Below are 57,671 nucleotides of genomic sequence, written 5' to 3' on the forward strand. Positions count from 1 at the left end.
GCGGTGAGTAATTCCTGCGCTCCCACACTTTTTAAAACATAGCCCAAGGCCCCGGCCTGCATCATTGAATCAATTACCATGTAATCGTTATAGTTAGATAGTGCCAAAAATTTTACCTGTGGCCTGAAACGGCGCATACGTTCAATGGTTACTGCGCCATTGATGCCTTCCATAGTATGATCGATGATAACCAGTTCTGCTTCTGTATTACTAAGATGGTGGAGAGCTTTTTCGCCGCAATCAAACTCATGTACCCGGAAATCGATCTGCTTTTTAAAAGAATGCAGTACCGCTTTAAGGCCCTGCCGCAATAACTGGTGATCGTCGATGATTAGCGTATGAACAATTGGGATGATTACTGTATCCTGCATAGCTTACTATTTTAAATAAATACCGGGAAGCTTCCTGTATAATAAAATACGGATTGAAACTATCATTTTTTTACGCTACGGGTTGAGTGAAAAACCGCTGTTTATGCAGTGAGAATTCACCTTTTAAATTCAGTATAAAGAGCGCAATAAAAGGAAAGGGGTAGGATAATTTTATACCAGGATTTAAAAGTGCCTGCCTGATGTTATACGCTAAAAATATATCCCGGTTTACTGCACTGCAACTTATACCGCTGCTGCTGATCCTGCTCTTTGCATATACCGGTACTTCCAAATTGACAGGGCATGAAAAATTTTTGACGCAACTGGAACAATTGGATATGCCATACCTGATAACTCATTTTGCCGCCATGGCCGTACCTGTTGCTGAATTACTGATCGCTTTTTTACTGGTGACAGAAAGGTTTAAACAGGCAGGTCTTTGGTTATCGGTTGCTGCCATGTTGTTTTTTACGGTCTATGTTATGGTGATACTATCCGGCAAACACATTCCCTGCAGTTGCGGAGGTGTAATAAGTAAAATGAGCTGGAAACAGCACCTGTATTTTAATATTTCGTTTTTATTACTGGCCACATGGGCCTTGTACTATAAAATAAATTATGCGCATAAAAAGGGAGTAAGCCGAAAACCTTCAACAGAGTAGGCAAATATTAGTGCATTGAACAGTTAAAAAAGAAACTGGCTATCGCACTAGTGAATTTTATAAAATTTTAAAATAAAAAATCATGAAAAAGATGTTTTTTGGTATTGCAGCATTAATGCTGGCAGCCGGCTTTGCCGCTTTTACCACCGCTCCAAAAGTTACAACGCTGCAGTATACTTACAAGTATACCGGAAGCGCCGTAACTGGAGAAAACCTGGCGGCTAATTACATTGCGGCGAGCAGTACAAACGATTGTAATGATGATGCTCCCGAAATGGTATGCTTTATTGAAACCAGTTTTGCACCTGATGTCAATAATCATCCACAGTTTCCCGGCGGCACGTTAAACGTACGTTCGAGCAGCCAGGTAATTATAGATCACTGGAAAGTGGAACCATGATGAAAATAAAAAGGGATCGCAGTTGCGATCCCTTTTTATTTTACCGCGGATTTTGCTGCATACCGTTTAAGGCTATTGCACTGGCAGGTATGGGCAACGCAAAGCGATTATCGCCGGGCGGCAATGTATACACCACCCCGTTGAGCTTTCTCGTAATCGTTACCCGGAAATCGGGTTCGAGGTTTAACCGCTTAATATCCATCCAGCGAAGATCGCGGAAGGGCAGTTCCTTCCTCCGTTCATTCAATATCAATTGTAATACCGGTACAGTTCCTGCAACACTGAAAGGTATAAAAGTACCTGTCTTCCACCGGGTTTGTAACAGTGTATTCAATACCGTTAGTCCTTCGCTTAATTTTCCTGACCGGGCCAGGCATTCTGATTTAATTAAATAGATCTCATCTGTGGCCACGCCATTAAAAAACGAACTGGCCTGGTTGTAGCTGCCGCGGAAACTATAATTACCGTTACCAAGTGATTTAAAGAACAAGGTTTTGCGCAGATCGTTCACATCGTAAGACCGGTAGAGGTTTGAATCCACGATAGCCCTTGTAATGGATAGAATGGTGGGGGTAAAAATGATGCTATGCATGGAAACTTCTGCATTGTAAACAGGAAAGGGGTAGGCAGCAGCTGATGACAGCGTATTGTAATTAAGCAGGGTACTGTTGATGGCTAAATATTTATCTGCATAAACGGCAGCGCTGTCATAATTATTCATCAGCAGATATGTACGGGCCAGCAAACCATAAGCTGCGCCTTTGGAAGGGCGCATTACATGTGCCGGGTATAGCGGCAGCAGTGGTGCGCTTTCTTTCAGATCGCTGATTACCTGCTCATAACTATGTTGCAGGCTCGCCCTGGTGCTTTTCATTTCATAATCTGAATTCATTCGTAAAGGGATACCCATTTCTGTTGTGGCTGTGTTTTTATCGTAAGCTTTCGTCCAGTAACCAATAGCAGTTAACCAGGATTTTGCCCTGAACAAAAAAGCCGATCCCTTTGCATTATTCCAGGCGGCCTGGTTTTGTGCAGTGGGCTCAATTTTTTGCAGGCTTTCCAGGCAAACATTGGCAACTGTTACCACATCAAACAACCTGGACCAATGATTGGGAGATTCATTCACTGTAATATCATCCTGCCACAAATAAGTATTACGTATTGCCTGGCTGCTGAGTGCATTATATACGGCATCCGTTACATAATAATTGTCGGCGCTGATCTCACCGGCAGATGGGTTTTGTGTATTCATCGTGTAATCAAAATCCAGCAGGCCCTGCACCGCTTCAATAGAATTGGGCAACTGCAATCTTTTATCGGGTTTTTCGTCGAGGTATTTTTTGCAACCGGTTGTAATAACAAGCAGCAGCAATACGGGAATGTATGATTTCATAATAATAATTTTAAAGCTTTACTGAATAAAAATTTTGAGTCCTAATGCAATAGCAGCAGCGGAAGGAATAACATTCGCAGGATAATCCGGGTCAAGTCCGTGTTTGTTTGCCCGCCAGAGAATGCCCAGGTTGGCAGCGTTTAAAAAACATTGCATATTGTAATAGTTGTTTTTTTGCAACCCCGTTTTAAGCGAAAATTTATAGGAGAGGTTAACGAACTGGAGTCTTATATGATCACCTTTTTCTACTATAGCTGCAGAAGAGGTGTAAAAATTATCCCTGTTGGATGGTACCGGGTAAACAAGGGAAGGCACATCTGTGATCAGTTCATCACCGGGCTGCTGCCACCTTGCCGCAAAATCGGAAGTACTTCTCCTGTCGTTGGAGAAAAGCGCCAGGTAATAGAGCGGTTTGCGTTTAAAATAATAGCCCAGTTTGTAACTGATATTGACCAGCAGGCTGAATTTTTTATAGCTGAACTCATTGGTAACAGAACCGAAAATCTGCGGCATGGCAGGCCCACTATACTCAAGGTCATTTACAGTTAATCCCGAACCTGTTAAAGCTGGATAATCTGTAGAAAGGGCGCCATTCAAATAACCCTGTGGGTTACCCGAAGTATGATCCAGCCCGGCCCAGCGTAAACTGATAACCTCGTGTACCGGTTTGTTTTGGATCGATGTAAGGGCCGTGCCATCGTTTACGTACGATATAACCAACCCACCGTTAAGATAAGATTCGCTGATACGATCGGTATTGTAATTAAAAAGCAAATTGGTAGACCATGCAAACTTGCCGGTAATATTGCGGCTGTTAATGGTAAGATCGATACCCTTGCCGGTCATACTTCCTATATTCTGTACAATGCCGGTATTGCCAATACCGGCCGTTGGATCAACTTGTGCATAAGCAAACAGGTCTTTGGATCTTTTGCTGTAATATTCCAGGCTTCCGTTGATACGCCCACTAGATAAACCAAAATCTAAACCAATATTGCTGATACCTGTTTTTTCCCAGCGTAAATGCGGCGTTGGAAATTGCAGAATGCGGTAACCGGGAAAACCGGTAGCTGCGGAGTTGTTAAAAAGAAAAACAGTTACCACCGCAGAGCGGGAGGGATCTGCATTGCCGGTATATCCATAGCTGGCTCTTAACCGCAATAAAGAGAGTTGCTTATTATGCCAGAAATGTTCTTTTGAAATTTCCCAGCCGGCGCCTGCAGACCAAAGTGGTGTCCATTTATCATTGGTAAGAGCGCCAAATAAATTGGAAGCATCACGACGGCCACTGAGCGAGAAATTATATTTATCATCAAAGTTCCAATTCGCATTTGCATAAAAGGAAACATAGCGTTTTAACTGGTCGGAAAAATTAACAGGTCCTGCTGGCAGATACGCCATTGCACCCGTAGTGATAAGCGGGTATTGGTTGCGCATATCTGCTGCTGCACCCAGGGCAAGATCTTTATAATAACCAAATGTGCGGTTTGCAGAACTGGTAGTATGAATTTGCCTGAGTTCGTTACCGGCCAGCGCAGTAACATGATGCCTGCCCCAGCTATGGTTGTAATTAAGCTGCGCCCTGTAATTATTTACCACGGTGGCAGCATGCGTATCATCCAGTATACCACCCTTGGGCACAATATAATTCACTATTCCTGTAGCAGCGTTTACCTGGCTAAAAAGATTTACATTATAACGAGCCAGGTAACTTTGTTCATCCCCAAGCGATTGCGTTTCGGCACGTTCCTGTTCGCTCCGGTATTTATATTCAAAACTAAAACCTTTATTGAACCGGTATTGTGCAGCCAGGTCAATCAGCAGATGATCAGTTGCTACCGTTGTATACTGGTGACGGTAATTATCGGCGGCATAATAATTCCAGTCGAGCAGTTTACCAGCCCAGAGCGTATCGGTATAGCTTTTACGGTACTCCCTGTCAAAAGCGGCCGGTGTGCCATCGGTATTGAAAATACTGGAGTAAGGATACAGGTAATCCTGCGCACCATAATCATCCTTACCTGTATGGGTATACGAATTGGTGTAAACGGAACCAACTGTTAACCTGAGCCTGTTCACAGGATTGAAACTGGTTTCCAGCTTTACTGTCCGGCGGCTGTACGATTCGCTTAAAGAAGAATTGTTACGATCGTACCCCAATGCAGCTAGCCATGCCGATCTGTTGCTGCCGCCACTGAACGTAAGGGCATATTGCTGGTTGAATGCCTTTTGATAATAACTATCCTCCAATTGTGATTGGACATCCGTATTGTGCCATGCTGCAATTTGGTTACTTGCTTCGGTCGCGGATACTAATCCTCTTGCCTGTTTGTCCAGCAGATCAACCACTGGTGATACCGTGGGATGTTGCGAACTGCTGAGTTGGCTGTTGTAATATCCTTTACTGTAAAGCAGTTGTTCCACATCAATATAATCAGAGCTGCTGATGGTATGCAATGCATGCAGGTTGGGCCGGTCCACTACCTGTGTGCCTACGGAGAGATCTATGCTAAGCGGCTGACCGTACCTGCCTTTTTTTGTATTGATAACAATAACGCCGTTGCCCGCCCTGGTACCCCAGATGGCAGCAGCTGTGGCATCTTTTAATATTGTTATGGATTCAACAAGATTTGGATTGATGCTGTTGATATCACCTTCAAAAGGAAAATTATCGAGTATGATCAACGGTGCTGTTGGACCATTGATGGTGCTTAAACCCCTTACAGTAATAGCCGGCATACTTCCGCCTTTGCGAAAAACAGCTACAGCATTGGTAACCGATTCAAGCCGTGCCAGTATATTGGGGCTTACCTGCAGGTTAAGGGTCTTGTTATCCACCTGCGTATAAGAACCGGTGGCCCTGTTGCCGGAAATAACCTGGTAACCATTACTAAAAACCACTACACTGTCGAGTACTAAGGGGCTGGATGTTTTAGGGCTATCGGGTAAGCCAGGTTTTTGTGCGAAGGAGAATTGTATTGCGCACATCAATACTATTGTGATAATGAATTGCATAAAATTAATTGAATTGGTGAAAATTAGTTTTGGTAAGCACCAGCATATTGATCCATCTTTTGGCTTTGTGTAAGGCAAGGCCGTATTCTGGCAACAGTTGCTGCAAAGCTGTAAGATCACGGATACCTGTAAGGCATAGACGCAGATTTGCTGGCGCAGTATAACCGGTCTCGTCGATCACAATGGGAGTAAACGGATTGCTAAGCGGCGGCATATTCAGCGTAGTGACCAACATTTCCAATGGCGCATTTTTGAGTACCAGGCAGCGATCATCAGTTAATTGCAGACCGTTGTTGTAATCACCCGCCAGCGAATGTTGTAGCAATGCCGGATTGGTAATAGTAAGCACATAACAATTTGTCAAACGTTTTTGCATACTGCTGGTAATACCAAAAAAACGGTCCAGGTCCTGCTTCATATAATACAACTGCATAGAGGGATCGCTTTGTAAGGGCAATATTTGTTCGTAACAGCAGTAATGAATCTTTTTAAAAGCAAGATTGGGTGTATCGCAAAGCGCCTCGGTCTTTAAGGAACTATCCAGGATAATATGATTGCGCAAAAGGTCGGGGAAGGCAAAATAATATAAACCCAGGAAGGATTTATTGATATAGAACTTTCGCTGCCCATAGCCATCGGCTGTTGGAAATTGCCCCACAGCTGCGCCGGCTCCTTTAATATAACTGGTAAACAGCGATTGATACTGCATCCAGTGATTACTATCGTTTTTTAAATTTTCTGCGAGTGGTTTATGAATATCAAAGTCGTTTCTTTCCAGCCTGTTTTCAGGAGCAGATTCATTTTGGGCTAACACTTTCCGGATATTGGCTGCAGTAACTTCTGAAGCATCTGTTGCGGCCACCAGCTTGCCCTTGTATATCCAGGCCGTATAAGGAATGCCGTGGTGCGGCAGGCAGGTGCCCAGTTCTTCGCCATCCATAATAACAGGCAAGGTTATTTTGCCACCTGTGGCCAGGCGTTTATTCACAAGCCATTGGGTTATTGTATTTATCTTGTCGCCGCTTTGCGGGTTGTTGATCAGCAGCACCTGCAACTGGTTGCTGTAGCTGGCCTGCAAAGCCTGCAGTTTGGGAAACTCTTTGATACAGCTGCCACACCAGGTTGCCCAAAAATCCACCAGCAGCAATTTATCTGCCCATGCAGCAATAGAAGTACTGGTATAGGGTGCGTTCAGCACCTCTGAAAATTGCAGGTTGGGTACCTGGTCTCCAATAACCAATGGTTTTAAAACAGGGGGGCTTTGCGCCATGCTGTATATGGAGCATAGCACTATCATGAAGCAATAAATAGCTCTCATTGCAATCGTTTTAAATTAATAAATGAAGTGAAGGGGATAACGGGAAGGGCTAAGTGGGATTTTTAGGCTTGCGCTGGTTGAATACCTGGGGCTTGGCATACATCCACTGATGGCATTTGGCTACCGTTGTCTGTTGAAGAAAATTCCTGTGTTCTTCGGGTGGTAATAAAGATACCTGTTGCGCATATACGCTAAACACATTTTCTGTAATAAGAGAAGCAACCAGTTTGTTTTTTACGAGGCGGAAGGCATAACGGAAAAGCAACTGCTGCCATGCATTGGCCGCAGCCATTAAATGCTGTATGGCAGGGTTGGCTGCAGGAATAATATAAGGGGCAGCGCCTGTTGTTTCATTACTGAGACCTGAGAAAATATCCCTGTAAAAAAACAGGCAACCGCCCCTTAAAAAGTTATATGAAGTATTCAATTTCATTGGTGTGGTTTCTCAGGTCACAATAATGAAATTGAAAATGTAGCATACTCTAAATTAGGGAATTTTTTGATTGTGGGCGAATTCGACCATAAATATTTTTCAAAATTCAGACACCTTTCAAACAAATAAGGCATATGGATTTAAAAAACAAAGAAAAGATCAGGAAACTGCTCGGTGCTTTTCTTAAAAAGCGCAGGGAAGAAGTCCTGAAAATTGAAAGCGTTCGCCAATTATCGTTCGAGTCGAGCCTGGATCAAAGCAAATTAAGCAAAATTGAAAAAGGCTTAATTGATTTTCGCTTCGACACACTGATCGAGATTGCCGAAACGTACCAGCTCACCCTGAAAGAAATATTTGATTTCGAGATCGATTTCTGGCAAAAGGATTAACGTGTTTACATTTCATTTGAAATGACGTGATCTCCCGAAAATCTATCATTTAACGATGGTTACCATTTTGCTTGTTTTTTGGAAGAGGGATTTGCTCCTCTAACGCTTTCGTTGAACACAAGTATTTTTTTTATAACACAGGAGGGAGGTTGATAACTGAACTCCTGTGTTTATTCTTTTAAGCAATTGAGTGTATGCTGCATTGTTAGGTATGCTATTGAATGGTTTGCTCAATGGCTTTTTTAATAACTCCCAGTAAATAGGATTCTGACACCACACCACTTTGCCGCCATATAATTTTTCCATGGCGGAATAAGATCAAAGTGGGTACACCCTGCACCTGGTAAGCAGCCGCTGCCTGCGGGCTTTTATCTACATCTACCTTTATAATAGAAACAGCTTCGCCAATATGTTGCTTGATGCGCTGCAGTACCGGTGACATCATTTTGCAGGGGCCGCACCACTCCGCAAAAAAATCCACCAGTACCGGCTTATTGGATTGTATTATCTCATTAAATGTCATACCGTATAGTTTTTGTAAAAATATTCCAAATAGCAGGCCAGTCCTGAAGCTGATCCGAAAAATCAACTCCAGCTTCAATCGTCAAATACCACGTACCACCTACAGTACCGAGTCGTTACCCCCCTCCAAAAAAAAAATTACAAAGCTACCGTGCTTTTATTTACTAAGTCTTTGGAAAATCTAATAAATTTTCTGAGTTATCACTAAAATGTTTTGAAGACGTCGCTCTTTGACCAGATAGCAAAACTATAGTAACAAGAACAGAAAATCAAAGAGAGTTCACCGGGGATTTTGGTTTTAGAAGACAAGATGGCTTTTTTAAAATTGTAAAAGACTATACACGAGTTTACTTTTCGCCTAAAAGCAAATGTCTAATTATTGAGAATCAATGTGCTAAAAGTGCCACGGTCTGAGTGACTATTTGTTTATACTAACCTACTGACATGCAAGTGTTATGAAAGATGAAATTCATATTAGAACTCTGGAAAAAATAATGAAATCTATGAGATTTTGTTGTCCCCGTTTCCTTGATATTTTGATTTTAGCAAAATATACAACATAATAAATGACTAAAAGATTTTGAGAACCAAGATTCTCTATTCTTTAATTTCAGCCATAATATCATCTTTTGTAGCTTCTACTAAATTCTTAATTCTGATTGAATTGTGAATATCTTCATTAAGATTTTTTCCTATCATTTTAAAATATATCAATAATAAGATCAATAGAATAATTCCAAAACATACTTTGAATAAAGTAAAATCTACATCTTTCTTTAAAGTATTTTCTTTTTTTATGTTTTCAATTGTTGGATTTTTAAGATTTGGTAAAGAATCTAACGACTCAGTTTTTTTTGATTCTACTGAAAGACTATGTGTTTCCGATGATTTATCATGTGCAGGAAAATGACCAACAAATTCTCCTAATAATACGATAAAAACTGTAGAAACAATTATAGAAATAAATATGTATTTAATGATACCCATATCAACCAAAGATTGCGACTTAGATTTTTCATTTTCGACATTGGTTAATCTACTATAATCTTTATTGTCAGTTTTTCCCATATCGACTATTGGGATTATTATTTTTTTATAGTAGTTATGAAAAGCTGCAACAATCAATAGTGGTAAGGGAGAAATAAAAATAAATTCCACACCTTCTAATATCCCTTTTACATTTTCGTAATTACAAGTAAAAATTATGCATAGGCCGCGAATAGAAATGTAGAAAAGTGCAATTGCTGCAAAGATAAAAAGAGTGAGAAAAAAATAATTGACAGGACTTGTGATAAACTTGATTGCTGTGTAATAATTGTATACAACTTCATCACCTTTTGCATTTGTTTCCGTTGTTATGGAATCAGAAGCAACGAATTTTGAGGCTAACCAGTCTTTAGGCGAACCTTTCTTGATTTTTATTTTTCTACCCATTAGGAAAAAAGGCTTTTAGATAGTGAATTATATTTTGTTTCCAGTAATCAAGTTTGCTTATGGTTGATACTGGAGGTGTTTTATCAAAATACACATCTCCCTCTTCCATAAAAGGCTCAAGAAAGGTTCTGTCATATCTTGAAAGAAATATTACTTTGGCGTTTGGAAAATACTGTTTTATTAATTTTTTTCTTAGAATACCTCCAAGATAGTCAACTTTATCAGGATTCGATAACAAGTGAAAATCTATCATAAATAAATCCACACTACTTGGTAAATTAGCCGTAATATATGAATTGTTTATTTCGTCTCCAGGATCAATTACAAATTTTAAATAAAAATTTCTGAAAGCTGCAATAGTTTTTTCATCTCCTTTTTCCGGCCATACATTAATAAAGAAATCTTTAAAATTGCTTTTATTATTCAAAATATCATATACTAAGTCGAAATGTTCCTTTCGGTTTTCAATAATTATCGCTTGTTTCATGACTTCTTAAAATTAATTAAAGGAATATAAACATTAAAATATTTGACTTCACTTAAAGTATCATGATCTGTAATGCTTGATCTAAAATCTTCGGAATTATAAATTTCTTTAAAAATCTTTGCTATCATTTTGAGGCCTTGTTTAGTCATATCTTCCCCAGTATAGATTTCTTCAAGTATTTCATTTTCATTTTTCCTAAAGCTGTTTTGAATATGAATATAGTAAATGTTTTCTTCATTTAAAAGTGTAACCTTTATAATCGCTGTATGGTATGAAAATATATATTTTTTAGCATTGATAAGAATTTCGGAAATTACAATTTTTAGCAGATCTTCATTAAATGTAAAAGTAAAATCACATTCTTGCTTTAAAAGCTCAAAATCTACTGAATTTGCTGGCAACTCAATATCTGAATAACTTTCATTCGGCAAAATGGTTTCTGAAATAATTTCAATTGCATTTTCTAAGCATTTTTTTGTTATGGATAAATTGATATGTTGCTCAAGTTCATCTGGATTATTAGCTAACACCTTTTTTTGGAGCCTCATTACTAAATAAGATTGGGTTTGAAGAAGGCTTAAAATTTCAAGTTGTTGTAATATTCGGTCTTTCTGATCAGGTGTCTTCTCATACGAAGAATAAAGAGTACGTAAAAGTTTTTTAAATGCCTCATCTGCACTCATTTGTCCATGTTTAAAAATGTTCCAATTTACATTTTCTTTGTTCGCATCTATGTATCCTCGGAAACTATCATTTTTGTAATGGTGTGCCAAAAATGAGGATAATTGATTTTTTATAAGGATTAAATATCTCAATTTTTCTGGTTTAAAATATTTGCCTATTCCATTACTTCCAACACGATTAGTAGCCACAACAATAACAGCTTGAGCATCTGTGTTTATAACATCTTCATTGATTTTATCAATTTCAATATCAGCAATTCTAAAAAAAAGTAAATGATTGTATGTAGTAAAACAGGTTAGGTCTGAACAGTAATTTTCATTGTTGATTTCATCCGGGCCTAATATTTCAGAATGCTCAATTAACTTTTCGGATGTGTTGTCTTTTTTTGGGATATTAGCATAGATTTTTTTCAAACTTTCCCACTTTCCACTTTTATTTTTTATAAATTCAACAAAAGTTTGCGTTCCTCCTCTTTTACGCAACTTTACACCGTTCATCATCTTCAAGATAAAACTATTATCTAAAGCAATAGATTTATTAAAGCCTTTTTCATACTCGGACTGAATAAAATATAGATCTTCATGTTTTATATATTGGCCACGTTTAATTGGTTTAAAATTTACAAACATCATAACTTCCGCCTCTTCTTGAATTCTCAAAAGTTGTTTAATTTGAGAAAGTATGAATTCTACTTTTGTAAGTAAAGTGAGCTTATCCATATTTTTTTCATCTTCACTTGCTCTCAAAAAACTTAAGGTTGAGATAAAAGTGTAGAAGGAATCACTTACAGAAAACAAATCTTTTTCAACAAGAAATGTATCTTTTTTTGGATTGTCACTTGTTTCTTTTTCTTCATGTAAAAATTTTAAAAGAGGCAGTATTTTGTAATTTGCTGCATTTTCAATTAATATTTTTCTAATACTTGTCCTTAATGTATTTGTGTATTCATTAAGATAGTTTTTAGTCACTCTGGAAGAGTTTCCTCCAGGCGAGTTGAGGACATCTTCCCAGCCTGAAAAATTTAATTCTTTCAGTAATGCGTATGATGTGTAAAGAACTCCTGTATTTTCTAATTTTGCAAGTCTTAAAAAGTGTTGACAATTTACATTTTTCTCACTGTTGTTCCGACCATTTACAAGTTCTATTACTTGGCCAAGCCGAATCGCTTTCGGCTCATTATTTAATGTAATTTCCTTAAAGCAAGAGGTAACGAAATAGGGGAAGTCTGTTATAATTCTAATTCTCGCTTCTAAATTTTTAATCCCCCGGCAAATCAATAGGATTTTATCGCTATCTGATAATTTATATGAGTTGCTAATAGTACTATTTAAAAAAATATCTTGTTGGATTGATTTTATAATTTTATTTTTTGGAGCAAATGAGACTTCAGAAACAGAAAATTTGATATTCCCTTTTTCAAGTAATTTTTCTATCGCCTCTTTATGAATATTAAAAACATCTTCTAAAATATATTTACATTTTTGATCAATATTAAGTAAGTCATCAAATGCATATAAGCTATTACTTGATTGCTCATTGTTATTTTCAGCACTGTTTATAAAAGCTAATTGTTCTTTACAAGCTACAAATACTTGTTCGAACTTCAGCAAACTTAAGAGTTTGTTGTTGATGGAAATTTCGTAGTCAAGCACTGGTAATTTTTTTATCAACTCTAATATGCCTGTAATTATCACTGGTTTCAATAAAATGTTGCTTTTTAATAAGGCGGCTCTTTTAAAAAGAAGTTTTAAATATCTTAATTCCTCAAACCATGAGAGATCATTACTATCCAAATCTTTCGAATTTAGCAATTTTAGTTTTTGGGATATTTCTAAAATTATTCGCTCAAATACTTTTGTTCTTATTTTAATATAATTCGTATATGGTTGAAAGCTTACTACTTTTAAAAAGGCTGTATCCACAATACTTTTGTTGTCAATTTTGAAAGATAAAGCAAGCTCTTTTCTTATAATACGCAAATATTGATCATAATCAAAATAGACGTTTATCTCATTTTGTTTGTTCAGGATATTTTCAATCTCAAATTTTAATATGTGATTTATTCCAAAGGGGTTTTTTAAAAAATCCATTTCTGTTGAAGAAATAGAAATTTGATCGGGAGTGTTTGTCCTTTCATAAATTCTAGCATCATAAGATTTAAATATATTCTTTTCAGAATTGAACTCGGATACTGGTTTAATTCGTTGCGCTTTTTTTAAGAGATAATATTTTATTGAATCAAGCGAAGTAGTTTTGGCTAGACGCAAATAATTCGCTCTGGCTTCGCAAACGCTACACGGTAAATGGCTTGAAAATACAGTTGGCACGCTTTTAAACTCATAAAAGTAGAAATGCTTTTTGCCAATCAAATTTTCTTCGATTGCTGTTATAACTCTTTTATTGCATCTATTTATCAGACCTATTACACCATCGAACTTTCTAGTGAGAGTATCTGATTCTGAAAGTGGGTCGAAGCTATAAAATTTCTTTCTAGGACAATTATAGATAAAGTTGCTAGTTGCAAAAAAGGTTTCTCCTGTTGAAACCTGGTCATCTACGAAGAAGAGATGATCTGAATTGCCAATTATATCACCATAAAATTTTATAAAATTATCAATGTAATCATTCCGAATGTCATATTTTATTATGTTTGCTGCGTTGTTGAATAAGATGTCATTAACTAAGAAAACAAACCCAGAATTGAATTGACTCTCTGGGCATACAATCGTTACTGTTTTATTATGATAAAAAGAAAAATTATCAGATGAGTGTAAGGTAGTAAGTGAATTCTTAATATGTTGATAATTAAAGCTAAGAAAGATTTGTGGATTGATAAAGTGTCGATTATGTTTATTCCCAATTGTAAAATGGCCGTACTGATAGTATGTTGAATTCACGACTTTCTCTGATAATTTATTTAGATAGTCAGGGCCTTGACCAAAAAGAAGTTGAGGAGTTACAGAAGCACTGTCTGTTTCTATTAGAGGCCTTTCTGAATTATTTGCGAAACAAATTTTACAATTGTAGATATCATGCCAAGTTGTTTTAAGTGGTATTATATAATATTGTAGAAGAAAAGCTTTTTCTTCTTTAGCTTCAGTTATAAAAGTAGAGTTAAATATTTCAGTTTTTACTATTCTCTTGATTGGATCAATTTCTTTCCAGCCGAATTTTTGTAACACGGGGTCAGTAACAGCAGTACTTTTTTTATAAGAAACCTTATCAATTCCTCCATGAGCTACTAATAAGAGATTAATAATTGGAACTAAAACCATCTCTTGCTTAACAAGGTATTTTTTTTCTAAAAAATCCAGAATTTTATATGTGGTAGAAAAGGTAGAGCTTATCGGGATTATCAAAATCACCTTCTCTAAAATTATAGTGTTGTTTATAAATTTAGGCTCTTCAACGTCACTAATTATACCAATTTCGAAGCGATATTTATCAACTACTTTTTTATTAAGTCTCTTCTCTAAGAGATGCTTAATTCGATTTAGTAATAATTCTGAATATTTGGCATAACCTATTAATGTAATTTCTGTACACTCTGAAATTTCAATTTCTTCAATTAATTTTTCAACTACAAGAATCGAAAATTTATACGCGAAGTCACTAATTTGAAACATTCTTTTTGCGTAATAAAAATCTTCAATATGAATTTTTGACCCGAGTTTGAAATGCCCATCCTCAATCTTGAAAGCTTGAAAATTGACATCGGCAAAATTTGAGGAATTGTCAATGTGATCAAAAATTGCTAATTCTTTTTTCTCAATTGTTCCCAAGGACTTTTCTTTAAAGTCATAATTTGTTTCCAAACATTTTGTTGCAAATATTTCAAATAGGCTCGAGCCGTCGAGTTTAATAACAGTATCAAATTCACGAATTTGAAAAGTGCCAGGGTAAAAGAGAGGCGATTTTATTGGGTTGATATTACCTATGTAATTATTTCCTTTAAAAACCTGTTTTAATGATATTTTATTTAATTCAACAAAATCTGAATAATAATTTCCGTATAAAATTACTGGATAATAATACTTATGTTGGTTTCTTAAATAAAATAAAAGCACATTATTGGTTCCCCAAAAATGCTTCGGGGGACCATCAGTTGCTTTCTCGAAATGTAAAATATTTAAAAGGATGAAAAAAATATTTTCGTCAAGACCTGTAATAATGTAATGAAAAATTTCATTACTACGTTGTAAAGTTGCTAAAAGCCGGATTATTGAGCTTAAATCGGTGTCTGAGATTGCGTCAGAAAAATTTAAAGAAGGGATTACCTCTTTAGCTTTAAACCTTTTTAGATATTCTAGGGATTCAGAAATGATTTTTGTTTCTTTTGCATATTTTGTTTCTTCATCAGAGGATATTGACTTCAAATTAATATCGATTTCTACTACAAGTTTTAAGTCGTCTGGAATTTCATGAGTAAAGTCATGGTTTTTTTCGATAAAGATAAAGTCAAATATTTCTATATGACTTTTAATTTCTGGTCCTCCAATCAATTGTCGGTATTGTACAGGTGAATTCTTTAACGTTTTTTCGAAGGGGATTAAAATATTATAATGACTACCATTTCTATATACAGGTTCTTTTTGAAGCATATCAAATGGTAATAATGAACAATAGGTTTGTGCTTTATTATTTTCAAGAGATGAAAGATAAAAATATGCACTAAGATTAGCCATTTGACTTTTAAAAATGGCAAGACCTAAATTTGCAGCAGCTCTCAGGAAATTGTGTATTGCATTCTCATTTGTAAGGTCAAATATTTCTGAAATGCTTTTAACTTTACTTTTATCTTCTAATGAAATTTTAGCCCTTTTGTTATATGTATCCAGTATACCCTCTGTGCTTAGATCGAATATGTTTATATCAAACATTAAGTCGTTTTCAGATGAGGTATCGACACAGTCTAAATAATTTTCTATTCCTGGTAAATAACCATTTTTGAAATATTTAATTTCCTTTTTTCGAAATATTCTTGCAAGAAATATTCCTTTTGAAAATGAACTGTGTTCAATAATGTTTTGAAATAATTCTTTGATCCCTATTGAAATTTCTTCTGCTTGGCGGAACACGTCATAAACTTTTTTGATGTAATTATGAGTGGCATTTGATAACTTATGCCTTTGAGAGAAATTTTCTAATGAATTCAATGCTATAAGTGAGAATACCAATGTGAAAAAAAGAGGTTTTTCATTTATACTTTGATTTATATTGTTTAGAGTGTTTATAAATTCGGCTGAGGGTATACTTGAGGAAAAGGAATTTTTTAATTCATTTCGTAGTTTTACCGACACTTTTCCTATGTTAATGAATTTGACTCCATTTTCTAGAATTAAGAATAAAACTTTTAATTCTCCAAATGTCTTTATGTAATTTATAAGAGCGTATTCTCGTATTGTAAATCGTGACTTCCTACGTAAAGAAGAAATAATTATTTTAGTCAACTCGTCATTCAATTCACTAAAAGGTTTTGTAAAGATACTGTCACTGATATTCTCATTAATAATGGAATATTCTAACTCCGTTATTTCAATTTTGCTAGAAAAAAATAACTTTTGGTAGGATAAGGAGTGAATTAATATTAACGGAAGAAATGCCGTAGATGGGTTTTGTCTTGTGTTATATGAATCAATTTTTACAGAAGCTGAATTCAACTTCAGATAGATTCTAGATACTTCGTCTATATCAAATAAAAGCACTGATCTTAGATACTCCTTTATTTTTTCAACCATTGATGAGTTTTCGAATTCCATCCTGGAAACATCAATCTCAATTAGTATTTCATTATTAAACTCTTTTAACAAAATTAGTGCTCCTAAAAAAGCTATATCTATTTCTTTAGTATTAGTATCAAAAATTACAGTGATTTTTCCTCTGAATTGATGACAGTTAGAGTAGACAATGTTTAACTCTTCTAACTCTTCCATTCCTATCATGAGATGACCAGAGCAGTCAAGTTGAAGGTGATTGCTACCAATAACCAATTTTGACTCAAGGATAGTAACTGCAGAGTTATTTACGGACCAATTCATAAAATAGAATTTAATCTGATATTAGCACAAGGAAATTTATCCTAATCTTTTAAAAATCAAGCAAATAGTCTAGTTTTGGGTTCAGGTGATGTGGTAAATCAAATATTGAATTGGGTAATTAAATATAATTATTAACTAGTATTTTATTAAGATTTTTTTTAGCAATAGATAATAATATTTGCCTGCTTTTTTATGGATTTTCGAGTTCGCATGAAAAAATTGAAAGACCAAGAAATCAAGCCTTTGTAATTTTCAATTTTAATGGATTTTTAAGTTACTTCAGATAAACGAAATATATACGGATTTAAAAAACAAAGAAAAGATCAGGAAACTGCTCGGTGCTTTTCTTAAAAAGCGCAGGGAAGAAGTCCTGAAAATTGAAAGCGTTCGCCAACTGTCATTCGAGTCGAGCCTGGATCAAAGCAAATTAAGCAAAATTGAAAAAGGCTTAATTGATTTTCGCTTCGACACATTGATCGAGATTGCCGAAACGTACCAGCTCACCCTGAAAGAAATATTTGATTTCGAGATCGATTTCTGGCAAAAAGATTAACGTGTTTACATTTCATTTAAAATGACGTGATCTTCCGGAAATCTATCATTTAACGATAGTTACCATTTTGCTTGTTTTTTGGAAGAGGGATTTGCTCCTCTAACGCTTTCGTTGAACACAAGTATTTTTTTATAACACAGGAGGGAGGTTGATAACTGAACTCCTGTGTTTGTTCTTTTAAAAAATTGAGTGTATGCTGTATCGCTAGATATGTTATTGAATGGTTTGCTCAACGGCTTTTTTAATAACTCCCAGTAAATAAGATTCTGATACCACGCCGCTTTGCCGCCATATAATTTTTCCATGGCGGAATAAGATCAAAGTGGGAACACCCTGTACTTGGTAAGCAGCCGCTGCCTGCGGGCTTTTATCTACATCTACCTTTATAATAGAAACAGCTTCGCCAATATGTTGCTTGATGCGCTGCAGTACCGGTGCCATCATTTTGCAGGGGCCGCACCACTCGGCAAAAAAATCCACCAGTACCGGCTTATTGGATTGTATCATCTCATTAAATGTCATACCGTATAGTTTTTGTAAAAATATTCCAAATAGCAGGCCAGTCCTGCATTTTTGGGCAAAAAGTTCCCCAACAAATATAGCCCTTGCTGTAGTATCTATGCTACCGAACATAGCACCGTACTGCTACTTTTTGAGCCCGGTTTTCGCTGCATCTTTGCATTATCAATCCAATCCAAACAAAGACCATCCATTCCTACGAAGATCAACAACATCCGGCCCCCGCAGAAAATACCCCTTATAAATCCCATATTTAAATGAAAAGCCTTCGAAAGAAGGTTTTTTATTTTTACTATTGTCTGCTCCACAGCTTGCTTTAACTTTAATACCTCACCAGCAGCAGCATCATGAATAAAACGTATGTCATCGCCGTATCGTTAATGATATTTGTTATTCCTTTTATTGGTTTTTTTGCAGAGCATATAGCACAGCATATTTCCTTGACTTTTGGCCTGTTTGCAAAATGGTTTATTTTTTCCGCAGCCGGGTTACGCCTGTTTGTGGCAGGGATAAAGCAGACTGTGCAACCTTCTTTTACTGCTAAGAATATTTCATATTCACGACACGGCCAGTTACGCGGTAGTGCGGGAACTGGGATTTGCTAATCTATGTTTTGGGCTTGCCGGTATTATTTCATTGTTTAAACCGGAGTGGAGAATGGCCAGCGCTTTTACCTGCGGACTTTATTACGGATTAGCTGCAATACAGCATATTGTTAAAAAGCCGGTAAACATCAATGAAAGATTTGCTTTATGGACCGATGTCATCGTTTTTGTGTGCCTGTTGATCTATTTTTTAGGAGTGGTGAAATGAAATTGATGCGAAATATTACTATATAACTATAATGAGTAGACATAATTATAGATTTATCAACCCTCTCCGCAATCCTTCCAGCACCAGGCCTGTTCTGCTCTGCACTTTAAGTTTTTGAAAAAGGTTGTTGCGGCAGGTCTCTATTACCCTGCTGGAAAGCTGCATCATCATGGCTATCTGGTCGTAAGTAAAATCGCTGCAGGCGTGCTGCAAAAATTCCATTTCGCGTTCTGTGATACCGGAATAATATTTTTCTGTATCCATTAATCTTTTAAAATTGATATTACCGCCGGCATTATAGTATCCTTCTTGTGCAATAAATAGCAGCGCTTTTTCCAGTTCATTCGGATGGGCGCTTTTAAGCAGGTAAGCACAGCATCCTGCCCGGATCATCGACAGTACCGCTATATCGGTATCGTTGATGGTAAGCGCCGCCACCCTGATGGCCGGGTAGTTTTGCGCCAACCATTTGGCACATTCAATACCACCCATGCCCGGCATGTTCACATCCAGCAGTATAATATCGGGTGGTTGCGGTATCTGGCTTAGCCTGCGTTGCAGCTCATCACCACTGGTTACATCAATGGTTACTTTAAACCCTGGAAAACTTTCCAGCATCATGCAAAGTGATTTGGAAAATAACTGGTGATCGTCCACCACACCGATCTCGTATTTCATAATTCTGCTGTTTTAACAGGAAAGACTATATGGAGTTGCGTACCTTTTACAGATGACCGCCATTCAATCTTTCCACCCAATATCCTTGCACGCTGCCGCATCATCTTTATACCTATACCGCTGGCTTTGCGATGAATATTGAATCCTTTGCCATCATCCCGCAGGGTGGCAGAAATGCTATTGTTGTAATGGCTGATATTGATATACAGGTTTTTTGCCGCAGCATGTTTGATCACATTCTGTATGCCTTCCTGCAACAGCCTGTAAAGAATAAACTGCTGTTCAGCAACGGCAGGCAATACCGTACTGGCGCAATGCAATTTTATCCGGAAAGCACCCGCTGAATTGATGCGCCGGATATCTGCAGCAAGATTTTTATACAGATCAAATTCCTGCAGGTTATCTGTGTTGAGCGAACGGGAAAGGTCCCGCAGTTCGCGGATGGCTTTGTCCAGCGTTTCATTGGCGGTAAGCAAAGTAAGCGGCGGCTCGGCCAACTCACGTTCGGTAATGCCGATGAACATTTTGGCAGTGCTCAATAGCTGGCCGATATTATCATGCAATTCCCCTCCCAGGCTGGCAAAAGTATCCTGTTGCACCTGCAGCCTCGTGCGCAGCAAGGCTGTATTGAATTGTTCTTTCAGTAATTTTTTTTCGCGGAACAGTTGGTTGCTTTTGCGGCGGCTGATGAAAATATGACTAACGGTAAAGAATACCAGTAGTATTACCAGCAAGCCCGCCTTCAGTACAAAGGCCGGTGCGATATTTGAGGCAGGTACCTGTAGCAGGATATGATAAAGGCTATGCATATAAACAGATAGTATAAAATGGTGGCCATTATTTGTAAGACGTCGAAGACGAGTACAACGTTGCTCAGCTTCCAATAACTGGTTTCCATCATAGTAAAAAGGTTAATGAGGAAAACGCTGTGAAAGCACAATAACGCTGTGCAAATAAAAAATACCGGGTCACGGGTAATAGGGTGGAGGCGGCGCAGGCTGATCTTTGAAAAATAGCAAAGCGCAATTACCAACGATGCTGCAGAAAACGAAGCATAGGAGCGGATGTGAAACTCGCTGAAGGAATACCGATGCAATTCAATCGCGGTATAGGTTAATACAATCAGGCCGGTAAGAATGATCAATGGAATTGACTTATGAAAGAGGATGCTGTATACAACAAACCATACGGTTATTTCTATCAGCGAATAGATGTTGTACAATATATTTCCTTTTATGGCCCACCATTTAGCTGAATGCGGCACCAGGATATACTCGTTGATAAAGGCCAGTGTAACGAGGCATAACACGAGGAATAAAATGACCGGCCCGCCTTTGCGAAGGCAATACAGGCCGGTAAGGATGGCGGCGATATTGAATATAGTAACGGGTAAAAACATTTTAATCGCCTTCGTCACCATCACAATGCGGGGGACATACATGGGCATAATCGTAATAAGCATCCTGCACATCTGTACTGGTTCCATCGCTGCCTGGTTGCGTGGGGACAATGATGATCGTGTCGCTGCCCGCAACAGCACTGAAGGAGCCCTGGCTTACATCCTCTGTAAATCTTGCCAGGTATATTCTTACGCCATCCAGTGCGCCGGATCTGTCCAGTGCAAGTACCGCATCAATAAAACTCCGGTCGATCCATGCACTCCTGAGTGAACCGGGCGGTAAACCTTTCCGGTAATTGTTGATATACTCTTTTGCTTTTGCTGCTGAAATTTGTGCACTCATTGCTTAAAGAATTTGATGAACTGCAATGTGTTTAAAATCGTTTAACTATACCAGTGATTTTTCACCTGCCAGCTCTGTGAAAATTCACCAGGGATTGTCCAAAAAAAATCTTATAGGGAACGGATGGGCTAAACGGATTAAAGTTATAACTTCAATTGCGCTGATTTTCAGGCGATAGGCTTTGGAAAGCGAATGGGTGCCCTGTTTTTTTAGGATCGATTAGCATCCGGGCACAGTATTTGTTGCAATTAGGATACTTCTCTTCTTTTGTGCTTTGTAACCATAAAAAAGGATTGCGCATTGTAATCCTTTTTTCATTTTCACTCATCCGGTAATTGCTTGAAATACTCGTTCACAAATGGCTTTAATGTTTTGGTGATATTGTCGGTATAGAAATTTATCAGCAATCCCTTAAACTTAACTATCCTTAACTTCTTAATGGTTGCCTTTCTTATTTAGATAAGAAAGTGTACACTTTGATTGCATGTTATATAGCAATAAAAAAAGGACCACATTACTGCGATCCCTTTTATTGTATTTTCAATCCTTTAATTAAATATCTGTTGCTTCACCATAAGCTACTGCAGTAGCTTCTTTCAGCGCTTCACTCATAGTAGGGTGAGGGTGTACAGCATTCAGGATCTCGTGTGCAGTCGTTTCCAGTTTGCGTGCCACCACTGCTTCAGCGATCATATCCGTTACATTCATACCGATCATGTGGCAACCTAAGAATTCACCATACTTGGCATCAAAGATCACTTTTACAAAACCATCTGTTGCACCGGATGCAACCGCTTTACCGCTGGCAATGAAAGGGAATTTACCCACTTTAATTTCAAAGCCTGCGTCTTTCGCTGCTTTTTCGGTATAACCAACGCTTGCAATTTCGGGAGTGCAATAAGTACAACCTGGAATGTTGTTATAATCCATGGCATCGATCTTGTGGCCTGCAATATGCTCTGCTGCATTGATACCTTCGCGGCTGGCAACGTGTGCCAAAGCCTGGCCGGGTGTGCAATCACCAATAGCATAAATACCTTTTACATTGGTTTGCTGATAAGCATCCACAATGATCTTTCCTTTTTCTGTTTTAATGCCCAGCGCTTCTAAACCTATGTTGTCGATATTGGCCACCACACCTACAGCGCTCAATAAAATATCCGCTTCCAGTGTTACTTCACCGGCAGCAGTTTTTACTTTGGCTTTTACGCCGGCACCGCTGGTATCCACGCTCAATACTTCGCTGTTGGTCATAATGGTCATGCCCTGTTTCTTGAACTGTTTTTCCAGTTCTTTGCTGATGTCCTCATCTTCCACCGGAACGATCCTTGGCATGAATTCAACAATGGTAACTTTTGTACCCAGGCTGTTATAGAAATATGCAAACTCGCTGCCTATTGCGCCACTGCCGCAAATGATCATGCTCTTGGGCTGGGTAGGCAGGCTCATTGCCTTGCGGTATTCAATTATTTTAGTGCCATCAATGGGCAGGCTGGGCAAAGCCCTTGCACGGCCACCAGTGGCAATGATGATGTCTTTTGCTTCTTCTACTTTTTTAGAACCATCGGCAGCAGTGATCTTCCAGTTTGCCGGGAGCCACCAGTTTACCAAAGCCCATGATCACATCGATCTTGTTCTTCTTCATCAAAAACTGGATACCCTTGCTCATTTTATCGGCCACGCCGCGGCTGCGGGTGATAACGCCGGGAAAATCGGCAGAAGGATCGGCTACAGTAATACCGTAATCTTTGGAATGCTTGGTATATTCAAATACCTGTGCACTCTTTAATAACGCTTTGGTTGGGATACAACCCCAGTTGAGACAGATACCACCCAAGCTTTCTTTTTCTACAATTGCTACTTTTTTACCTAACTGACTTGCCCTGATTGCTGCAGGATAACCGCCTGGTCCGCTGCCAAGCACTATTACGTCGTATGCCATATTGCTATTTTAGATTTTAGAATTGCGATTTAGTTTGCAGGTGCTTTTTAAAGCAGTGCAAAATTAGCTTGAAATGAGTGATTAGCCAAAAAGGGATTTTAGCCACGGATTACACGAATTTTAACGGATTTAATGCCATTTATTTGTACCGTCCGTGGAATTTGCCGGCATTCCAAAATCTTGTTAATCTGTACGATCGGTGGTGTGGCCTCCACAATTATGTGTATTTTTAAACTATGATAAAAAAGATCGCTTTTATAATTGTATGCTGCTGCTTTAGCGCTGCGCTGAGCGCACAGCACATTGCCAAACTGAAAATGGCGGATGTGGTGGATATCTTCAGCAAAAAATCGGATACTACTTACGTGATCAACTTCTGGGCTACTTTTTGCAAGCCCTGCGTGGCAGAGATTCCCGGTTTTATTAAAGTAGCCAATAAGTATAAAAAAGATAAAGTAAAGTTGTTGCTGGTAAGCCTTGACCTGCCTTCTTTTTACCCCACCAAAGTAGCCACATTTGCAACCAAGAATAATTTTAAGACCAATATTGGCTGGCTGGACGAGACGAACGCTGATTATTTTTGCCCGCTGATCGATAAAAGCTGGAGTGGTACTATTCCCGCCACCATCATTGTAAATGCCAACACCGGGTATAAAAAATTCTGGGAAGGAGATGTGAATGAAAAACAATTTGAAACCGAATTGAAAACTGCCATAGCAGATACAAAAGCTTCATTGACCAACCCGGTTTTTTTGATGCCGATGAATAAAGTAGTTGCAATAGATTATTTTGATAAAGAGAATAGCAACCGTGAATTTAAAAATGGTGAAAATGCTGCGGTGACTTTTAAATCAAACGACAGCACTGTTTTTGCATTAAGTGATGGCATAGTTACTGCCGTAGCTAAAGTGGACGAAATGAAAGTGATCATCATCAGGAGAGGTAAAATATTCTATACTTATTCCAATCTTGGAACTACGCTGGTAAAAAAAGGAGATAAGGTGAGTAAGAATCAAAAGCTTGGTTATGCCGCACTGGATTTTGACAAAAATATTCCTACCATGGATTTTTACCTGAACAATGATGCAGACAGGATCTATCTAACAAGGAATAATTTTATTGAAAGAGAGAAAAGCACCACACGTTTTAGTGTAATGCTTGGTATAGAGCCTGAATAAAATGCTACTTACTTCCTGTGTAAATATTTTTGCTGCGTTACTTCCTGCACTGGCACACCACTGATCTTGCTTTCCAGCCAGGATATTACATCCAGGTACATGAATGCCCTTGTTTCGAAAGGTTTGTTCTCAAACTGTTTTAATTTTTGCAGCAGTTTTTCAAACTCCGGTTTTAATTTATTGGGCGGCAGGCTTAATGCTTTACGCAGGAATTTGAACATCTCTTCTTCCACCACGCTCAGGTTGTGCAGCTTGGCCATAAAGCGGTACACCGATTTTGCCAGGTATTCCAGCAACTGGTAATTACCCAGTTCGTAATGGGCTATCAGATGCAGCAGGCGGGCATAGCATTGTAAGTCGCTGCGCAGGTCCACCTTCCAGTTAATGATCTTATTGAGGTAATCAACCGTGGTTTCAAAATCGCCGGCACCAAAATACATGCAGGCTATCTTGTAATAAATAACCAGGATGCGGTGGCGGTCGATATACAATTCGTATTCCTTTAACTTGTCTTCAATATCTTTTATCAACAATAATCCTTCGGAAAATTTACCGCTGATAAAATGTTTATTCAGCAAAGAGATGGTATAATAAATAAAACATTGTATCAGGTTGTTCTGATTCTGCTGCACCGTTTTGCTGTTGCAGAATTTTTCAAACTGTATAAGCGTGTCATTCAGTTTTTGGTAATTGCCCAAATTAAAATAGGCACCCATCAGGTTGTGCATACCCTTGATATAATGTCCCGATTCCAGCGATACCATCTGCGGTTCTTCATCAAAAATATCCACCCATTTTTGTGTGTAGCGATAGTACATTAAAAAGTCCTGGCGGATGAAAGCCTTCCAGCAATAAGACTGGTAGAGATATAACCGTTCGTAAAAACCGGTGAGCTGGTGTGCATTGGGCGGAAGATTGTTGTTTAAAAAACTTCTTACCGCCTGTTCTTCTTCTTCATTGCGTGCAAAACCATTCTTTATATACCAGCCATACAACTGCAGGGCAAGATTGCTGAGTGTTGAAACATTCGAAAGCGTGGTGTTCACTTCATCGGCTTCTTTGCTTAATTCCTCCGCACGGTTCTTTAGACTGCGGGTGATGTGCAGACCTTCTATACTTTTTTCAAAGAAAAGCGCCTGCTGTAAATAAGTCAATTGGTTAAAGGCCCTGGCCTGCTCCTTTAATTTATCCAGCGCTTTAAGGCTTTGCAGGTATAACCCCTTATTATAAAGAATACGGGCATGATCCATCTGTTCGTGCAGCTGGATGTCGATATTATTCTCGTCGTTGATAAGGCGCAGGCTGGAAAGGATCTCTTTGTACAGGTGGGCCTTTAAGTTGGACAATTGCTGTTTTTTGATGCTGTCGTTCTTTTTGAACAGGATGGTCTCATCATACTCGTCCATTTTGTCCAGAGCATCAAATAGTTGCACGATCTTCAACTCTTCCGAAGCGCCATTCCGGTTGATATAAAGCTTGAAATTGCGCTTTTCACTCTTTCCCAGCGATTTTATGAGTTGAAATAAGGTATCAGTATTGCGGTTAGACATCGTAATTGAAAATCATTTAAAGTCAATACAGGCAAGGGTTTTGCCCCAAAACAGGGTATTTATACAACGTATTAACCGCCCTCTTTTGATTTCCCGTTTAACAGTTACTAAGGTAAATTTATGGCTAAGTTAAATTAAAGTAAACTAAACGGTCGATTTTCTAAATCATTTAAGCTATGCCAGGCGATAAAATACACATTTTTGATACTACATTACGCGACGGGGAACAGGTGCCCGGCTGCAAGCTGGTAACCAGCGAAAAACTGGAATTAGCCCTTAAACTGGAAGAACTGGGTGTTGATATTATAGAAGCGGGCTTTCCTATCAGCAGCCCCGGCGATTTTGCATCCGTTACAGAGATCTCTAAATTGATCACCAAGGCCACCGTTTGCGCACTGAGCCGTGCGGTGGAAAAAGATATTGAAGCAGCGGGAGAGGCCATTAAATATGCCAAGCGCCCGAGGATCCATACCGGCATCGGTACTTCGGATTCACATATCAAAGCAAAATTCAATGCCACACAGGAAGAGATATTGGACAGGGCTATACAGGCCGTAAAATGGGCGAAGAAATATACCGATGATATTGAGTTTTACGCAGAAGACGCCGGCAGAACAGAGAACGGTTACCTGGCAAGGGTAATTGAAGCGGTAATTAAAGCAGGCGCCACTGTGGTGAATATTCCTGATACTACTGGTTATTGTTTACCTCACCAGTATGGCGAAAGAATCGCTTACTTAATGAACAATGTGCCCAATATTGATAAGGCCATTATCAGCTGCCATTGTCATAATGACCTTGGCCTGGCAACTGCCAACAGCATTGCAGGTGTAATTGCGGGTGCAAGGCAGATAGAATGTACCATCAACGGCCTGGGCGAAAGAGCAGGCAACACTTCGCTGGAAGAAGTGGTGATGGTGATCAAACAACATAAAGAGCTGGGCTTATATACAGGTATCAATGCTACACAATTGAACCCGATGAGCCGCCTGGTAAGCGATGTAATGCGCATGCCGGTGCAACCGAATAAGGCCATTGTTGGTTCCAATGCGTTCTCTCATTCATCAGGTATACACCAGGATGGGTTCTTAAAAGATACTACAACCTACGAAATTATTGCCCCTGAAGAAGTGGGTGCAGACAGTTCAAAGATCGTACTAACAGCAAGGAGTGGACGAAGTGCATTGGCGCACCGTTTTCAGAAATTAAATTTCCAATTCGACAAAAAAGATATTGATGTTCTTTACCAGCACTTTCTGCAGGTTGCAGATAGTAAGAAAGAAGTAGAGGACAGCGATCTTGCTTATATGGCTCTAAACCACCAGCAGAAGACATTGGCTACGGCTTAATTCTTTCTCATGCGTTTTAGTTTAGTTTTAGTTTAGTGGTGGGGGATTTTCCCCCACTCTTTTAAAAAAAAGAAATGGCACAAACATTATTTGATAAGATATGGGATACGCATGTTGTAAAGAACATTGAAGGAGGGCCTTCTGTTCTATACATCGATAAACATTTTATTCATGAAGTAACAAGCCCACAGGCATTTACGGGTTTGAATAAAAGAGGCATCAAGGTTTTTCGTCCCAAGCAAACCATCGCTACAGCCGATCATAATGTGCCGACATTGAATCAGCATTTACCTATTAAAGAAGAACTGAGCCGCCTGCAGGTGGAAGCATTAATAAAAAATTGTGCAGAGCATGGCGTTGAATTATATGGATTGGGACATCCTTTCCAGGGTATTGTGCATGTGATAGGACCGGAGCTGGGCATTACGCAACCGGGTAATACCATTGTGTGCGGCGATTCGCATACCAGCACTCACGGCGCTTTTGGGGCCATTGCTTTTGGTATCGGTACCAGCGAAGTGGAAATGGTGTTGTCTACGCAATGCCTGATGCAGTCGAAGCCCAAACTGATGCGCATTAATATTGAAGGCACATTGAAGAATGGGGTAGTGTCGAAAGATATCGTGTTATATATATTGAGTAAGATCACTGCCAGCGGTGCCACCGGTTATGCTGTGGAGTTTGCGGGATCGGCTATACGCAGTTTAAGTATGGAAGCAAGGATGACCATTTGCAATATGAGTATTGAAATGGGAGCAAGATGTGGTATGATCGCCCCGGATGAAACTACTTTCACTTATATCAAAGGCCGTGAGTTTGCACCAAAAGGAGAGGAGTGGAATAAAAAATTAGCATACTGGAAAACATTATTCACTGATGCAGATGCTGTATTTGATAAAGAGATCACACTGGATGCAGCAGACATCGCACCGATGATCACGTACGGTACCAACCCGGGCATGGGCATTGGCGTAAATGACAATATTCCTACACTGGCCGAAGTGAATGAAAATGATAAATCGGGTTTGGAAAAATCACTGGCTTATATGGGATTGGAACAAGGCCATCCTATCAAGGGACAAAAGATAGATTATGTTTTCATTGGCAGCTGCACCAATTCAAGGATCGAAGACCTGAGAATGGTAGCCAGTTTTGTAAAGGGAAAACATAAGGCGGATAATGTGGAAGTATGGATCGTACCGGGAAGCAAACAGGTGGAAAAACAGGCGATAGAAGAAGGTATTGATAAAGTATTTGAAGCAGCAGGATTTCAACTGCGCCAGCCCGGATGTTCTGCATGCCTGGGCATGAATGAAGATAAAATTCCAGCAGGAAAATATTGCATCAGCACCAGCAACCGCAATTTTGAAGGCAGGCAAGGCGCAGGTGCAAGAACTTTATTGGCAAGCCCTTTATCTGCTGCAGCCGCAGCGGTTACGGGATTTGTTACCGATGTAAGAGAGATGCTGAATTAGTAATGAATAATTAGTAATTAAAAATTAATAATGAGCGATGATAATGAGTGATCAACTCACGACTCACCACTCACCACTCACGAAATGAAGCAAGGATTTAAAAATATAACCGACACATTTGTTCCATTACAGATTGAGAATGTTGATACGGACCAGATCATTCCTGCAAGGTTTTTAAAAGCCACCACGAGGGAAGGTTTCGGAAAAAACCTGTTCCGCGACTGGCGTTATGAAAATGATGATGAAACAAAACCTAAGCAGGATTTTGTATTGAATCAACCACAGTATAAAGGAGCCATATTGGTTGCGGGAAAAAATTTTGGTTGCGGTTCTTCGAGGGAGCATGCGGCATGGTCGATCGTGGATGATGGATTTAAAGTAGTGGTAAGCAGTTTTTTTGCAGACATATTTAAGAACAACGCATTGAACAATGGTTTGCTGCCCGTAACTGTTTCGGATAATTTTTTACAGAAGATATTCAACCAGGATAATAACGCTACTATTTCTGTGGACCTGGAAGCGCAGACCATCACTATAGATGCCACCGGCAAGAAAGAAAGCTTCGAGATCAATGCGTATAAAAAAACCTGTATGATCAATGGCTATGATGATATTGATTATTTGCTGAACAGCAAAGATGCCATTGAACAATACGAAGCAACCCTTGCATAATCCCACCTTAAAAAAATAAAAATCAGAAAGTATAATTATGAGCCTGAAAAAAAATATTGCAGTAATTGAAGGAGACGGTATAGGACCGGAAGTAACGAAGCAGTCGGTAAAAGTATTGAATGCGATTGCAGAACAGTTTGGTCACGAATTTGAATACAAATATTGCCTGCTGGGCGCCGATGCTATTGATAAAACCGGTACGCCATTACCCGAAGAAACCATTGATATTTGCCTGGACAGTGATGCCATTTTATTTGGCGCCATTGGCCACCCTAAATATGATAATGATCCAACTGCCAAAGTAAGGCCTGAACAGGGTTTGCTGGGCATCAGGAAAGCATTGCAGTTATTTGCCAATATCCGCCCGGTTACCACTTATGCAACACTGCATCATTTATCGCCATTAAAGACAAAGAATATTGAAGGGGTTGATTTTATCATCTTCCGTGAACTGACCGGAGGTATTTATTTTGGTAAGAAGGAAGTGAATGCTGAGCAAACGCAGGCATCTGACGATTGCGTGTACACGAAAGAAGAAATTGAAAGAGTGGCGCACCTGGCATTTCAATCTGCACAGAACAGGAGAAAGAAGCTGACATTAGTAGATAAGGCCAATGTGTTGGAAACATCCCGCCTGTGGAGGAAAGTGGTGAAAGACCTGGCTCCTCAATATGCAGATGTGGCACTGGACTTTTTATTTGTAGATAATGCAGCGATGCAGATCATTTTAAATCCCAAGCAATTTGATGTGATATTAACAGAGAATATGTTTGGCGATATCATCAGTGATGAAGCCAGTGTTATCAGCGGATCGCTGGGCTTATTGCCTTCTGCATCGGTGGGTAATAAAACAGCTTTGTTTGAACCTATTCACGGGTCATATCCCCAGGCAGCCGGAAAAGATATAGCCAATCCAATTGGTTCAATTCTGTCTGCAGCCATGTTGCTGGATTATTTTGAATTGAGAGAAGAAGCTGCACTTGTACGGGAAGCAGTAGAATGGACCCTGTCGAACCAATTTGTAACAAAAGATATAGAACCGATCAATTTTTATTTTACATCTACCATAGGCGAATTAATAAGCGATTATATCGGCAACAAAATACCGGGCAGGCTGAATAAGGAAAATATCGAGTTAAGAAAATCCACTATTATTTAACCCCAACCCCCTAACCCCCTGAAGGGGGAACTGACCATAGCGGAAATAACGGGGGGAATTTAGTAGAGTGATTTTATAGACTATCGAAAATAAACTGGTTCAAGTTCTTTGTTTTTATTATAGAAGTGGGTATATTTGTTTCACAAACATTCTTCATGTTGAGCAACAAATTAAATAATGTCATAACAAAATTCGCAGTAATTATTATTGTGATCGTCATTATTATACCTGCACTTCATGGAGGAGTAAGCTGATAAAAGATATTAACATTATATAGCAGCCCGCCTCCAAAAGAGGCGGGCTTTTTTTTGACCTCACCACCCCCTCCGCCCCCTAAAGGGGGGACTATTGCGGAGAGGGAACTGCAGAGATTGAAGCGAAGATGGAAAACGAGATTAAGATTACGAGTTTGAATAGCTCCGTAGGAGCGAAATGTTGGTAGACAAAAAAAGTTTGTTACAAAAGAAAAATAATTCGCTGAAAGCGATTCTGGAAAATGGAATTAAATAAATATTCGAAAGTATTAACACAGGATGAAACGCAGCCGGCTGCGCAGGCGATGCTGTATGGAATTGGTTTAACAGAAGATGATCTGAAGAAGCCACAGGTAGGCGTTTGCAGTATGGGCTATGATGGCAATACCTGCAATATGCACCTGAATGACCTGGCAAAAATTGTAAAGCAGGGTGTGTGGGATGCAGATATGGTGGGATTGATCTTTAACACCATCGGCATCAGTGATGGTATCAGCAATGGTACGGATGGTATGCGTTACTCGCTGGTGAGTCGTGACCTGATAGCCGATAGTATTGAAGCAGTATGCGGAGGTTTTTATTATGACGGATTAATTGCATTGCCTGGTTGCGATAAGAATATGCCGGGTTCGGTGATAGCAATGGGAAGATTGAATCGTCCTTCGATAATGGTGTATGGCGGTACCATTGATGCAGGTCATTATAAAGGAGAAGAACTGAATATCATTTCTGCTTTCGAAGCATTGGGAAAAAAACTGGCAGGTAATATTACACCGGAAGATTTTAAAGAAGTAGTAAAGCATAGTTGCCCCGGTGCAGGCGCCTGTGGTGGTATGTACACAGCCAATACGATGGCGAGTGCGATTGAAGCATTGGGTATGAGTTTGCCTTATTCATCCAGCAATCCTGCAGTGGGTGGTGCAAAAGAAAAAGAATGTTTGGAAGCTGGTAAAGCCATTCGCATATTATTGGAAAAAGATATCAAGCCAAAAGATATCATGACGAAGAAAGCATTTGAAAACGCGATCGTTACGATCATGATATTTGGCGGCAGCACCAATGCAGTGTTGCATTTGATCGCCATGGCAAAAAGTGTGGATGTTGATCTTACGCAGGATGATTTTCAACGTATCAGTAATGTAACACCTGTATTGGCAGATTTTAAACCCAGCGGTAAATACCTGATGCAGGAATTGCACCAACATGGAGGCGTACCCGCAGTGATGAAATATTTGCTGGATAAAGGATTACTGCATGGTGATTGCTTAACAGTAACAGGAAAGACAGTAGCAGAAAATTTAAAAGATATTGCGCCGATCAATTTTGAAACACAAAAGATCATTTATCCTTTAGAAACACCTTTAAAAGCGACCGGTCATTTGCAGATATTGTATGGCAATCTTGCAGAAAAAGGAAGTGTGGCAAAGATCAGCGGTAAAGAAGGCGAACGCTTTGAAGGACCTGCAAGAGTATTTGATGGAGAGAAGGATTTAGTTGCAGGTATTGCCAACGGCAGAGTGAAAAAAGGCGATGTGGTGGTGATAAAAAATGAAGGACCGAAGGGTGCACCAGGCATGCCTGAAATGCTGAAACCAACTTCGGCAATTACGGGTGCAGGTTTGGGAAAAGATGTAGCATTGATCACAGATGGAAGATTCAGCGGTGGCTCCCATGGTTTTGTCGTCGGACATATAACACCCGAAGCTTACGAAGGCGGGTTGATAGGATTGGTGGAAGATGATGATATCATTGAATTGGATGCGGTGAAGAACCTGATCAATTTAAAAGTAAGCGATGCCGTGATTGCCGAGCGCAGGGCAAAATGGAAACAACCGGCATTAAAAGTCACTAAAGGCGTGTTGTATAAATATGCACAATGTGTAAAAGATGCGAGTAATGGTTGTGTAACGGATGCCCCTTAACCCCCTAAAGGGAACCGGGTAGTTTTATCTAATAATATTATTGAGAAGATAAAAAGTTTTTTATGGAATTAGTAGCAGAAAAAACAAAGAAGCAGGAAATAAAAGCCACCACCACGGTAAGTGGATCAGTTGCTGTACTCGAAGCATTTCTTGCGGAAGGCGTCGATACCATTTTTGGTTATCCGGGTGGCGCCATTATGCCGATATATGATGCATTGTATGATTACAATGAAAGGCTGAATCATATTTTGGTGCGTCACGAACAGGGAGCCATACACGCAGCACAGGGTTATGCAAGAGTGAGTGGAAGAACAGGTGTGGTGTTTGCTACCAGTGGACCAGGTGCAACAAATTTAGTGACTGGCCTTGCAGATGCCATGATAGATTCAACACCTGTTGTTTGCATCACCGGCCAGGTGTTTGCACACCTGTTAGGCACAGATGCTTTCCAGGAAACGGATGTGATCAATATTACCACACCTGTTACCAAATGGAATTACCAGGTGACGGATGCTACCGAGATACCAGCTGTATTAGCAAAAGCGTTTTATATAGCAGGCAGCGGAAGGCCCGGGCCTGTGTTGATCGATATCACCAAAAATGCGCAGCTGCAGTTATTCAATTACGAAGGATATAAAAAATGCGATCATATCAGGAGCTATCGCCCTAAACCGATCATCAGGAAAGAATATGTTGAAAGAGCAGCGGAGTTAATTAATGCAGCAGAAAGACCATTCGTGATCTTTGGACAGGGTGTGATACTCGGCAAAGCAGAAAAAGAATTTGCAACCTTTATTGAAAAAGCCGGTATACCAAGTGCATGGACCATCATGGGTATGAGCGGCATTCCCACAGATCATCCATTAGGTGTTGGTATGTTGGGCATGCACGGTAATTACGGACCGAATGTGTTGACGAATGAATGCGATGTATTGATCGCGGTGGGTATGCGTTTTGATGACCGTGTTACAGGAAGGTTGGACAAATATGCAAAGCAGGCGAAGGTCATTCATTTGGATATTGATCCGGCAGAGATCGATAAGAATGTAAAAACCACTGTACCTGTATGGGGCGATTGTAAAGAAACATTACCCATGCTGACAGAACTGGTGCAACAGAAAACACATGCTGTATGGCTGAACAAATTCAACGAATACAAACAAAAAGAAACGACCCAGTGCATTGAAGCAGAATTAAACCCTGCAGGCGATGAACTTACTATGGGTGAAGTAATAAAATTGCTGAACGAACTGACAAAAGGCGAAGCAGTAATTGTTACAGATGTGGGACAGCACCAGATGGTTGCCTGCCGCTATGCAAAATACAATCAATCCAAAAGCAATATCACGAGTGGAGGTTTGGGCACCATGGGCTTTGCATTGCCAACAGCAATCGGTGCCAAATACGGTGCACCGGAAAGAACGGTGGTTGCTATTGCAGGTGATGGCGGTATACAAATGACGATACAGGAATTGGGTACCATCATGCAATTCAAAACGGATATAAAAGTTTTAATTCTTAACAACCAGTTTTTAGGAATGGTGCGCCAGTGGCAGCAATTGTTCCACGAAAAAAGGTATTCATTCGTAAATATCACCAGTCCTGATTTTGTGCAGGTGGCCAAAGGTTATTATATCGAGGGACAAAAAGTAAGTGAAAGATCAAAATTGAAAGACGCATTAAAGACCATGCTGGATCATAAAGGAAGTTATTTGCTGGAAGTGATGGTGGGTAAGGAAAATAACGTATTCCCGATGGTGCCGCAGGGAAGAGGTGTGGCTGAAATTATCCTGAGTAAGGAAGAGTTGTAATTTATTAAAAAGAAATTATGCAAAAGCTAGAATACACAATCACGGTTTACACAGAGAACCAGATCGGTTTGCTGAACCGTATCGCTATTATTTTTTCAAGAAGAAAAATTAATATCGACAGTTTAAATACATCGCCCAGTGAAATTGACAGTGTACATCGTTTTACGATCGTCATTAATGAAACGGAAGAAGTGGTACGTAAAGTATGCCGCCAGATAGAAAAACAGGTGGAAGTATTAAAAGTGTATTACAACAATAATGAAGAGATCATCTGGCAGGAACTGGCTTTATACAAAGTGCCAACAGAAGTGATCGCAGAAGAAGTAAAAGTAGAAAGGTTACTGAGCCGGCATGGCGCCAAGGCGGTAGTGATACGTAAAGACTATACCGTATTTGAAGTATCAGGACAAAGAGAGGAAACAGATAACCTCATCAAAGTACTGGAACCTTATGGACTGATAGAATTCGTTCGCAGTGCCAGAATCGCTATTATAAAGAACAGCGAAGGGTTTCACAAAAAACTAAGTGAATTTGAATACAGGGAGCCGGGAGAAGGGGCGCTGGAAAATGAATACCTGAATAAAAATGAAGAAGTTTTTTCAATGTAAACAATGGAAGAGCAATTTAAACTGATAAGGCAAACAAGAAAGCGGTTCATCGACCTGGTAAGTGGTTTATCCATTGAACAACTGAACGAAATACCCAACGGGATGAGCAATAATATTGCCTGGAACTTTGGCCATATTGTATCATCGCAGCAGGGTTTATGCAATGGCTTCTCAGGAGTGCCCGTTCATGTACCGGCGGAATTGACCGCAGGGTATAAAAAAGGCACTAAACCGGAAGCCTTCATTTCGCAGGATGCGATAGACCGGTTTAAAAAATACGCTGTGTCTGCAATTGATCAACTGGAGAAGGAGCTGCAGGAAAATGCATATAGTAATTATACTCCTTATGAAACATCGTATGGGTATACCTTGAATAATATTGATGATGCAGTACGATTTTTTGCAGTGCACGATGCATTGCATTTAGGATATGCGATGGCGATACGTAAAAATTTATCTCAACAATAAAAACTTAAATCAAAAAAATAACAACAAACGATGGGAAATTATTTCAACACATTACCGCTGAGAGAACAATTGAATCAATTAGGCGTATGTGAGTTTATGGATATCAGTGAATTTTCAAACGGCGTTAATGCATTGAAGGGAAAAAAACTGGTGGTGATCGGTTGCGGTGCACAGGGATTGAACCAGGGCCTGAATTTAAGAGATTCCGGGCTGGATGTGTCTTATGCTTTACGCAAAGAAGCTATTGATGAAAAAAGACAATCCTGGAAAAATGCCACTGAAAATAATTTTAAAGTAGGCACTTACGAAGAGTTGATACCAACAGCTGATCTAGTACTGAACCTTACACCGGATAAACAGCACACTGCCGTAGTAAAAGCAGTAATGCCATTGATGAAACAAGGCGCAACACTTTCTTATTCGCATGGATTTAATATCGTGGAAGAAGGTACGCAGATACGTAAAGATCTTACCGTGATTATGGTAGCACCTAAATGTCCCGGCTCCGAAGTGCGTGCAGAATATGTACGTGGTTTTGGTGTTCCCACATTGATCGCAGTGCATCCTGAAAATGATCCGGAAGGAAAAGGATTGGAGCAAGCCAAAGCTTATGCTGCCGGTACAGGTGGACATAAAGCCGGTGTGTTGCGTTCTTCCTTTGTGGCAGAAGTAAAATCTGACCTGATGGGAGAACAAACTATTTTATGCGGTTTGCTGCAAACCGGTTCTATACTTTGTTTTAATAAAATGGTGGAAAAAGGCATAGAAAAAGGGTATGCGTCCAAGTTAGTACAGTACGGTGTGGAAGTAATTACCGAAGCATTGAAACAGGGTGGTATCACAGCGATGATGGATCGCTTGTCCAATACCGCGAAGATCAAGGCTTTTGAATTATCAGAAGAATTGAAAACCATCATGCGTCCTTTATTCCAAAAACACCAGGATGATATCATGAGTGGCGAATTCAGCAAAACAATGATGGAAGACTGGGCCAATAATGATAAAAAATTATTGGGCTGGAGAGCGGAGACCGGTGAAACTGCATTTGAAAAAACACCGGCAGGCAGCAATAAGATCGGTGAGCAGGAGTATTTTGATAACAGCTTGTTGTTTGTAGCCATGATCAGGGCCGGCGTGGAACTGGCTTTTGAAACCATGGTGGAAGCGGGCATCAAAGAAGAATCTGCTTATTATGAATCGCTGCACGAAACACCATTGATCGCCAACACCATTGCCCGTAAAAAGCTGTTTGAAATGAACAGGGTGATATCGGATACCGCTGAATACGGCTGTTATTTGTTTGACCACGCCTGCAAACCGTTGCTGGCTGATTTTATGAGTAAGATCGATACCGATGTGATCGGTACCAATTACAATACAGGAAAGGATGGTGCCGTGGATAATAAAACTTTAATTGCAGTGAATAAAGTGATCCGTACACACCCGGTTGAAAAGATCGGCACCACGCTCAGGGAAGCAATGACAAGTATGAAAGCGATCAGCACAAATGCTTAAGTAAAATGGAAGCGACAACAAATACCATATTAGACTTTGCAGGCGCTGCGCAACGTTTAAAGAATGTTGCCAACAGAACGCCGCTTACTTTCAATCTCAATCTTTCAAAAAAATACCAATGCAATGTTTTTTTAAAGAGGGAAGACCTGCAGGTAGTGCGTTCCTATAAGTTACGCGGCGCTTATAATATGATGAGCAGCTTATCTGCAGAACAACTGCAGCGTGGTGTTGTATGCGCCAGTGCGGGCAACCATGCACAGGGCTTTGCATACAGCTGTAAAAGGCTCAATACAAAAGGTGTGGTGTTCATGCCGGTGATCACACCCAATCAAAAGATCACGCAGACAAAAATGTTTGGCGAAGATAATATCACCATCAAACTGGTGGGAGATACATTTGATGACTGTGCTTTTGCAGCAAAAAAATACACCGAAGAAAATGGCATGACATTCATTCCGCCATTTGATGATTATAAGATCATTGAAGGACAAGGTACTGTGGCGCTGGAGATACTGGAAGACCAGGCAGAGGTAGATTTTCTTTTTGTTCCTGTGGGAGGTGGCGGTTTGTGTTCAGGTACAGGAACGTATTTTAAAACCTTCTCGCCTAAAACAAAAATAATCGGGCTGGAGCCGGAAGGAGCGCCCAGCATGTTTGAAGCATTGAAAGCCGGTCATCCTGTAACACTGGAAAACATTGAACGCTTTGTGGATGGCGCTGCTGTAAAACGTGTGGGCGATATTACATTTTCTGTTTGTAAAGATGTACTGGATGATATGCACCTCGTTCCGGAAGGAAAAGTTTGTTCCACTATTTTAAAATTATATAATGAAGATGCTATTGTAGTGGAACCCGCCGGCGCTTTAAGCATTGCTGCGCTGGATGATTATGCAGCAGCGATCAAAGGAAAGAATGTAGTGTGCGTGGTAAGCGGCAGCAACAATGATATCGACCGCATGCAGGAAATAAAAGAACGCAGCCTGCAGTACGAAGGACTGAAACATTATTTCCTCATCCGTTTTGCACAAAGGCCGGGTGCTTTAAAAGAATTTGTGAATCATGTATTGGGAGAGAACGATGACATCAAGAGGTTCGAATACATACAGAAACATAATAAAGAAACAGGCCCGGCCTTGGTTGGTATAGAATTGAAAACAAGGGAAGACTATGATGTGTTGCTGAATAAACTAAATCAATACCACATCAACTATACAGAATTGAAGAATGAGGATAATGCATTCGGTTACCTTGTATAACCCCCTAACCCCCTAAAGGGGGAATTGTGGAGGATATATCAATGAAAACCGGCTGGTAGATTCCTAAAAGAACTATAAGACGATTGCTTGCTGTTTAAAATTTGGTTCATAATAAAACTGCTTAACTAATGAGTGAACAAAAAAGAGTAGACATGGCGAACAACATTGCACCTGCTGCGGGACTATACGATCCCCGGTACGAACACGATGCCTGCGGTATTGGATTTGTAGCCAATATCAAGGGTAATAAATCGCACCAGCACATCGCTGACGCATTGACCGTGCTGGAAAACATGGAGCACCGTGGCGCCTGTGGCTGCGAAAATAATTCCGGCGATGGTGCCGGTATCATGATACAGATGCCGCATGAATTCTTTTTTGATGAATGTATAAAGCTAGGCGTGCACCTGCCGCCATTTGGTAAATATGGTGTTGGCGTGATCTTCTTTCCAAGAGAAATAAGATTAAGGGAAGAGTGCCGTGCTGTATTCAACCGTGCTGCTGAAAAACTGGGCATGGAAATACTGGCCTATCGTAAAGTGCCGGTGAATACAGAAAATATCGGTGCCACTGCGTTGAGCGTAGAGCCGGAAATGGAACATGTTTTTATTGCCTGCCCCGATCACGTAAAAAATGCAGATGAATTTGAACGCAAATTGTTTGTGCTGCGTAATTATGCCACACATACCATTAATAGCACCGTAAAAAAAGATGCCATTGGTTTTTATATTGCATCACTTTCTTATAAAACAATTGTTTACAAAGGTCAACTAACGAGTACGCAGGTACGCAATTATTTTTTAGACCTGAATAATAAAAGGGTGGTGAGTGCCTTTGGTTTGGTGCATTCCCGCTTTGCCACCAATACTTTCCCATCGTGGAAACTGGCGCAGCCTTTCCGTTATATCGCACACAATGGCGAGATCAATACTTTGCAGGGTAATATCAACTGGCTGAAAGCTGGCGAACATGAATTTGCTTCTTCGTTCTTCAGTAAAGAAGAAATGGAAATGTTATTGCCCGTTGTTACCAGTGCACAATCAGATTCTGCCTGCCTGGATAATATGATCGAATTATTATTACTCTGCGGCAGAAGCCTGCCCCACGTAATGATGATGCTGATACCCGAGGCATGGGATGGCAATGAAGATATGGACCCGGTTAAAAAAGCATTTTACGAATTCTATGCTTCCATTATGGAACCATGGGATGGACCCGCTTCTATTTCATTCACTGATGGAAAAATAATCGGTGCCACTTTGGATAGAAATGGTTTGCGTCCTTCAAGATATTGCGTTACCACTGATGACCGTGTTATCATGGCCAGCGAAACAGGCGCTTTACCGGTAGATCAAAAACTGGTAAAAGAAAAAGGAAGGCTGCAACCCGGTAAAATGTTCGTGGTGGATATGGAGCAGGGAAGGATCATCAGTGATGATGAATTGAAACAGAAGATATGCGGACAAAAACCTTATGCAGATTATTTGAACCAATATAAGATCAGGCTGGAAGAAATTGAAGAACCAAGGGTGGCGTTTACGCACTTGTCTGATTCATCTATTTTAAAATACCAAAAAGCATTTGGCTATTCTACTGAAGATATTGATACCATCTTAAAACCAATGGCAATTGATGGTAAAGAACCAATAGGATCAATGGGTACCGATGTGCCGCTGGCAATATTGAGCGATCAGCCGCAACACCTCAGTTCTTATTTCAAACAATTATTTGCACAGGTAACCAATCCGCCGATCGATCCGATACGTGAACGACTGGTAATGAGTCTTGCCACCTTTGTAGGTAACAATGGTAACCTGCTGGACGAAAGCCCGGAGCATTGCCATACTGTTGCATTGAAGCAACCCATTCTTACCAGCACAGAATTAGAAAAGTTAAGAAGTATCGATACCGGTATCTTCCAGGCAAAAACACTGCAAACCTATTTCCGTGCAGATGAAAAGCCGGGCTCACTGCAACGCGGACTCGAAAGATTGTGCCGCTATGCGGAAGATGCCGTACACGATGGTTTTGAAGTATTGATATTGTGCGACCGTGCGGTGGACAGCGATCACGTTGCGATACCTTCATTGTTAGCCACAGCTGCTGTGCATCATCACCTGATCCGTAAGGGCCTTCGTGGACAAGTGGGTATTGTGGTGGAAGCAGGCGATGTTTGGGAAGTGCATCATTTTGCCTGCCTGATCGCATTCGGCGCTACTGCCATCAATCCATATCTCGCCATGGCTTCTATCAGGAATATGAAGCTGAACGAAGCCATTAAAACAGACCTGGAATGGAGAGACCTGCGCAAGAATTATATCAAAGCAGTGTGCGATGGACTGTTAAAAGTATTCTCTAAAATGGGTATCTCCACCTTGCAATCTTACCAGGGCGCACAGATATTCGAGATACTCGGCCTTGATAAACAAGTGGTGGATAAATATTTCACCGGCGCCATCAGCCGCATTGGTGGTATGTCGCTCGATGATCTTGCAAAAGAAGCATTGGCAAAACACCGGGTGGCATTCAGCAAAAAGAATATTCCTGTAGATCGTCTACCCGTTGGCGGTATCTATCAATGGAAACGCAAAGGCGAATTTCACCTGTTCAATCCAACAACAATTCACCTGTTGCAGTATTCAACTAAAATGAATGACTATGCAACCTTTAAAAAATATACCAAGCACGTAAACGACCAGAGCGAGAAAGCGGCTACACTGCGCAGTCTCTTCCAGTTCAGGAAGAACCGTCCATCCATTCCATTGGATGAGGTGGAAGCACCGGAAAATATTTACAAACGCTTTGCCACCGGCGCCATGAGTTTTGGTTCTATCAGCTGGGAAGCGCACACCACGTTAGCAATTGCAATGAACCGCCTGGGTGGAAAAAGCAATACCGGTGAAGGAGGAGAAGATGAAAAACGCTACGATAAATTATCCAATGGCGATTCCATGCGCTCTGCTATCAAGCAGGTAGCTTCTGCAAGGTTTGGTGTTACCAGTTTGTATTTAACAGAAGCGGATGAGTTGCAGATAAAAATGGCGCAGGGTGCAAAGCCCGGCGAAGGTGGACAATTACCCGGCCATAAAGTAGATGACTGGATCGGTAAAGTGCGTCACGCAACACCGGGTGTGGGATTGATCTCTCCGCCACCGCACCATGATATTTATTCTATTGAAGACCTGGCGCAATTGATATTCGATCTGAAGAATGCGAACCGTGCTGCAAGGATCAATGTGAAATTGGTGAGTAAGGCAGGTGTGGGAACTATTGCAGCAGGCGTTGCAAAGGCAAAAGCCGATGTGATATTGATCTCCGGCCATGATGGTGGTACCGGTGCATCGCCGATCAGTTCTATCAAACATGCTGGATTGCCATGGGAACTGGGATTGGCAGAATCGCACCAGACGCTGGTAAGAAATAAATTAAGAAGCCGCGTGGTACTGCAGGCCGATGGTCAGATGAAGACAGCCCGTGATATTGCTATTGCAACATTACTGGGTGCCGAAGAATGGGGTGTTGCCACTGCAGCACTGGTGGTGGAAGGATGTATCATGATGCGCAAATGCCATCTCAATACCTGTCCTGTTGGAGTTGCTACACAAGACCCTGAATTAAGAAAACGTTTCAGTGGAAATGCAGATCACGTAGTGAACTTCTTTAAATTCCTTACAGAAGAATTGAGAGAGATCATGGCGGAGCTTGGTTTCAGGACCATTGAAGAAATGGTGGGCCAGGCAGAATGTCTTGAACAAAAAGAAAATGTAAAACACTGGAAATACAGTTCACTCGATCTTTCGCCGATCCTGTATAAAGAACCATCTTCTGCTTACACCGGTTTGTTCAATACAGAAGAGCAGGATCATGAACTGGATAAAGTGCTGGACTGGAAATTACTGGAGGCGGCAAAACCTGCATTGGAAAAACAACAGAAGGTCACCGCATCTTTCGATATAAAAAATACAGACAGAACTGCGGGTACTATTTTATCGAACGAGATCACGAAAATATATAAAGCCGCAGGTTTACCGGAAGAAACGATACACTTTAAATTCACCGGAACAGCAGGACAAAGTTTTGGCGCTTTCAATACCAAAGGTGTAACGCTGGAGCTGGAAGGTGATGCGAATGATTATTTCGGTAAAGGATTAAGCGGTGCAAAACTGATCGTATATCCATCCAAAGATGCCGGCTTTGTACCGGAAGAGAACAGCATTATTGGTAACGTGGCATTCTACGGGGCAACAGATGGCGAAGCATTCATCCGCGGTAAAGCAGGGGAACGTTTTGGCGTACGTAACAGCGGCGCCAATGTAGTGGTGGAAGGAGTGGGAGATCACGGTTGCGAATACATGACGGGAGGTAATGTGATCATACTCGGCGCTACCGGCAGAAACTTTGCAGCAGGTATGAGTGGCGGTATTGCATATATATACGATGTACAACGCCAGTTCGAAAATCTGTGCAACAAAGAAATGGTGGATATTGATCCGGTGGCAGAAGAAGATGTAGCGTTCCTGCAATCAATGATCCGGAAACATTTTGAACATACCAAAAGCACCGTGGCCAATTTTGTACTGAGCGATTGGGAAAACCAATTGAAGAATTTTATAAAAGTATTCCCGAAAGATTATAAAAAAGTACTGGCAGGCAGAAAAGTGAAAGAGCAAACCCCCTCCGCCCCCTAAAGGGGGAACTATTGCGGAGAATAAACAAATCCAGGTAGAGCAAAAGAAAATTTAAAATTAAAACAGCGATGGGCAAAGCAACAGGTTTTTTAGAATTTACAAGAGAACTTCCTTCTAAAAGAAAAGTAGAGGAAAGGTTGAATGATTATAATGAATTTGTACAACGGTATTCAGAAGAAAAACTGAATGAGCAATCGGGCCGCTGTATGAACTGTGGCGTACCCTTTTGTCATAATGGTTGCCCGCTGGGTAATATCATTCCCGAATTCAATGATGCGGTGTACCGTAAAGAATGGAAGGAAGCCTATGATATTTTAGCTTCCACCAATAACTTTCCGGAATTCACCGGCCGCATTTGTCCTGCACCCTGCGAATCTGCCTGCGTGCTCGGTATCAATCAACCAGCTGTTACTATTGAAGAGATAGAAAAGCATATCATCGAGATCGCTTTCGATAAAGGATTTGTACAACCCAAAAAATCAATTGTACGCACCGGTAAAAAAGTAGCGGTGGTGGGCAGTGGTCCTGCAGGGCTTGCTGCGGCAGCACAACTGAACTATGCAGGCCATTATGTAATGGTGTTTGAAAGAGATGATGCACCCGGGGGATTATTACGGTATGGCATACCCGATTTTAAACTGGAAAAATGGGTGATCGACCGCAGGATAAAATTGATGGAAGAAGAAGGTGTGGTGTTCCGCTGCAATGCGAATGTGGGGGTGAATGTAAGCATCAATGAATTATTGCGGGAGTTCAACGTGATCGTGCTGGCAGGTGGCTCTACCATTCCACGGGATCTGAAGATACCCGGCAGGGAGCTGAAAGGGGTACATTATGCAATGGAATTTTTAAAGCAACAGAACAAAAGGGTATCTAATATTGAAGTAGGTGCAGAAGATATATTTGCTACCGGCAAAAATGTAGTGGTGATCGGTGGGGGAGATACGGGCAGCGATTGTGTGGGAACATCCAACCGTCATAAAGCCACATCAGTAACACAATTTGAATTATTGCCGAAGCCACCGGAAAGCAGAACAGCTTTCATGCCATGGCCAACTTACCCGATGACGTTGAAAACATCCTCTTCGCATGAAGAAGGAGCGAACCGTAACTGGGCCATTTCCACCAAGGAATTTATAGGTGACGGTAACGGCAACCTGAAAGCGCTGAAAATTGTGGACCTGGAATGGCAGGTAAGCGACGACGGCAGGCCGGCCAAATTTGTGGAGCGTGCCGATAGTGAAAGAGTGATCCCCTGCGAACTGGCTTTACTGGCCATGGGCTTTGTGCATCCACAGCACGAGGGCCTGGTGCAGCAACTGGAAGTGGAGCTGGATGACCGGGGTAATTTAAAAGCTACCGAAAAAGAATACCAGACCAGTATCCCTAAAATATTCACGGCCGGCGATATGCGCCGCGGCCAGTCACTGGTGGTTTGGGCCATCAGCGAGGGCAGGGAATGTGCCCGGAAAGTAGACGAATTCCTGATGGGCAGCTCATTACTGGAGTCAAAAGACAGTTTTTTACGCTAAATAATTACAAACCAATACTTTTTAAGCCCCATTGTTAAAATAATGGGGCTTTTTTATGCTTAATATATTATTAATAAATCTATATGATATTTTGTAAGCGTTTTTTATTAAATAATATCAAATGATAACGTTTGCGATTGATTTTTTTCTATATTTTTAAAAATTACATTAAAAAATCATGAAGTTTTCTGCTTTAAAGTTTATATTTGTTTAGATAGAAACATATATTATTTAAATTAATGTAAAAAATCAAACAAAGCATGAAAAGTTTAAGTTTAACCAAATTAGCCCCCTTCTTTGTTTTAGCGGTTGTTTCGATAGCTGCTATATTTATCCCGTCCTTACCAAACTTTGACGATGGCAAATTTAACGGTGCTGATGTTGCATGGATCATTGTTGCAACAGCCCTGGTATTTTTAATGACGCCCGGTTTGGCATTTTTTTATGGTGGAATGGTACACCGTAAAAATGTGATCAGTACGATGATAAAAAGCGTGGTGGCTGCCGGTGTGGTAAGCGTATTGTGGGTTACGGTTGGTTACAGCCTCTGCTTTGGCGAAGATATTGGTGGTTTTATCGGCAACCCGATGACGCACCTGTTCTTTAAAGGTGTTGCTTCCGGTGCACCCATCTTACAAGGTGGTACGGCTTTAACGATCCCGCTTTTACTGTTTGCTTTATTTCAATTGATGTTTGCTATCATTACACCGGGCCTGGTAGTAGGTGCGGTGGCAGAACGTATTAAATTTACTGCCTACATTTTATTTATTGTATTGTTCAGCTTACTGGTGTATGCTCCTTTGGCACACTGGACCTGGCATCCAAAAGGCTTCCTGTTTCAGTGGGGCGTACTGGATTTTGCCGGTGGTACCGTGGTACATATCTCTGCAGGCTGTGCAGCCCTTGCCGGTGCATTGGTATTAAAAAGAAGGCAGGTGCATATGGAACATAAAGAAATTCCACCAGCTAATATCCCTTACGTATTGATCGGAACCGGTTTATTATGGTTCGGTTGGTTCGGCTTTAACGCAGGTTCTGCACTGGCAGCTTCTACTTTATCCGTTTCTGCTTTTGCAACCACCAACACTGCAGCTGCAGCTGCCGGTTTAAGCTGGATGTTCTTTGATGTGATAAAAGGTAAAAAACCATCTGTACTGGGCTTTTGTATCGGTGCGGTTGTAGGCCTGGTGGCTATTACACCAGCTGCAGGTTTTGTTGCTATCCCTCAAAGTATCTTCATCGGCTTCTTTGCTGCCATTGTTTCTAATGTTGCAGTATACTATAAATCAAAATCAAAACTGGATGATACGCTGGACGTATTCCCTTGCCACGGTATTGGTGGTATGGTTGGTATGTTAATGACCGGTGTTTTCGCAACTAAAAGTGTGAACGGTGCAGGCGCCGATGGTTTATTCTACGGTGGTACTGCATTCTTCCTTACCCAGTTAAAAGCGCTGGTGATTGTAGTGGCATACAGCTTTACAGTTTCCTTCCTGATCTTTAAATTCATCAACTTCATTTTACCGATCCGTGTTAGCCAGGAAGATGAGCTGTTGGGTCTTGATGAATCTCAGCACGCAGAAAAATATACCCAGGGTACCTTATTGGTACAGTCTGGTGGTACCGTTACCGAAACATTGGTACACGACTAAATAATTCTCGCCGGTCCGGGATCTGATGCATGATTCAGATCCCGGTTACCGTGCAGATCCCGTTAATAACAGTTGGAAATTTTTCAAAAAAAGTTTGCTTATCAGGTACTTGAAGGCAGATGATGTATGCTGAATTTCCAGGCTGGAGCATGACCAAATCTCTACATTTCTTTTTTACAGAAGGACCTTATTGAACCATAAAAAAGGTACAACCGCTGTATGAACTTCTGGACAAAGTTCATGGGCTGTACCTCTTATTTAATAACTAAAATCAATTACAATGTTAAGAAAATTCTTTCTTGCAGCCACCACTGCCGTATTCTTTTTTAATGCACAGGCCCAGGACACTACTAAAACTCTCGCCATTTCCGGCTCTGTAGATGCGTACTACCGTTATAATTTTTCCGGTAAAACAAACAACTACACCAGCTTCACCAATTCACAGAGTTCTTTTGAATTGGGCATGGCTTCACTGAGGGCCGACGCCACTGCCATGTCGGGCAAAGTAGGCGCCACTGTTGATCTTGGTTTTGGCCGCAGGGCAGAAGAATTTTCCTACAATGACGGTGCTACCACCGCCGGTAAAAATGGTTTTTTAACGCTGGCCAATGTGAAGCAGGCATTTGTTACTTATGCGCCATCTTCCAAAGTAAAATTCACCATGGGTAAATTTGCCACCCATGTTGGTTACGAATTGCTGGATGCTCCTTTGAACAGGAACTACAGCATGAGTTATATGTTCACTAACGGACCATTCTTTCATACCGGTTTAAAAACGGATATCACTGCAGGTCCTGTTGCCTTCATGATCGGTATCACTAACTATACTGACCAGAGCACGGCCACCACTACCGTTAATAACCTGATCGCACAGTTCAGCGGCGGAACTAAAAATGGTAAATTAAAATTCTACCTCAACTATTCCGGCTTTGGCGGATCTGATTCTGGTAATAACCCAAGTGGTTTAAAATCTTTGAACCAGGTGGACCTGGTGGTGCTGGGTACTATCAGCAGTAAATTCAATATCGGGTATAACGGTACCGTACAATCGAGAAAACCTGTATCCGGCAGCAGCGGCAGCTGGGTAGGTAATGCATTGTACTTCAACTTTGATCCTACAGATAAAGTGGGCCTTACTTTAAGGAGCGAATATATCAGCGACAACAAGACCGTCTATTTTGGTACAAAGAATATTTTCGCCAATACACTTTCGGTGAATTGCAAAGTAGGTCCGCTGACCATTATACCTGAATTGAGGTTTGAATCATCACAGGCTGCTATTTACACCAAGAGCAATGGTTCCAGCATCAAATCTACTGCTACCGGTTTACTGGCCGCAGTATATAAATTCTAATTACGTCTTTTTCAATATGGCAAGCAATCGTTTAGTAGGGCTTCTATTTCTATAGAGGCCCTCTTTTTTTGTGGATACCCATAAAAAAACAGCCTGCAATAAATACAGGCTGCTGTTTTTAAGTTGAATATTTTTTACGCAGAATTTCTTCCCGCATTGATGATACCAAATGAAGAACGGATCACCAGTTTTTCGAAAGTCTCTTTTAAGGGCGATGTAACCAGTTGTTCTTCCATTTCCCGCATTTTATTGATCGCATATTGCTGAATGGTAAGCAATGGCAATACGAATCTTTTCCCTCATAGCAATAGATTGACTGTCTACAGGATAATTGCTCATCAGCTCGTTACTGCCGCTTAACTGCAGTACATATTTTTTGGTGAGTTCATATTCCTGGTAAATCTTGTTCCACACTTCTCCATATTTTTTATCCATGCTTAAATATTCCGTCAGCGGGAAATAACATTTCTTCATCGCCATCTCGCAATTGTCCATTAATGTGCGGAAGAAAAGAGAATTGGTGTACAATTTTTTTACCTCTGCAAATTTGCCTGCTTTTTCCATAGCGGAAAGTGCAGAACCAACACCGTAATAACCGGTTACATTTTGTTTCAATTGCGCCCATGCGCCCACGTAAGGGATGGCTCTCAGGTCTTTTAAAGTCAATTTACTACCGCTGTTCCGCTTGCTGGGCCTGCTGGCAATATTGGTTTCGCTGTAAAATTTTACCGGGCTTATATGCGATAGATAATCCAGGAAATCAGGATGCGTTTTTAATTCAGTATATGCCTCAAAGCTTTTTTGCGATAGTTGTATCAACAGTTCTTCTTCTGCCTGCTGTAGCGTGATCGTTTTATTGCTGAACAGGTCGTTGCTGATACCGGCATTGATCAGTTGCTCAATATTGTATTGTGCCGAATCGATGGTGCCGAAATTGGAACTCACCGTTTGTCCCTGTATGGTCAATTGAATTTCCTTATTGCTGATATTCTTGCCCATACTGGCATAGAACTGGTGTGTCTTACCACCACCACGTGCCGGAGGACCACCACGTCCATCGAAGAACACCACGTTGATATTGAACTCCTGCGATACTTTTGTAAGCGCCTCTTTGGCTTTGTAAATACTGAAGTTGGCCATCAGGTAGCCACCATCCTTGGTGCCATCGCTGAAGCCCAGCATAATAGTTTGTTTATTGTTGCGTTGCTGCACATGCTTGCGGTAAACAGGATTGCTGTATAAAATACGCATGATGTTTTCTGCATGCTGCAGGTCATCAATTGTTTCAAACAGTGGTACAATATCTACTGACAGTGAAGCTGCTTTCCATCCGCAGCTTAAGAACAGGCCATATACTTCCAGCACATTCAAAGCGCTGTTGCACTGGCTGATGATGTAACGGTTGCAACCTGATTCACCATTCAGCTGCTGTATCTTTTTAATGCCGTATAAATTGGTCACGGTATCCTGCACCAGTGCATCTTCATATTTATTACCTGCTATCACTTCCGGCGCTTCGGTGCAGAATTTTAATTTTTCTTCATTGTTCAGTTTGCTGTAAGCCGCGCCGTGTATGGCTTCCAGCACATTGTTGTGCACGGTGCTTTCTTGCCTTATGTCGAGTGTGGCAAAATGCAATCCAAAAACATTTACCTTATTGATAAGCCCTGTTACCAGGTGCAGGAACAAACCATTGTGCTGGTAAATGATGATCTCTTTTATTTTGTTCAGTTCATCCAGTATATAATCGCGGCTGATATCAGTTTGATAACCGGGAATGAAAATATTATCGTACAATTGTTTTTCCAAACCATTCAAGATAACATCCACGCCTTTAAAAGTAAGCCTGCGTTTGATCCTTCTTATTTCCAGGTAATAGCATTTAATGATGCTGCCCCTTAATGCATGGGCTACACGAAGGGTGATCTCTGCAGTAACAAAAGGATTACCATCCCTGTCGCCGCCGGGCCAGAAACCCATATTGATCACGGGTTTGCTGTTGTTAACATTATTACCGAATTGATTTTTTAAAAACGAAGTGATCCTGCCGGTAGCGGGATAAAAAACATTTTCAAGATACCAGATAAGGCTTACCGCTTCATCGTAAGGAGTTGGGCGCTGCTTTTGCAGAAAAGGCGTTTTGCCCAATTGCTGCAGGTACATATTTATCCGGGAAGCATCATTTTCTGCCAGCGCTTTGGAAAGATCGTTGATGATACCCAACACAGAGCCGGGATAGAATTGTGTAGGGTGTGCTGTTAACACCAGCTGCACCGAAAAGTCCTGTAATTTTTTTTCCAGTTCTTTTTCTTTGTTGTTCTTGATCACATCCAGTTCCAGTTGCTTTAAAGTACCGGCACCGGCAGTATCCCGTACATCGGTAAAAGCGGCATCTTCCAAAGCATCAAACAAAACCACCTGGCGCTCCACAAATTGTATGATGCGGAACAGCATATCCAGTTTTTCTTTCTCCACCTTTAAAGAAGTATGCTTATCGAAAAATTCATCAATGATATCCGTAGGGTTCATCTTCTTCTTAAAGCCCTCGTCGCAATTGTTCAGCAATACCGATAACAGCATCCCTGTTTTTTCAATACGGTGAAAGGGAAGGGAAGAGAAAAGGCTGTTATACAGCTGAAACTTGATGCCCACATTGTTATTGAACTGCTGCAAACCCCTCGAACTGTGATGATCCATTATATTTTATATTAAAAATTCAAAAAAATGATAAAAATAGCAGCAATCGGTCAACAAAGATGAAAAATATTTTGATAATATCCAATCATTTTTTATATCTTTGAGTTCTGTTTAAATGAAATACAGCAAATCACATATTACTCCCTCTTCAAAGATAGTGCATCATTTCAGTGCCACTACAATTTTTACCATTACAATCCGCTAAGCGGATTGAACACTTTCATATCATCACTTGGGCTCAAAGCTGTTTTCTTAAGGAAGACTATTCTATATCATTAAAAAATACAAAATGCAGGTAATAAAATTCGGGGGCAGTTCAGTGGCATCCGCAGAAAATATCAATAAAGTAGTTGAAATAGTGCGATCAAAGACCGGTACGGAAAAATTAGTAGTGGTGGTTTCGGCACTGGGTGGTATTACAGATCTTTTACTGCAATGTGCAGGATTGGCTGCATTGGGCAATGAAGCATATAAAACCAATTTGCAGGAAATTGAAACAAGGCATTTGAATACCGTTAAGGAACTGATACCGGTAACGCAGCAAAGCAGTGTGTTAAGCAACGTAAAAAAAATGTGCAACGAAATAGAAGATATCTGCAATGGTATCTTTTTGCTGGGCGAATTATCGGAGCGTACCAAAGACAAGATCGTAAGTTATGGAGAGTTGTTGTCATCACAATTGATAACAGCGAAATTTAAATCGGTAGGCACTGATGCAGAATGGAAAGATGCAAGAACATTGATCATCACCGACAGCAGCTTTGGCGCTGCACTCGTGAACTTTGCAAAGACCAACGAAACGATCAATGATTATTTTTCACAGGCAACTGCTTCACTTTTTATACTGCCGGGTTTTATAGCGTCGGATGCCAATGGCACCACCACTACCCTGGGCAGGGGCGGCAGTGATTATACGGCTGCGATCATTGCGGGTGCAGTGGATGCAAAAGTGCTGGAGATATGGACCGATGTATCCGGTATGATGACAGCAGACCCGAGAATTGTAAGCAATATCAAACTGATACCGAAGATATCTTACCAGGAAGCAATGGAGCTGTCGCATTTTGGCGCCAAGGTAATTTACCCGCCCACCATTCAACCGGTAATGAGCAGGAATATACCGGTATGGATAAAAAATACTTTTGCCCCGGCAGATGAAGGCACCGTGATACAGAACGAATCGATGACGAACGGCAGTGCGATCCGTGGTATTTCCAGCATCAATAAAATATCATTGATCAGCCTGGAAGGCAGTGGTATGGTAGGCATTCCCGGTTTTAGTAAAAGATTATTTGAAGCATTGGCCAATCATAAGATCAATGTAATTCTTATTACACAAAGTTCTTCTGAACATTCTATCTGCGTAGCCATTGAAAGCACCAATGCATTGCTGGCCAAGCAGGTAGTGGACAATGCTTTTGCTTATGAAATAGAAACCAAAAAAGTGGAACCGTTGTTTGTGGAGAAAGAACTGGCCATCGTAGCGCTGGTGGGGGATAATATGAAAAGCCATACCGGTATTGCGGGCAGGATGTTCAGCGCCATGGGAAAAAATGGTGTGAACATACGTGCCATTGCACAGGGATCATCTGAAAGAAATATTTCTGCAGTGATAGCATTGAGCGATGTAAGCAAAGCAGTGAATGTATTGCACGAAGCATTTTTTGAGACCACTTACAAACAGGTGAATGTGTTTATTGCAGGCGCCGGAAATGTAGGCGGAAAATTACTGGCACAGCTCAACCAGCAATTAACCTTCTTAAAATCGAGCAAAAGGCTGGTGGTAAAAGTAGTGGGACTGACCAACAGTAAAAAAGCATTGCTGAATGATGAAGGCATTGATCTTGACAACTGGAAAACATTATTGGAAACTGCACCATCCGGTACCATCAACGAATATATCGATACCATCATTGCAAAGAACCTGCGCAACACTATTTTTGTGGACGTAACAGCAAGCGATGTGGTGGCAACCTGTTATAATAAACTGTTGCAGAAAAGTATTGCGGTAGTGGCCTGTAATAAAGTGGCCTGCTCATCGGCCTATACTTATTACGAAACATTGAAGCACAGCGCAAGGGAATACAATGCCCGCTTTTTGTTTGAGACCAATGTGGGCGCAGGTTTGCCGATAATAGGCACATTGAACGACCTGATCAGCAGTGGTGATAAGATCAATAAAATGCAGGCGGTGCTGAGTGGTACATTGAACTTTGTGTTCAACAATTATGATGGCACAAGACCGTTTGCAGCAGTGGTAAAGCAGGCGCAGGATGAAGGGTACACAGAACCGGATCCGCGGCTGGACCTGAGTGGTAAGGATGTGATGCGTAAGATAATGATACTGGCCAGGGAAAGCGGAGAAAAGATAGAAATGGATGATATCAGCAATAATTCGTTTATGCCTGACAGTTGTATGCAGGGCTCGGTAGAGAATTTTTATGCAGAGATGGAAAAACAGGAAGCGCATTTTAAAGCCATTTACGAAGCAGCTGCTGCAAAAGGCAATAAATTAAAATTTGTGGCCTCTTATGAAAACGGCAAGGCATCCGTTGGATTACAGCATATTGATCCGGCACATGATTTTTATCATTTGTATGGCAAGGATAATATTGTGTTATTTTACACCAATCGCTATACCGATCAACCAATGGTGGTAAAGGGCGCAGGTGCAGGAGCGGAAGTAACAGCCAGTGGTGTTTTTGCGGATATTATAAGAGCTACTCATAATTAATACCCCCTCCGCCTCTTAAAGGGGGAACTGATTATGGAGAATATTTTGAAAACAATGAAAAGAAGCTGATTCTTAATTACGAAATGGAATTGAAATGTTGGGTTTAAAATAAAGAGCTTAATAAATATGAGCGAAAAAATTAAAATACTGGCACCTGCAACAATTGCCAACCTGGTATGTGGTTTTGATATACTGGGCCTTGCGATCGAATGATCCGCAGGATGAAATGGAACTGGCCTTAAGCGATGAACCGGGACTAAGGATAAAGCATATAGATGGTTACGGCCTGCCCGAAGAACCGGAAAAAAATGTTGCCGGTGCAGCGTTGCTCGCCTTGATGGAAGAATATGAGAATAAAAATATCGGCTTCGATCTTACCATCAATAAGATCATCAAACCCGGCAGTGGCCTGGGTTCCAGTGCGGCAAGCTCGGCAGGGGCTGTGGTTGGCGCCAATCATTTGCTCAATAATGTTTTCTCTAAGCAGGACCTGGTGCGCTTTGCCATGAATGGCGAAAAAGTGGCCAGTGGTGTAAAGCATGCCGATAATATCACGCCCTGCATTTATGGAGGTGTTACGCTGATACGTTCTATTTTTCCACTGGATATTGTACAATTATCGCCTCCGCACTTATACGTCACCGTTATACATCCGCAGATTGAAGTAAAAACATCGGATGCCCGCCAGATACTGCGCAAGGAAGTACTAGCTGAAAGATGCCATTAAGCAATGGGGCAATATTGCAGGATTGGTGGCCGGTTTTTTGCAGAGTGATTATGACCTGATCGGCCGAAGCCTGGAAGATGTGATCATAGAGCCTATCCGCAGTATTTTGATACCCGGCTTTGATGCTATAAAAAAACAGTGCAAAGAAGCAGGTGCACTGGGTGGTGGTATCAGCGGCAGCGGCCCTTCCGTATTCATGTTAAGCAAAGAAGAAGCAACCGCCAAAGCAGTAGAGCAGATCATGAAAGATATTTATGATGGCATTGGTGTGGAGTATCATACGCATGTAACTACGGTGAACAGAGGAGGAGTTAGGGTCGTGAGTCGTGAGGTGTGAGGTGTGAGGCGTGAGTGGTCAGTGGTGAGTAGTGAGTGGTCAGTACTGAGAAGAAGGAACAAAATTAATAATATTCAAAATTCGATATTCGCAAGTTCGACATTCGATATTCGCAAATTCGAAATTAAAAGATCATGGAGTTTTACAGCTTAAACAAAATATCACCCAACGTAAATTTCAAAGATGCCACCATCAACGGGCAGGCGCCGGATAAGGGATTGTATTTCCCGGAAAGTATACCGCAGGTGTTGCCATCACTGATAGGTGATATAGAAAAGATGAGCAATGAAGCCATTGCTTTTGAAGTGATAAAACCATATGTGGGCAATACCATTGCGGAAGCGGATCTTTTTGATATTGTGAAGGAAACGGTGAATTTCCCAATACCATTGGTAAAAGTGAGCGATACCATTGCTTCGCTGGAATTGTATCATGGGCCAACGCTGGCTTTTAAAGACATTGGCGCAAGGTTCATGAGCCGTTGCCTGGGGCATTTTGTAAAAGGCGGCGATAAAAAAGTTACGGTACTGGTGGCAACCAGTGGCGATACCGGCGGCGCTGTTGCCAATGGTTTTTATAATGTGGATGGCGTGGAAGTGGTGATATTGTACCCTTCAGGAAAAGTGAGTAGTGTACAGGAAAAGCAACTCACCACTTTGGGTAATAATATTCATGCACTGGAAGTGGAAGGCAATTTTGATGATTGTCAGCGGATGGTAAAGTCAGCTTTCCTGGATGAAGAGCTGAATAAAAAATTATTTCTTACTTCAGCCAATTCTATCAATGTGGCGAGATGGTTGCCACAACAGTTCTATTATTTCTTTGCTTACAAACAATGGGCACAAAAAAATGATGCCCCTGTTATCTGTGTGCCCAGTGGCAATTTTGGCAATATCTGCGCAGGTTTGCTCGCCAATGCTTCGGGCCTTCCGGTAAAACATTTTATTGCGGCTACCAATGCCAATAACGTGGTGCCTGCATATTTTGAAACGCAGCAGTATAAACCTAAGAAAGCAGTAGCCACCATCAGCAATGCAATGGATGTGGGCGACCCCAGTAATTTTGTAAGGATTATGGAATTATTTCATCAGCAGTTTGGTGAACTGGTAGCCAAAGTAAGCAGCTGCAGTGTAAGTGATGATATCACCAAACAAACATTGCTGGAAGTTTACACGCAACATAATTATCTGTGCGATCCACACGGTGCCGTTGCTTACCGGGCGCTGGAGGATCATTTAAATAATAACCCCAACGATAAAGGTATATTTTTAGAAACGGCACATCCCGTAAAATTCTTTGATGTGGTGGAACCCATTATCAGCCAAACGGTGGAAATTCCTGAGAGCATCAAAGAACAACTCACGCATGAAAAGAAAAGCGTTAAAATAGGTACAGCTGTTGAAGAACTAAAAAGCTTCCTGGAGAAATTATAAAAATATCTCCTGTTTAAAAGTTGATCTTATTTTGAACGTTTAAAAATAAAAACCAGTTCGGTTGTTTCGGCAACTTTCCACAGCAATGAACTGGTGTTCAAACCTTCAGTGCTGATCAGCTCCCAGCCCTGCTCTCCATAGTCGTTGAACTTTTCAAGCATCTCTGTTTGAAAGTTCCCGCTTTTCATGTGCTCTCTCGATACAGTGAGTATCTTATATTCAAACTTCATCTGTTTATTTTTGATGAAGGTACTGATTAAAATACATTACTGCCTGCGGAAAGAATACTGGTAGCTGGTAAGGCCGTTATAAATAAAACCATCCAGGCGGTCACTGCTTCTTTTAAATTGGGAGTCATCAAACTCCCAATCGATAAAACGGTTGGTGGTAAAATTCACCAGTTTTATACGCAACACAAGCGTATTATCATTACGGTAATCGCCGTTACCATCGTAATAGCCGCGGTATTCGCGGCGCATGTCCCAATAGCCGGAGAGTGTGACCGTATCCTGGTACACCGCATTACCGTTATCATAAAAGGAGAATGAGCCTTGCTCAAAGCCGGTGAGTAAATGATCGTTGTTAAAAGGTCTGCGTTTAACAACATCATCCAGTTTCCAGTTGCCGATTATCTTATGTTCGGGATTTAGTTTGGCGCAGGAAGAAAATAATATTAAAAGTGCGCCCGAAAGCACGAGGGAGTAAATATGTTTCATACAGAAGTTTTTCTAAAACTAAACACAAAAACAATTCCGTAAAAGAGGGCAGCATCAACTTTGTAATATCGTTAACAGCAAAACGCAGTAAAACAAATAAATTTAATCCCGTTTTAATTTTTTGCTGTTGCCGGAAATAAAAAAAGATATTTCCTGTTAAGAAAATATCTTTTTGAAAAACTGTTTTATTAAAGTTTATCCCTTGCGCTTAATGCCACAGCCAACGCTCCTGCTTTCTTTCACCGAAATTTCCTGGCCGGATACCAATTGCTGCATGGCAGCTTCCAGGTGCTTACGTGATACGGCGCCTGCATCACTTGGATTATCATCGATAGCGCCATGATAAACGAGTTTCAGGTCCTTGTTAAATAAAAAGCATTCCGGTGTACGGTTAGCGCCAAAAGCATCAGCCAGTTCATTGTTCTTATCTACCACATAATTGCATTTGTAACCCTGTTCTTTGGCGTAAGCTTTCATGGCTTCATAACTGTCTTCCTCGCCGCGTTGTGCTTCATTGCTGTTTAAAATGATCATGCCGATATTATTCTTTTCTGCATAAGCCGCTGCTTCGAGCGTACGCTGCTGGTTCTTGATCACGTAAGGGCAGGTATTGCAGCTGAACATTACCAGCACGCCGTTATCTTTCTTTACATCTTTTATCGAAACTTCTTTACCGGAAATATCTTTCAGCTTAAGATCTGCCTTGGGCATTGCACTGCCAATGGGCAATACTTCGCTTGCTGTAAATGCCATTGCTGCCAGTGATGCTGCAACGGTTAATGACAAGAGTATCTTTTTCATACCATTAAATTTTATGGAGGTTATTGTTTGATTTGTTTAATAAAACTCAGTCAAATAAAGTTAGCAAATACAGCGAATAACAAAAAACCACTTATGTAATTTGTTTGGCAGAAGCCCTTGCTTTTTCTTCGGCTTCGCGGTTGCCGGCAATGGTGCGGAGTGATTTGATACTTACATTCAATTCAAAGCCAATGAGTAATACGAGTGAGTTGATGAAGATAAGCGCCATTAACATAATGATGGTACCGATGGAGCCATACAGTGCATTATAACGGCCAAAATTGTTAACAAAAGCTGAAAATCCTACAGTTGCCACCAGGCTTAAGAAGGTGGCCAATATGGTGCCCGGAGAAACCAGCATCCATCTTTTTTGAACTGCCGGCGCATATT

General features: G+C 40.6%; 46 protein-coding genes (2 of these 46 running past the window's edge). 24 read left to right on the forward strand and 22 right to left on the reverse strand.

The genetic code is table 11. The features are described 5' to 3' along the window. Nucleotides 1-371, reverse strand: partial view of a response regulator gene (locus QM738_RS14125; RefSeq protein ID WP_462277372.1) — the 5' portion only. Its footprint begins 298 nt before the window's first position; 371 of the gene's 669 nt are visible here — the first part of the coding sequence; it begins with the start codon at nucleotides 369-371; its stop codon lies off the left edge, out of view. A 200-nt stretch (nucleotides 372-571) separates the two neighbouring features. Between QM738_RS14125 and QM738_RS14130 the strand changes: the two genes are divergently transcribed. Both QM738_RS14130 and QM738_RS14135 read left to right on the forward strand, forming a co-directional pair. Next, nucleotides 572-1,033 carry a MauE/DoxX family redox-associated membrane protein gene (locus tag QM738_RS14130; protein WP_462277373.1) on the forward strand — a complete coding sequence of 154 codons (462 nt, stop codon included), beginning with the start codon at nucleotides 572-574 and terminating at the stop codon, nucleotides 1,031-1,033. A gap of 82 nt (nucleotides 1,034-1,115) precedes the next feature. After that, complete coding sequence (locus QM738_RS14135; RefSeq protein WP_462277374.1) at nucleotides 1,116-1,433, forward strand: hypothetical protein; 318 nt, start codon at nucleotides 1,116-1,118, stop codon at nucleotides 1,431-1,433. A gap of 40 nt (nucleotides 1,434-1,473) precedes the next feature. On the opposite strand, the gene QM738_RS14140 is transcribed toward QM738_RS14135, so the two are convergent. The 4 genes from QM738_RS14140 to QM738_RS14155 are packed head-to-tail and all read right to left on the reverse strand — an operon-like array spanning nucleotide 1,474 to nucleotide 7,592. Beyond that, nucleotides 1,474-2,826, reverse strand: coding sequence for a RagB/SusD family nutrient uptake outer membrane protein (locus QM738_RS14140; RefSeq protein ID WP_462277375.1), 1,353 nt, complete (start codon nucleotides 2,824-2,826; stop codon nucleotides 1,474-1,476). Between the two features lie 18 nt (nucleotides 2,827-2,844). Continuing rightward, a complete protein-coding gene (locus QM738_RS14145) occupies nucleotides 2,845-5,841 on the reverse strand; it encodes a SusC/RagA family TonB-linked outer membrane protein (RefSeq protein WP_462277376.1) in 2,997 nt (998 codons plus the stop codon). 4 nt (nucleotides 5,842-5,845) lie between these two features. Beyond that, on the reverse strand, nucleotides 5,846-7,159 hold the full coding sequence (locus QM738_RS14150) for a TlpA family protein disulfide reductase (RefSeq protein WP_462277377.1): 1,314 nt from the start codon (nucleotides 7,157-7,159) through the stop codon (nucleotides 5,846-5,848). Nucleotides 7,160-7,208: 49 nt separating this feature from the next. Then, nucleotides 7,209-7,592, reverse strand: coding sequence for a hypothetical protein (locus QM738_RS14155; RefSeq protein ID WP_462277378.1), 384 nt, complete (start codon nucleotides 7,590-7,592; stop codon nucleotides 7,209-7,211). A gap of 134 nt (nucleotides 7,593-7,726) precedes the next feature. Here QM738_RS14155 and QM738_RS14160 point away from each other — a divergent pair, with 134 nt between their 5' ends. Beyond that, complete coding sequence (locus QM738_RS14160; RefSeq protein ID WP_462277379.1) at nucleotides 7,727-7,981, forward strand: helix-turn-helix domain-containing protein; 255 nt, start codon at nucleotides 7,727-7,729, stop codon at nucleotides 7,979-7,981. A gap of 214 nt (nucleotides 7,982-8,195) precedes the next feature. On the opposite strand, the gene trxA (QM738_RS14165) is transcribed toward QM738_RS14160, so the two are convergent. The 5 genes from trxA (QM738_RS14165) to trxA (QM738_RS14185) form a co-directional block, all read right to left on the reverse strand. Then, entirely contained in the window at nucleotides 8,196-8,504 is a 309-nt protein-coding gene (gene trxA, locus QM738_RS14165) for a thioredoxin (RefSeq protein ID WP_462277380.1), read from the reverse strand. A gap of 596 nt (nucleotides 8,505-9,100) precedes the next feature. Further along, complete coding sequence (locus QM738_RS14170) at nucleotides 9,101-9,937, reverse strand: hypothetical protein (RefSeq protein WP_462277381.1); 837 nt, start codon at nucleotides 9,935-9,937, stop codon at nucleotides 9,101-9,103. Beyond that, the gene (locus QM738_RS14175; RefSeq protein WP_462277382.1) at nucleotides 9,930-10,424 is read right to left on the reverse strand and encodes a hypothetical protein; all 495 of its coding nucleotides are present in this window, start codon (nucleotides 10,422-10,424) and stop codon (nucleotides 9,930-9,932) included. Before QM738_RS14175 ends, QM738_RS14170 begins: the two co-directional genes overlap by 8 nt. Beyond that, nucleotides 10,421-17,146: a hypothetical protein gene (locus tag QM738_RS14180; protein ID WP_462277383.1), complete on the reverse strand. Its 6,726-nt coding sequence runs from the start codon at nucleotides 17,144-17,146 to the stop codon at nucleotides 10,421-10,423. Before QM738_RS14180 ends, QM738_RS14175 begins: the two co-directional genes overlap by 4 nt. 766 nt (nucleotides 17,147-17,912) lie before the next feature. Next, nucleotides 17,913-18,221 (reverse strand): thioredoxin, encoded by a 309-nt coding sequence (gene trxA / locus QM738_RS14185; RefSeq protein ID WP_462277384.1) that lies wholly within the window; start codon nucleotides 18,219-18,221, stop codon nucleotides 17,913-17,915. Between the two features lie 344 nt (nucleotides 18,222-18,565). Between trxA (QM738_RS14185) and QM738_RS14190 the strand changes: the two genes are divergently transcribed. Continuing rightward, complete coding sequence (locus QM738_RS14190; RefSeq protein WP_462277385.1) at nucleotides 18,566-18,823, forward strand: hypothetical protein; 258 nt, start codon at nucleotides 18,566-18,568, stop codon at nucleotides 18,821-18,823. Beyond that, nucleotides 18,801-19,031 carry a DUF6790 family protein gene (locus tag QM738_RS14195; RefSeq protein WP_462277386.1) on the forward strand — a complete coding sequence of 77 codons (231 nt, stop codon included), beginning with the start codon at nucleotides 18,801-18,803 and terminating at the stop codon, nucleotides 19,029-19,031. Before QM738_RS14190 ends, QM738_RS14195 begins: the two co-directional genes overlap by 23 nt. A 45-nt stretch (nucleotides 19,032-19,076) precedes the next feature. Here QM738_RS14195 and QM738_RS14200 read toward each other — a convergent pair whose 3' ends face one another. The 6 genes from QM738_RS14200 to QM738_RS14225 all read right to left on the reverse strand — a co-directional run bounded on the left by QM738_RS14200 (nucleotide 19,077) and on the right by QM738_RS14225 (nucleotide 23,393). After that, nucleotides 19,077-19,709: a response regulator gene (locus QM738_RS14200; RefSeq protein ID WP_462277387.1), complete on the reverse strand. Its 633-nt coding sequence runs from the start codon at nucleotides 19,707-19,709 to the stop codon at nucleotides 19,077-19,079. Then, nucleotides 19,706-20,518: a sensor histidine kinase gene (locus QM738_RS14205; protein ID WP_462277388.1), complete on the reverse strand. Its 813-nt coding sequence runs from the start codon at nucleotides 20,516-20,518 to the stop codon at nucleotides 19,706-19,708. The genes QM738_RS14200 and QM738_RS14205 overlap by 4 nt, the downstream gene beginning before the upstream one ends. Then, nucleotides 20,452-21,171: a hypothetical protein gene (locus QM738_RS14210; RefSeq protein ID WP_462277389.1), complete on the reverse strand. Its 720-nt coding sequence runs from the start codon at nucleotides 21,169-21,171 to the stop codon at nucleotides 20,452-20,454. Before QM738_RS14210 ends, QM738_RS14205 begins: the two co-directional genes overlap by 67 nt. Next, nucleotides 21,110-21,451 (reverse strand): hypothetical protein, encoded by a 342-nt coding sequence (locus QM738_RS14215; protein ID WP_462277390.1) that lies wholly within the window; start codon nucleotides 21,449-21,451, stop codon nucleotides 21,110-21,112. Before QM738_RS14215 ends, QM738_RS14210 begins: the two co-directional genes overlap by 62 nt. A gap of 552 nt (nucleotides 21,452-22,003) precedes the next feature. After that, nucleotides 22,004-23,062 carry an FAD-dependent oxidoreductase gene (locus QM738_RS14220; protein WP_462277391.1) on the reverse strand — a complete coding sequence of 353 codons (1,059 nt, stop codon included), beginning with the start codon at nucleotides 23,060-23,062 and terminating at the stop codon, nucleotides 22,004-22,006. Further along, complete coding sequence (locus tag QM738_RS14225; RefSeq protein WP_462277392.1) at nucleotides 23,007-23,393, reverse strand: FAD-dependent oxidoreductase; 387 nt, start codon at nucleotides 23,391-23,393, stop codon at nucleotides 23,007-23,009. Before QM738_RS14225 ends, QM738_RS14220 begins: the two co-directional genes overlap by 56 nt. A gap of 236 nt (nucleotides 23,394-23,629) precedes the next feature. On the opposite strand from QM738_RS14225, the gene QM738_RS14230 reads away from it, so the two are divergent. After that, nucleotides 23,630-24,571 carry a redoxin domain-containing protein gene (locus QM738_RS14230; protein ID WP_462277393.1) on the forward strand — a complete coding sequence of 314 codons (942 nt, stop codon included), beginning with the start codon at nucleotides 23,630-23,632 and terminating at the stop codon, nucleotides 24,569-24,571. 8 nt (nucleotides 24,572-24,579) lie between these two features. Here the strand turns inward: QM738_RS14230 and QM738_RS14235 are convergent, their stop codons facing one another. Beyond that, nucleotides 24,580-26,121: a hypothetical protein gene (locus tag QM738_RS14235; RefSeq protein ID WP_462277394.1), complete on the reverse strand. Its 1,542-nt coding sequence runs from the start codon at nucleotides 26,119-26,121 to the stop codon at nucleotides 24,580-24,582. Between the two features lie 176 nt (nucleotides 26,122-26,297). Between QM738_RS14235 and QM738_RS14240 the strand changes: the two genes are divergently transcribed. From QM738_RS14240 to QM738_RS14305, 14 genes are all read left to right on the forward strand, one after another. Then, nucleotides 26,298-27,470 (forward strand): 2-isopropylmalate synthase, encoded by a 1,173-nt coding sequence (locus QM738_RS14240; protein WP_462277395.1) that lies wholly within the window; start codon nucleotides 26,298-26,300, stop codon nucleotides 27,468-27,470. 74 nt (nucleotides 27,471-27,544) lie between these two features. Next, nucleotides 27,545-28,945, forward strand: coding sequence for a 3-isopropylmalate dehydratase large subunit (gene leuC, locus QM738_RS14245; RefSeq protein ID WP_462277396.1), 1,401 nt, complete (start codon nucleotides 27,545-27,547; stop codon nucleotides 28,943-28,945). A gap of 84 nt (nucleotides 28,946-29,029) precedes the next feature. Continuing rightward, on the forward strand, nucleotides 29,030-29,617 hold the full coding sequence (gene leuD / locus QM738_RS14250; protein WP_462277397.1) for a 3-isopropylmalate dehydratase small subunit: 588 nt from the start codon (nucleotides 29,030-29,032) through the stop codon (nucleotides 29,615-29,617). A gap of 37 nt (nucleotides 29,618-29,654) precedes the next feature. Further along, nucleotides 29,655-30,776, forward strand: a complete 1,122-nt coding sequence (gene leuB / locus QM738_RS14255; protein ID WP_462277398.1) for a 3-isopropylmalate dehydrogenase — start codon at nucleotides 29,655-29,657, stop codon at nucleotides 30,774-30,776. Nucleotides 30,777-31,272: 496 nt separating this feature from the next. Next, nucleotides 31,273-32,952, forward strand: coding sequence for a dihydroxy-acid dehydratase (gene ilvD, locus QM738_RS14260; RefSeq protein WP_462277399.1), 1,680 nt, complete (start codon nucleotides 31,273-31,275; stop codon nucleotides 32,950-32,952). Between the two features lie 62 nt (nucleotides 32,953-33,014). After that, on the forward strand, nucleotides 33,015-34,763 hold the full coding sequence (gene ilvB / locus QM738_RS14265; protein ID WP_462277400.1) for a biosynthetic-type acetolactate synthase large subunit: 1,749 nt from the start codon (nucleotides 33,015-33,017) through the stop codon (nucleotides 34,761-34,763). 17 nt (nucleotides 34,764-34,780) lie between these two features. Beyond that, the gene (gene ilvN / locus QM738_RS14270; protein WP_462277401.1) at nucleotides 34,781-35,371 is read left to right on the forward strand and encodes an acetolactate synthase small subunit; all 591 of its coding nucleotides are present in this window, start codon (nucleotides 34,781-34,783) and stop codon (nucleotides 35,369-35,371) included. Between the two features lie 3 nt (nucleotides 35,372-35,374). Beyond that, complete coding sequence (locus tag QM738_RS14275) at nucleotides 35,375-35,839, forward strand: DinB family protein (RefSeq protein WP_462277402.1); 465 nt, start codon at nucleotides 35,375-35,377, stop codon at nucleotides 35,837-35,839. A gap of 30 nt (nucleotides 35,840-35,869) precedes the next feature. Then, the gene (gene ilvC / locus QM738_RS14280; RefSeq protein WP_462277403.1) at nucleotides 35,870-37,354 is read left to right on the forward strand and encodes a ketol-acid reductoisomerase; all 1,485 of its coding nucleotides are present in this window, start codon (nucleotides 35,870-35,872) and stop codon (nucleotides 37,352-37,354) included. A gap of 5 nt (nucleotides 37,355-37,359) precedes the next feature. Beyond that, nucleotides 37,360-38,610: a threonine ammonia-lyase IlvA gene (ilvA, locus tag QM738_RS14285; protein WP_462277404.1), complete on the forward strand. Its 1,251-nt coding sequence runs from the start codon at nucleotides 37,360-37,362 to the stop codon at nucleotides 38,608-38,610. 128 nt (nucleotides 38,611-38,738) lie between these two features. Beyond that, the gene (gltB, locus tag QM738_RS14290) at nucleotides 38,739-43,298 is read left to right on the forward strand and encodes a glutamate synthase large subunit (protein WP_462277405.1); all 4,560 of its coding nucleotides are present in this window, start codon (nucleotides 38,739-38,741) and stop codon (nucleotides 43,296-43,298) included. A gap of 68 nt (nucleotides 43,299-43,366) precedes the next feature. Beyond that, complete coding sequence (locus tag QM738_RS14295) at nucleotides 43,367-44,830, forward strand: glutamate synthase subunit beta (protein WP_462277406.1); 1,464 nt, start codon at nucleotides 43,367-43,369, stop codon at nucleotides 44,828-44,830. A 260-nt stretch (nucleotides 44,831-45,090) separates the two neighbouring features. Continuing rightward, entirely contained in the window at nucleotides 45,091-46,482 is a 1,392-nt protein-coding gene (locus QM738_RS14300; RefSeq protein ID WP_462277407.1) for an ammonium transporter, read from the forward strand. 280 nt (nucleotides 46,483-46,762) lie between these two features. Next, complete coding sequence (locus QM738_RS14305; protein WP_462277408.1) at nucleotides 46,763-47,836, forward strand: outer membrane beta-barrel protein; 1,074 nt, start codon at nucleotides 46,763-46,765, stop codon at nucleotides 47,834-47,836. Between the two features lie 246 nt (nucleotides 47,837-48,082). Here the strand turns inward: QM738_RS14305 and QM738_RS14310 are convergent, their stop codons facing one another. Next, nucleotides 48,083-50,533: a phosphoenolpyruvate carboxylase gene (locus tag QM738_RS14310; protein ID WP_462277409.1), complete on the reverse strand. Its 2,451-nt coding sequence runs from the start codon at nucleotides 50,531-50,533 to the stop codon at nucleotides 48,083-48,085. 289 nt (nucleotides 50,534-50,822) lie between these two features. Here QM738_RS14310 and thrA point away from each other — a divergent pair, with 289 nt between their 5' ends. The 4 genes from thrA (at nucleotide 50,823) to thrC (ending at nucleotide 55,764) form a co-directional block, all read left to right on the forward strand. Then, nucleotides 50,823-53,267, forward strand: a complete 2,445-nt coding sequence (gene thrA, locus QM738_RS14315) for a bifunctional aspartate kinase/homoserine dehydrogenase I (RefSeq protein WP_462277410.1) — start codon at nucleotides 50,823-50,825, stop codon at nucleotides 53,265-53,267. A gap of 178 nt (nucleotides 53,268-53,445) precedes the next feature. After that, complete coding sequence (locus QM738_RS14320) at nucleotides 53,446-53,994, forward strand: homoserine kinase (RefSeq protein WP_462277411.1); 549 nt, start codon at nucleotides 53,446-53,448, stop codon at nucleotides 53,992-53,994. A gap of 25 nt (nucleotides 53,995-54,019) precedes the next feature. Next, complete coding sequence (locus QM738_RS14325) at nucleotides 54,020-54,331, forward strand: hypothetical protein (protein ID WP_462277537.1); 312 nt, start codon at nucleotides 54,020-54,022, stop codon at nucleotides 54,329-54,331. A gap of 134 nt (nucleotides 54,332-54,465) precedes the next feature. Further along, nucleotides 54,466-55,764: a threonine synthase gene (gene thrC, locus QM738_RS14330; RefSeq protein WP_462277412.1), complete on the forward strand. Its 1,299-nt coding sequence runs from the start codon at nucleotides 54,466-54,468 to the stop codon at nucleotides 55,762-55,764. A gap of 26 nt (nucleotides 55,765-55,790) precedes the next feature. Here thrC and QM738_RS14335 read toward each other — a convergent pair whose 3' ends face one another. The 4 genes from QM738_RS14335 to QM738_RS14350 all read right to left on the reverse strand — a co-directional run. Further along, nucleotides 55,791-55,994 (reverse strand): DUF4177 domain-containing protein, encoded by a 204-nt coding sequence (locus QM738_RS14335; RefSeq protein ID WP_462277413.1) that lies wholly within the window; start codon nucleotides 55,992-55,994, stop codon nucleotides 55,791-55,793. 36 nt (nucleotides 55,995-56,030) lie between these two features. After that, complete coding sequence (locus tag QM738_RS14340) at nucleotides 56,031-56,480, reverse strand: hypothetical protein (protein WP_462277414.1); 450 nt, start codon at nucleotides 56,478-56,480, stop codon at nucleotides 56,031-56,033. Between the two features lie 195 nt (nucleotides 56,481-56,675). Next, nucleotides 56,676-57,281 (reverse strand): thioredoxin family protein, encoded by a 606-nt coding sequence (locus tag QM738_RS14345; RefSeq protein WP_462277415.1) that lies wholly within the window; start codon nucleotides 57,279-57,281, stop codon nucleotides 56,676-56,678. Between the two features lie 91 nt (nucleotides 57,282-57,372). After that, nucleotides 57,373-57,671, reverse strand: the 3' portion of a protein-coding gene (locus QM738_RS14350; protein ID WP_462277416.1) for a YihY/virulence factor BrkB family protein. It continues 673 nt past the right edge of the window; 299 of the gene's 972 nt are visible here — the last part of the coding sequence; its start codon lies off the right edge, out of view; it ends in the stop codon at nucleotides 57,373-57,375.

Source organism: Ferruginibacter sp. (genome assembly GCF_049840995.1).
In the GTDB taxonomy this organism is placed as follows: Bacteria; Bacteroidota; Bacteroidia; order Chitinophagales; family Chitinophagaceae; genus Ferruginibacter.

Bases quoted from the DNA above. Each gene is read 5' to 3' on its own strand.
- QM738_RS14275 (WP_462277402.1), top strand. From the start codon at position 35,375: ATGGAAGAGCAATTTAAACTGATAAGGCAAACAAGAAAGCGGTTCATC.
- QM738_RS14200 (WP_462277387.1), bottom strand. From the start codon at position 19,709: ATGAAATACGAGATCGGTGTGGTGGACGATCACCAGTTATTTTCCAAA.
- leuD (WP_462277397.1), top strand. From the start codon at position 29,030: ATGAAGCAAGGATTTAAAAATATAACCGACACATTTGTTCCATTACAG.
- ilvN (WP_462277401.1), top strand. From the start codon at position 34,781: ATGCAAAAGCTAGAATACACAATCACGGTTTACACAGAGAACCAGATC.
- trxA (WP_462277384.1), bottom strand. From the start codon at position 18,221: ATGACATTTAATGAGATGATACAATCCAATAAGCCGGTACTGGTGGAT.
- ilvB (WP_462277400.1), top strand. From the start codon at position 33,015: ATGGAATTAGTAGCAGAAAAAACAAAGAAGCAGGAAATAAAAGCCACC.
- QM738_RS14335 (WP_462277413.1), bottom strand. From the start codon at position 55,994: ATGAAGTTTGAATATAAGATACTCACTGTATCGAGAGAGCACATGAAA.
- QM738_RS14225 (WP_462277392.1), bottom strand. From the start codon at position 23,393: ATGGCATACGACGTAATAGTGCTTGGCAGCGGACCAGGCGGTTATCCT.
- QM738_RS14230 (WP_462277393.1), top strand. From the start codon at position 23,630: ATGATAAAAAAGATCGCTTTTATAATTGTATGCTGCTGCTTTAGCGCT.
- QM738_RS14235 (WP_462277394.1), bottom strand. From the start codon at position 26,121: ATGTCTAACCGCAATACTGATACCTTATTTCAACTCATAAAATCGCTG.
- QM738_RS14175 (WP_462277382.1), bottom strand. From the start codon at position 10,424: ATGAAACAAGCGATAATTATTGAAAACCGAAAGGAACATTTCGACTTA.
- leuB (WP_462277398.1), top strand. From the start codon at position 29,655: ATGAGCCTGAAAAAAAATATTGCAGTAATTGAAGGAGACGGTATAGGA.
- QM738_RS14215 (WP_462277390.1), bottom strand. From the start codon at position 21,451: ATGAGTGCACAAATTTCAGCAGCAAAAGCAAAAGAGTATATCAACAAT.
- QM738_RS14135 (WP_462277374.1), top strand. From the start codon at position 1,116: ATGAAAAAGATGTTTTTTGGTATTGCAGCATTAATGCTGGCAGCCGGC.
- QM738_RS14160 (WP_462277379.1), top strand. From the start codon at position 7,727: ATGGATTTAAAAAACAAAGAAAAGATCAGGAAACTGCTCGGTGCTTTT.
- QM738_RS14340 (WP_462277414.1), bottom strand. From the start codon at position 56,480: ATGAAACATATTTACTCCCTCGTGCTTTCGGGCGCACTTTTAATATTA.
- QM738_RS14180 (WP_462277383.1), bottom strand. From the start codon at position 17,146: ATGAATTGGTCCGTAAATAACTCTGCAGTTACTATCCTTGAGTCAAAA.
- QM738_RS14300 (WP_462277407.1), top strand. From the start codon at position 45,091: ATGAAAAGTTTAAGTTTAACCAAATTAGCCCCCTTCTTTGTTTTAGCG.
- QM738_RS14190 (WP_462277385.1), top strand. From the start codon at position 18,566: ATGAATAAAACGTATGTCATCGCCGTATCGTTAATGATATTTGTTATT.
- QM738_RS14240 (WP_462277395.1), top strand. From the start codon at position 26,298: ATGCCAGGCGATAAAATACACATTTTTGATACTACATTACGCGACGGG.
- QM738_RS14150 (WP_462277377.1), bottom strand. From the start codon at position 7,159: ATGAGAGCTATTTATTGCTTCATGATAGTGCTATGCTCCATATACAGC.
- gltB (WP_462277405.1), top strand. From the start codon at position 38,739: ATGAGTGAACAAAAAAGAGTAGACATGGCGAACAACATTGCACCTGCT.
- ilvA (WP_462277404.1), top strand. From the start codon at position 37,360: ATGGAAGCGACAACAAATACCATATTAGACTTTGCAGGCGCTGCGCAA.
- QM738_RS14345 (WP_462277415.1), bottom strand. From the start codon at position 57,281: ATGAAAAAGATACTCTTGTCATTAACCGTTGCAGCATCACTGGCAGCA.
- ilvD (WP_462277399.1), top strand. From the start codon at position 31,273: ATGGAATTAAATAAATATTCGAAAGTATTAACACAGGATGAAACGCAG.
- QM738_RS14310 (WP_462277409.1), bottom strand. From the start codon at position 50,533: ATGGATCATCACAGTTCGAGGGGTTTGCAGCAGTTCAATAACAATGTG.
- leuC (WP_462277396.1), top strand. From the start codon at position 27,545: ATGGCACAAACATTATTTGATAAGATATGGGATACGCATGTTGTAAAG.
- thrC (WP_462277412.1), top strand. From the start codon at position 54,466: ATGGAGTTTTACAGCTTAAACAAAATATCACCCAACGTAAATTTCAAA.
- ilvC (WP_462277403.1), top strand. From the start codon at position 35,870: ATGGGAAATTATTTCAACACATTACCGCTGAGAGAACAATTGAATCAA.
- QM738_RS14205 (WP_462277388.1), bottom strand. From the start codon at position 20,518: ATGCATAGCCTTTATCATATCCTGCTACAGGTACCTGCCTCAAATATC.
- QM738_RS14295 (WP_462277406.1), top strand. From the start codon at position 43,367: ATGGGCAAAGCAACAGGTTTTTTAGAATTTACAAGAGAACTTCCTTCT.
- QM738_RS14130 (WP_462277373.1), top strand. From the start codon at position 572: ATGTTATACGCTAAAAATATATCCCGGTTTACTGCACTGCAACTTATA.
- QM738_RS14145 (WP_462277376.1), bottom strand. From the start codon at position 5,841: ATGCAATTCATTATCACAATAGTATTGATGTGCGCAATACAATTCTCC.
- QM738_RS14170 (WP_462277381.1), bottom strand. From the start codon at position 9,937: ATGGGTAGAAAAATAAAAATCAAGAAAGGTTCGCCTAAAGACTGGTTA.
- QM738_RS14140 (WP_462277375.1), bottom strand. From the start codon at position 2,826: ATGAAATCATACATTCCCGTATTGCTGCTGCTTGTTATTACAACCGGT.
- QM738_RS14305 (WP_462277408.1), top strand. From the start codon at position 46,763: ATGTTAAGAAAATTCTTTCTTGCAGCCACCACTGCCGTATTCTTTTTT.
- thrA (WP_462277410.1), top strand. From the start codon at position 50,823: ATGCAGGTAATAAAATTCGGGGGCAGTTCAGTGGCATCCGCAGAAAAT.
- QM738_RS14155 (WP_462277378.1), bottom strand. From the start codon at position 7,592: ATGAAATTGAATACTTCATATAACTTTTTAAGGGGCGGTTGCCTGTTT.
- QM738_RS14210 (WP_462277389.1), bottom strand. From the start codon at position 21,171: ATGCTTATTACGATTATGCCCATGTATGTCCCCCGCATTGTGATGGTG.
- trxA (WP_462277380.1), bottom strand. From the start codon at position 8,504: ATGACATTTAATGAGATAATACAATCCAATAAGCCGGTACTGGTGGAT.